The 56214-nt window shown below is 64.2% G+C and carries 52 protein-coding genes and 1 tRNA gene (1 of these 53 only partly in view); 30 read left to right on the top strand and 23 right to left on the bottom strand.

Translation table 11 applies throughout. From position 1 onward, the window contains the following. The 3 genes from ENJ19_00710 to ENJ19_00700 form a co-directional block, all read right to left on the bottom strand. Window positions 1–455: the 5' portion of a serine/threonine protein phosphatase gene (locus ENJ19_00710; protein ID HHM04248.1), read on the bottom strand. It extends 400 nt beyond the left edge of the window; only the first 455 of its 855 coding nucleotides appear in the window; its start codon is at window positions 453–455; the stop codon falls past the left edge of the window. Further along, complete coding sequence (locus ENJ19_00705; protein HHM04247.1) at window positions 446–1186, bottom strand: serine/threonine protein kinase; 741 nt, start codon at window positions 1184–1186, stop codon at window positions 446–448. Before ENJ19_00705 ends, ENJ19_00710 begins: the two co-directional genes overlap by 10 nt. Window positions 1187–1689: 503 nt before the next feature. Next, complete coding sequence (locus tag ENJ19_00700; GenBank protein HHM04246.1) at window positions 1690–2007, bottom strand: DUF2288 domain-containing protein; 318 nt, start codon at window positions 2005–2007, stop codon at window positions 1690–1692. A 129-nt stretch (window positions 2008–2136) separates the two neighbouring features. On the opposite strand from ENJ19_00700, the gene ENJ19_00695 reads away from it, so the two are divergent. The 3 genes from ENJ19_00695 to ENJ19_00685 all read left to right on the top strand — a co-directional run bounded on the left by ENJ19_00695 (window position 2137) and on the right by ENJ19_00685 (window position 4505). Continuing rightward, window positions 2137–2649 (top strand): hypothetical protein, encoded by a 513-nt coding sequence (locus tag ENJ19_00695; protein ID HHM04245.1) that lies wholly within the window; start codon window positions 2137–2139, stop codon window positions 2647–2649. 286 nt (window positions 2650–2935) lie between these two features. Then, window positions 2936–3751 carry a hypothetical protein gene (locus ENJ19_00690; protein HHM04244.1) on the top strand — a complete coding sequence of 272 codons (816 nt, stop codon included), beginning with the start codon at window positions 2936–2938 and terminating at the stop codon, window positions 3749–3751. A 100-nt stretch (window positions 3752–3851) separates the two neighbouring features. Then, on the top strand, window positions 3852–4505 hold the full coding sequence (locus tag ENJ19_00685) for a carbonate dehydratase (protein ID HHM04243.1): 654 nt from the start codon (window positions 3852–3854) through the stop codon (window positions 4503–4505). 50 nt (window positions 4506–4555) lie between these two features. Here the strand turns inward: ENJ19_00685 and ENJ19_00680 are convergent, their stop codons facing one another. After that, complete coding sequence (locus tag ENJ19_00680; protein HHM04242.1) at window positions 4556–5353, bottom strand: undecaprenyl-diphosphate phosphatase; 798 nt, start codon at window positions 5351–5353, stop codon at window positions 4556–4558. Between the two features lie 152 nt (window positions 5354–5505). Here ENJ19_00680 and ENJ19_00675 point away from each other — a divergent pair, with 152 nt between their 5' ends. Both ENJ19_00675 and ENJ19_00670 read left to right on the top strand, forming a co-directional pair. Next, a complete protein-coding gene (locus ENJ19_00675; GenBank protein ID HHM04241.1) occupies window positions 5506–8880 on the top strand; it encodes a hypothetical protein in 3375 nt (1124 codons plus the stop codon). Window positions 8881–9109: 229 nt separating this feature from the next. Then, window positions 9110–9769: a hypothetical protein gene (locus ENJ19_00670; protein HHM04240.1), complete on the top strand. Its 660-nt coding sequence runs from the start codon at window positions 9110–9112 to the stop codon at window positions 9767–9769. A gap of 2 nt (window positions 9770–9771) precedes the next feature. On the opposite strand, the gene ENJ19_00665 is transcribed toward ENJ19_00670, so the two are convergent. After that, the gene (locus ENJ19_00665) at window positions 9772–10248 is read right to left on the bottom strand and encodes a hypothetical protein (GenBank protein ID HHM04239.1); all 477 of its coding nucleotides are present in this window, start codon (window positions 10246–10248) and stop codon (window positions 9772–9774) included. Between the two features lie 76 nt (window positions 10249–10324). Here ENJ19_00665 and ENJ19_00660 point away from each other — a divergent pair, with 76 nt between their 5' ends. From ENJ19_00660 to ENJ19_00635, 6 genes are all read left to right on the top strand, one after another. Next, on the top strand, window positions 10325–12484 hold the full coding sequence (locus ENJ19_00660) for a DNA helicase II (protein ID HHM04238.1): 2160 nt from the start codon (window positions 10325–10327) through the stop codon (window positions 12482–12484). Window positions 12485–12705: 221 nt separating this feature from the next. Next, on the top strand, window positions 12706–13140 hold the full coding sequence (locus tag ENJ19_00655) for a hypothetical protein (protein ID HHM04237.1): 435 nt from the start codon (window positions 12706–12708) through the stop codon (window positions 13138–13140). 431 nt (window positions 13141–13571) lie between these two features. Next, entirely contained in the window at window positions 13572–13886 is a 315-nt protein-coding gene (locus ENJ19_00650; GenBank protein ID HHM04236.1) for a hypothetical protein, read from the top strand. 17 nt (window positions 13887–13903) lie between these two features. Continuing rightward, window positions 13904–15430, top strand: coding sequence for a DUF4384 domain-containing protein (locus ENJ19_00645; GenBank protein ID HHM04235.1), 1527 nt, complete (start codon window positions 13904–13906; stop codon window positions 15428–15430). 108 nt (window positions 15431–15538) lie between these two features. Further along, the gene (locus tag ENJ19_00640; GenBank protein HHM04234.1) at window positions 15539–16024 is read left to right on the top strand and encodes a hypothetical protein; all 486 of its coding nucleotides are present in this window, start codon (window positions 15539–15541) and stop codon (window positions 16022–16024) included. Continuing rightward, window positions 16021–16728, top strand: a complete 708-nt coding sequence (locus ENJ19_00635) for a DUF2807 domain-containing protein (GenBank protein HHM04233.1) — start codon at window positions 16021–16023, stop codon at window positions 16726–16728. Before ENJ19_00640 ends, ENJ19_00635 begins: the two co-directional genes overlap by 4 nt. A 24-nt stretch (window positions 16729–16752) precedes the next feature. Here ENJ19_00635 and ENJ19_00630 read toward each other — a convergent pair whose 3' ends face one another. Continuing rightward, window positions 16753–17499, bottom strand: a complete 747-nt coding sequence (locus tag ENJ19_00630) for a pteridine reductase (protein ID HHM04232.1) — start codon at window positions 17497–17499, stop codon at window positions 16753–16755. A 48-nt stretch (window positions 17500–17547) separates the two neighbouring features. Here ENJ19_00630 and ENJ19_00625 point away from each other — a divergent pair, with 48 nt between their 5' ends. Next, complete coding sequence (locus ENJ19_00625) at window positions 17548–18732, top strand: SAM-dependent methyltransferase (GenBank protein ID HHM04231.1); 1185 nt, start codon at window positions 17548–17550, stop codon at window positions 18730–18732. Between the two features lie 15 nt (window positions 18733–18747). On the opposite strand, the gene ENJ19_00620 is transcribed toward ENJ19_00625, so the two are convergent. Beyond that, window positions 18748–19950, bottom strand: a complete 1203-nt coding sequence (locus ENJ19_00620) for a patatin-like phospholipase family protein (protein ID HHM04230.1) — start codon at window positions 19948–19950, stop codon at window positions 18748–18750. 195 nt (window positions 19951–20145) lie between these two features. Here ENJ19_00620 and ENJ19_00615 point away from each other — a divergent pair, with 195 nt between their 5' ends. The 7 genes from ENJ19_00615 (at window position 20146) to ENJ19_00585 (ending at window position 27316) form a co-directional block, all read left to right on the top strand. Next, entirely contained in the window at window positions 20146–20727 is a 582-nt protein-coding gene (locus ENJ19_00615; protein ID HHM04229.1) for a prepilin-type N-terminal cleavage/methylation domain-containing protein, read from the top strand. A gap of 8 nt (window positions 20728–20735) precedes the next feature. After that, window positions 20736–21221: a type IV pilus modification protein PilV gene (gene pilV / locus ENJ19_00610; protein ID HHM04228.1), complete on the top strand. Its 486-nt coding sequence runs from the start codon at window positions 20736–20738 to the stop codon at window positions 21219–21221. After that, on the top strand, window positions 21194–22165 hold the full coding sequence (locus tag ENJ19_00605; GenBank protein ID HHM04227.1) for a pilus assembly protein PilW: 972 nt from the start codon (window positions 21194–21196) through the stop codon (window positions 22163–22165). The genes pilV and ENJ19_00605 overlap by 28 nt, the downstream gene beginning before the upstream one ends. 35 nt (window positions 22166–22200) lie before the next feature. Further along, window positions 22201–22734, top strand: coding sequence for a hypothetical protein (locus tag ENJ19_00600; GenBank protein ID HHM04226.1), 534 nt, complete (start codon window positions 22201–22203; stop codon window positions 22732–22734). Window positions 22735–22775: 41 nt separating this feature from the next. Further along, the gene (locus ENJ19_00595) at window positions 22776–26291 is read left to right on the top strand and encodes a hypothetical protein (GenBank protein HHM04225.1); all 3516 of its coding nucleotides are present in this window, start codon (window positions 22776–22778) and stop codon (window positions 26289–26291) included. A gap of 22 nt (window positions 26292–26313) precedes the next feature. Beyond that, entirely contained in the window at window positions 26314–26670 is a 357-nt protein-coding gene (locus tag ENJ19_00590; protein HHM04224.1) for a hypothetical protein, read from the top strand. Window positions 26671–26917: 247 nt separating this feature from the next. Further along, window positions 26918–27316: a prepilin-type N-terminal cleavage/methylation domain-containing protein gene (locus tag ENJ19_00585; GenBank protein HHM04223.1), complete on the top strand. Its 399-nt coding sequence runs from the start codon at window positions 26918–26920 to the stop codon at window positions 27314–27316. Here the strand turns inward: ENJ19_00585 and ENJ19_00580 are convergent, their stop codons facing one another. Together ENJ19_00580 and ENJ19_00575 are read right to left on the bottom strand one after the other, a co-directional pair. Next, window positions 27317–28009 carry an NrdJb gene (locus tag ENJ19_00580; GenBank protein ID HHM04222.1) on the bottom strand — a complete coding sequence of 231 codons (693 nt, stop codon included), beginning with the start codon at window positions 28007–28009 and terminating at the stop codon, window positions 27317–27319. Window positions 28010–28061: 52 nt separating this feature from the next. After that, a complete protein-coding gene (locus ENJ19_00575; protein ID HHM04221.1) occupies window positions 28062–30215 on the bottom strand; it encodes an adenosylcobalamin-dependent ribonucleoside-diphosphate reductase in 2154 nt (717 codons plus the stop codon). A gap of 434 nt (window positions 30216–30649) precedes the next feature. Here ENJ19_00575 and ENJ19_00570 point away from each other — a divergent pair, with 434 nt between their 5' ends. Both ENJ19_00570 and ENJ19_00565 read left to right on the top strand, forming a co-directional pair. Next, a complete protein-coding gene (locus ENJ19_00570) occupies window positions 30650–31183 on the top strand; it encodes a DUF4142 domain-containing protein (GenBank protein HHM04220.1) in 534 nt (177 codons plus the stop codon). A gap of 125 nt (window positions 31184–31308) precedes the next feature. After that, window positions 31309–31974 carry a Crp/Fnr family transcriptional regulator gene (locus tag ENJ19_00565; GenBank protein HHM04219.1) on the top strand — a complete coding sequence of 222 codons (666 nt, stop codon included), beginning with the start codon at window positions 31309–31311 and terminating at the stop codon, window positions 31972–31974. On the opposite strand, the gene ENJ19_00560 is transcribed toward ENJ19_00565, so the two are convergent. From ENJ19_00560 to ENJ19_00545, 4 genes are all read right to left on the bottom strand, one after another. Next, on the bottom strand, window positions 31921–35058 hold the full coding sequence (locus ENJ19_00560) for an efflux RND transporter permease subunit (GenBank protein HHM04218.1): 3138 nt from the start codon (window positions 35056–35058) through the stop codon (window positions 31921–31923). The two genes, ENJ19_00565 and ENJ19_00560, sit on opposite strands and share 54 nt — an antisense overlap. 26 nt (window positions 35059–35084) lie before the next feature. Next, window positions 35085–36329 (bottom strand): HlyD family efflux transporter periplasmic adaptor subunit, encoded by a 1245-nt coding sequence (locus ENJ19_00555; GenBank protein ID HHM04217.1) that lies wholly within the window; start codon window positions 36327–36329, stop codon window positions 35085–35087. A gap of 75 nt (window positions 36330–36404) precedes the next feature. Next, the gene (hemB, locus tag ENJ19_00550; protein HHM04216.1) at window positions 36405–37376 is read right to left on the bottom strand and encodes a porphobilinogen synthase; all 972 of its coding nucleotides are present in this window, start codon (window positions 37374–37376) and stop codon (window positions 36405–36407) included. Window positions 37377–37491: 115 nt separating this feature from the next. Then, entirely contained in the window at window positions 37492–38982 is a 1491-nt protein-coding gene (locus ENJ19_00545; protein ID HHM04215.1) for an adenylate kinase, read from the bottom strand. 398 nt (window positions 38983–39380) lie between these two features. On the opposite strand from ENJ19_00545, the gene ENJ19_00540 reads away from it, so the two are divergent. Then, complete coding sequence (locus ENJ19_00540) at window positions 39381–39920, top strand: inorganic diphosphatase (GenBank protein ID HHM04214.1); 540 nt, start codon at window positions 39381–39383, stop codon at window positions 39918–39920. 142 nt (window positions 39921–40062) lie between these two features. Here ENJ19_00540 and ENJ19_00535 read toward each other — a convergent pair whose 3' ends face one another. Further along, window positions 40063–40455: a TraR/DksA family transcriptional regulator gene (locus ENJ19_00535; protein HHM04213.1), complete on the bottom strand. Its 393-nt coding sequence runs from the start codon at window positions 40453–40455 to the stop codon at window positions 40063–40065. Window positions 40456–40499: 44 nt separating this feature from the next. Between ENJ19_00535 and ENJ19_00530 the strand changes: the two genes are divergently transcribed. The 5 genes from ENJ19_00530 (at window position 40500) to hrpA (ending at window position 47974) form a co-directional block, all read left to right on the top strand. Continuing rightward, window positions 40500–41408: a cation transporter gene (locus ENJ19_00530; GenBank protein HHM04212.1), complete on the top strand. Its 909-nt coding sequence runs from the start codon at window positions 40500–40502 to the stop codon at window positions 41406–41408. 82 nt (window positions 41409–41490) lie between these two features. Next, complete coding sequence (locus ENJ19_00525) at window positions 41491–42321, top strand: diaminopimelate epimerase (protein ID HHM04211.1); 831 nt, start codon at window positions 41491–41493, stop codon at window positions 42319–42321. Continuing rightward, the gene (locus tag ENJ19_00520; protein HHM04210.1) at window positions 42318–43061 is read left to right on the top strand and encodes a DUF484 family protein; all 744 of its coding nucleotides are present in this window, start codon (window positions 42318–42320) and stop codon (window positions 43059–43061) included. Before ENJ19_00525 ends, ENJ19_00520 begins: the two co-directional genes overlap by 4 nt. Before the next feature lie 6 nt (window positions 43062–43067). Continuing rightward, the gene (gene xerC, locus ENJ19_00515) at window positions 43068–43979 is read left to right on the top strand and encodes a tyrosine recombinase XerC (GenBank protein HHM04209.1); all 912 of its coding nucleotides are present in this window, start codon (window positions 43068–43070) and stop codon (window positions 43977–43979) included. Between the two features lie 167 nt (window positions 43980–44146). Then, window positions 44147–47974, top strand: coding sequence for an ATP-dependent RNA helicase HrpA (gene hrpA / locus ENJ19_00510; GenBank protein ID HHM04208.1), 3828 nt, complete (start codon window positions 44147–44149; stop codon window positions 47972–47974). A 244-nt stretch (window positions 47975–48218) separates the two neighbouring features. Here hrpA and ENJ19_00505 read toward each other — a convergent pair whose 3' ends face one another. Next, on the bottom strand, window positions 48219–48617 hold the full coding sequence (locus ENJ19_00505; GenBank protein HHM04207.1) for a hypothetical protein: 399 nt from the start codon (window positions 48615–48617) through the stop codon (window positions 48219–48221). Between ENJ19_00505 and ENJ19_00500 the strand changes: the two genes are divergently transcribed. Then, window positions 48594–49049, top strand: coding sequence for a hypothetical protein (locus tag ENJ19_00500; protein HHM04206.1), 456 nt, complete (start codon window positions 48594–48596; stop codon window positions 49047–49049). The two genes, ENJ19_00505 and ENJ19_00500, sit on opposite strands and share 24 nt — an antisense overlap. Before the next feature lie 332 nt (window positions 49050–49381). Next, window positions 49382–49711 carry a DUF3301 domain-containing protein gene (locus tag ENJ19_00495; GenBank protein HHM04205.1) on the top strand — a complete coding sequence of 110 codons (330 nt, stop codon included), beginning with the start codon at window positions 49382–49384 and terminating at the stop codon, window positions 49709–49711. 9 nt (window positions 49712–49720) lie between these two features. Here the strand turns inward: ENJ19_00495 and trmB are convergent, their stop codons facing one another. The 3 genes from trmB to thiS all read right to left on the bottom strand — a co-directional run bounded on the left by trmB (window position 49721) and on the right by thiS (window position 51594). Further along, a complete protein-coding gene (gene trmB / locus ENJ19_00490; GenBank protein HHM04204.1) occupies window positions 49721–50401 on the bottom strand; it encodes a tRNA (guanosine(46)-N7)-methyltransferase TrmB in 681 nt (226 codons plus the stop codon). Window positions 50402–50543: 142 nt separating this feature from the next. After that, entirely contained in the window at window positions 50544–51347 is an 804-nt protein-coding gene (locus ENJ19_00485; protein ID HHM04203.1) for a thiazole synthase, read from the bottom strand. A 46-nt stretch (window positions 51348–51393) separates the two neighbouring features. Further along, a complete protein-coding gene (gene thiS, locus ENJ19_00480) occupies window positions 51394–51594 on the bottom strand; it encodes a sulfur carrier protein ThiS (protein ID HHM04202.1) in 201 nt (66 codons plus the stop codon). A gap of 106 nt (window positions 51595–51700) precedes the next feature. Here thiS and ENJ19_00475 point away from each other — a divergent pair. Next, window positions 51701–51774 (top strand) — tRNA-Gly (locus tag ENJ19_00475). A gap of 59 nt (window positions 51775–51833) precedes the next feature. Here ENJ19_00475 and ENJ19_00470 read toward each other — a convergent pair. The 5 genes from ENJ19_00470 to ENJ19_00450 form a co-directional block, all read right to left on the bottom strand. Beyond that, on the bottom strand, window positions 51834–52910 hold the full coding sequence (locus ENJ19_00470; GenBank protein HHM04201.1) for a PA0069 family radical SAM protein: 1077 nt from the start codon (window positions 52908–52910) through the stop codon (window positions 51834–51836). Window positions 52911–52915: 5 nt separating this feature from the next. Further along, window positions 52916–53263: a hypothetical protein gene (locus ENJ19_00465; GenBank protein HHM04200.1), complete on the bottom strand. Its 348-nt coding sequence runs from the start codon at window positions 53261–53263 to the stop codon at window positions 52916–52918. A 342-nt stretch (window positions 53264–53605) separates the two neighbouring features. Then, window positions 53606–53845, bottom strand: coding sequence for a hypothetical protein (locus tag ENJ19_00460; protein ID HHM04199.1), 240 nt, complete (start codon window positions 53843–53845; stop codon window positions 53606–53608). A 212-nt stretch (window positions 53846–54057) separates the two neighbouring features. Continuing rightward, entirely contained in the window at window positions 54058–54894 is an 837-nt protein-coding gene (gene serB, locus ENJ19_00455; GenBank protein ID HHM04198.1) for a phosphoserine phosphatase SerB, read from the bottom strand. A 72-nt stretch (window positions 54895–54966) separates the two neighbouring features. Beyond that, window positions 54967–56142, bottom strand: coding sequence for an oxygen-independent coproporphyrinogen III oxidase-like protein (locus ENJ19_00450; GenBank protein HHM04197.1), 1176 nt, complete (start codon window positions 56140–56142; stop codon window positions 54967–54969). Between the last annotated feature and the right edge of the window lie 72 nt (window positions 56143–56214).

The following is a 56214-nucleotide window of genomic DNA, read 5'->3' as shown; positions in this document are numbered from 1 at the left end:
CTCAGCAATATCAGCGAATCGCCCACGTGATAGGAGCGCATGGTGTTGCCTTGCAGCTCCACCACGGCCAAGGTACTGGCCGCCCCACTGCCCTGCGCCAGCACCATGGCGTTGGCTTTTTCAATACCATCGAGCACCGCATCGCGGATAACCGCACCGCTGGCCGCCGCGGCCAGCAACTGTTCCGTCAGGGTGTGCACCACCAAGCTGGATGCGGTGTCACCGGAGGGCAGACCGCCCAAGCCGTCGGCCACGATCAGCACCGCGGCATCGTGACGCACGGCCACCAGGGCCACCGCGTCTTCGTTGACCGTCTCCTTGGTCGGGGAACGCGCCGTATACAAGACCGTGGACCCCAGTCCCAGCCGCTGTCTCAACGGCATGCTCATATTCTGCCGGGCCCAGACCTGAGCGCCGTCGCGGGCGAAAACCTCGTTCAAGCGGATCAGCTCCATTCCATGGTTTCAAGGTAGGCGCGCAACTGGCCCGCAGTGCGGAATTTCTTCAAAATCAGCCTCTTTTTGAGACCACAGCAGATGGCTTTGACCTCCGGCGGGTGGTGGGAATAGCGCTTCGCGCCCCCCAGGGCATCGTAAAACAGGCGCACCAGGTCCAGCACATCGTGATGAATGTGCTCACCCCGCGGCGCGCCCCAGTGAAACATATCCAGCAGTTTGAGCTCAAAACCCAGCCCGTAGCGCAGCACAATGATATTGTCAGCGTGCAGATCGCCGTGGTATTCGCCCATGTTGTGAATCACCTCAATGCCGGACGCCAGGGCGTGCAGAAGATGGACCGCCTGGAAAGGACTCAGGCGTTTTTTCGGCTGGCGCGCGAGAAAGCGGCTGAGCAATTCCCCTTCCACAAACTCAGAAACCAGAAAGGTGATGGGGATGCCGCGATAGACAATGGAGTCCTGGGTGTAGTACTGAATCACCACCGGACACTGCCGCAGCTTGTGCAGTTTCTTCGCATAAAAAATCGCTGCGCGGTCGTTGATGTTGCGCTCGGGGAAAAAGAACTTGGCGGTACGCTCAATTCCCGTGGGCCGCTCGCGTATCAGATACACCTCTCCTTCCCAGCCCGCGCCCAGGCGCGTCACCACTTCGTAGCGGTCGCGCAGCAACTTGCCCGCCTTGAAATTAAAGCTGTCGATACGGGGGGCTTTTTTGCGGACGTTCTGCATCTGGGACACATTGTCGTGTTGCCGCTGCCGGCCTGCTGAAGATAACCGCAGTGGCGAAGTGCGCGCACTTGACCGTCCAACGTCGCACTGCGGCGACAGCCGAAAACGCAGAATATAGCGGGCCGTTGCCAGTCTGCCAAAATTCCTGTCGGCGAGCGGCGACGATTTGCGCCTGCGCACCCCACCCCAAGCGGCGCAAACCGTTCCAATACACTGAAATAACAGGATAACTATATTCTGGCACGCAACTTGTTACACCGTTTGTGAGGCATCAATGCATGCCCCGCCACGGGAAGACCCGGCCCCATCGCCGGCGGTCTTCTCGAATCATCCCGCCGAGCGGAACAGGCGACGGCTCACACCTTCCCGGTTCAAACCCGCTGAACCGCCTGAGGTGCCCTAACCCTCGAGCCGCCAGCCTGGGGTCCACTCACCCGCCCCGCCTTCATCCCCCTTGACGGCGGCTGCCCAGGCAGCCGCCGTTTTCATTGGGAAAGCGAAGGCTAGGAGGCCAGGGAGGACGGGGGAGTCCAGTCCTGTACGAACACATAAGGGGCGAGCACCACGCTGCGCAAGCGCGTGGCACCGTTTTCCCAGCGTTCAATCTGGCCGTTGGTGGGACGGGTAATCAAACCGTCGGTAATCCAGCGGGCGATTTGCTCCACCTCGTCGCGGGCCACGCACACCCCCACCTCCACCAAATCCAAACGGGGATCCACCACGCGCAAACGGCCCCGGGCGTGATGGGGACGCAGCGTGGGCCAGTCCGCATCACCGGTCTCCGCGCGCAGTTTGTTTTGTAATTCATCCATGCCTGCCATCCTTCCTCTGAGCGTATGTTTGTCTTACGCGTGATTGAATTTTAGTACTTTCCCGGGGTGTATTGCCTCAGGAATCCGGGCCGACAAATATGGCGACCCAAGAGGACTTAAAGAACGAAAGCGCAGCGCATGGCCCCCACAGAACAACACAGACAAGCCCCCCGCCAGACGGGCCGGTGCGGCTGGGGTATCGTCCTGACCACGGCAGTGTTCAGCGGCGCCTGCCTCGCCGTTGCTACCGGTTTGCCCGGCGCACTCCTGCCCGCCCGGCCGATACTGATACAGACCCCAAGCCCGGCAGTGCGCCCCGCACCGGCCTTTTCGCCCGGCCCCGCCCAGGCACAAGTGGCGGTGTCACAATACCTCCAGGGCCTGAGCGCCCTGGAGCACGGTGAAACGGGCGCCGCCGGCCGGCACTTCAAAACTGCCCTGGAAAAACAACCCACACTGGCCGCCGCCTACGTGGGACTGGCCAAGGTAGCGCTCATGGGGGGTGACTGGCGCAGCGCCGAACTCAATGCCCGCCACGCCATAGCGCTGCTCCGCCAGCACCGCGACGCCCCGGTGGACACCGGCCGCCGGCCCACGCTGCTGAGTCACGCCCAATCAATCTTGAGCGCCGCGCTGAGACCGCGCCCTTGACAGCTGGTTGGACAACAGCCTGCAGCCCGCCCGTATGCCCACCGGCACGCGATCATCTCGCGCTCTTTGAGGGGGGCAGGGCCGCGCCGCCCTGCACAAGCGGCGGATAGTGTTACCATTCTCTGAGCTGCCGCAAGAAGCAAGCGGATGACGCCTCGTCTTGCCAGGCTGCCGGCACCGGCTTGTCGACGCCGCCGCAAAAATAGGGCATAAAGGCCTCTTGCCGGCGCGACGCTCCGCGGCGTCGCCGCATGGCTCACGGCATCAACTGACGGATGACAGCATCATGGGGATTTTTCAAAGGAACCTGATTCCGGCGCGCTGCATCAGGCGCTTTGCCCTGGCCGCCGCAATCGCAGGCCTTGTAGCCTGTGCGCCCAAACCGGCGGTGGTCGTGGACCAACTGCCCACTCCCCGCGACGAAGCGCGCAGCGCTTATTTGCAAGGGGATTACGAACGGGTGTTGCGCATCGTGGGCCCCATGGCGGAATCAGGCAAGGCCTGGGCGCAGTACACCCTGGGCTACATGCAGTTCTACGGCGAAGGCGTGGCGCAAAACAAAGCAGCGGGCAGACAATGGATAGAACGGGCCGCCGCCCAGGCCCACCCCCCCGCCCAGGCGGCGCTGGCGGAAATCCGCCAGGCGGAGCGGGCAGCCGCGGCGGCGCGAAAAGAGGCCGACATGGCTGCCGCCGAAGCCAGGGCGGCCCCTCCCCCTCCAAAAAATGAACCGGCCCTGGTGCAAGTGGACGAAAGCGCCGCCACACCGGTTGCCCCCGTGGGCGCACCCAAAGGGCCGGAATGGGTGGCCACCGAAGACCCCAACCGCTACACGATCCAGCTCATCAGCAGCCGGCGGGAGCACGCCATCCGCCGCTACGTGCTGAAGGAAAAACTCGGTTCCCGTGCTGGCTACTTCCCCTACCGCCTGGAAGGGGAAGCCTGGTATGCCGTGGTTTACGGCAGTTACGCCAGCGCAGAGGAAGCCCAGGCTGCCATCGCGACCTTGCCGCCCCATTTGCGCGAATCCTCCCCCTGGGTGAGAAACTTCGGCAGCATTCAGGCCCTGATGCGCGAATCGGGTTTTCTCATCACACCGTAAAAACCAGAGGCGACCGCCGGACCCGCGGGTAGATTGTTGTCTTCCCAAAAAGGACGGCGCTGACTACCATGTCGACGGTCCTCCAAATTCACCCAGGCCAATGAGTGTGCTGAAAGACCTGTTTGACAACAACCGCCGCTGGGCGGATACCCTGACGGCGGCAAACCCGGCCTTTTTCCCGACGCTGTCGCGCCAGCAGGCCCCCGACTATCTCTGGATAGGCTGCGCCGACAGCCGCGTGCCCGCCAACGAAATCGTGGGCCTGCTGCCCGGCGAGCTGTTCGTGCACCGCAACGTCGCCAACGTGGTGGTGCACACAGATTTAAACTGCCTGTCGGTGATGCAGTACGCGGTGGATGTGCTGCAGGTGGAGCACATCATCGTCTGCGGCCACTACGGATGCGGCGGCGTGCAGGCCGCCTTGCACGATTCCCGCCTGGGCCTGATCGACAACTGGCTACGCCACGTTCAGGATGTCAAACAAAAACACGCCACGCGCCTGGCACGCATCGCCGACCCCGACCGGCGCCTGAACCGCTTGTGCGAACTCAACGTCATCGAGCAAGTGCTCAATGTCTGTCACACCACGGTGGTGCAAGATGCCTGGGCCCGGGGCCAGACCTTGTCGGCCCACGGCTGGGTGTACGGCCTGCGCGACGGCAGGCTGCGTGATTTGAAGATGTGCGTCAGCGGCCCGGACGCTCTCCCTGAGGCCTACCTTGCCGCCGTGGACAACGGCACGAAGCAGGTCTGACAAGACGTTGAAACGCCCTCCGGGAGCACCGCCCGGGGGCCGCCCGACGATCAGAGCGCCATACCCAGGAGCACGACGCCCAGTACCAGCCGGTAGGCCACGAAGGGCATCATGCCCATGCGCTTTAGCATCTGCAAAAAGAAATGGATACACAGATAGGCGCTGACCGCGGCCACCAGCGCCCCCGGCAGCAACACCCCCCAGGGCGCCGGCGCCGTGCCGCCCGCCAGCTCCAGCACTTTCAGCCCCCCCGCCAGGGTGATCACCGGGATGGACAACAAAAACGAAAACCGCGCCGCCGCTTCCCGGCTCAGCCCCATAAACAAGGCCGCGGTGATGGTGATGCCCGAGCGTGAGGTGCCGGGAATCAGCGCCACGGCCTGAGCACAACCGATCACCAGCACATCCCGCCAGCCGATGCTGTGTTCGCTGCGGCGGCCCCCGCCGCGCCGGTCGGCCCAGCCCAGCAACAGGCCGAACACGATGGTGGCGAGGGCAATGACCAGCACGGTGCGCAGCTGCGTCTCCACCAGATCGCCCAAGAGCAAGCCCGCCAGGCCCACCGGAACCGTACCCAGCAACACCGCCCAGGCCAGGGCGCTGTCGCCCACCCGGCGGCGCCGGCGCAGCGACTGCGTCCAGTCGCGGATCAGAATCACGATTTCGCGGCGAAAATAACTCACCACCGCCACCAGGGTACCCACGTGCACGGCCACGTCAAAGGCCAGGCCCTGATCCGCCCAGCCGGCCAATTGGGGCAACAAAATCAAATGGGCCGAGCTGGAGACGGGCAAAAACTCCGTCACCCCCTGCAGCAGGGCCAAGGCCAGTATGTGCCACCACTCCATGTTGCACCGCCCCTCACAAAAAACCTGCATTTTACCTTGATTTAGCAGCGCCTGCGGGCCCGCGTTAAAGGGCTGTTGCCCGCGCACCGATAACCCTGGCGACCGTGACCACGGTCGGGAGTAGGGAATGTCGAAGGGAGCCTTGAAGCTTCATGGCACAACAACGCATGGAAGCGCCACTGTGTGTGCGGTGGCCGCGACCCATGCGCGCTGTTGCCAAGGGTCTGTCAGCCGTCTTCGCCGCCAGCATGGCGCTCAGTCCAACACCTCTGCAAGCAGCCACCGATCACCAGGCCGGGCCCGCCGGCGTGCACACCGCCGTGCCCACCCTCCAGCAGCGCCCTTATCCCGGCCGCCTGGCGGGGACCGATGCCGCGGCGCGGGGACTGGCGAACCCGGACACCGGCCCGGCGCTGCGTCTCAAGCAGGGCACAGTACGGCTGCTGGATCAGGACGGGCCCTTATTTCCCGGCCCCCGGGGCCATTTCATCGTGCAGCTCCGCGGCCCTTTGAGTGATTCCCAACGCGACACGCTGACCGCGCTTGAGGTCGAACTTGGCGACTACTGGCCCGACAACGCTTACCTGGCCGGCGCCCCCGCGGCACGCCTGGCGGCCGTGCGCGCCCTGCCCTTTGTGCGCGCCCTGGGCGCCCTGCTGCCCATTGACAAGGTGCCCCCGGCGGTGGCGGAACAGGATTTCCAGCCGCGCTCCCTCAATACCGACGGCAGCCTGACACTGGAGGTTTATTTCCACGCCGATCTCGATCTGGCACAAGCCCGCGCGCAGTTGGCCGCCGCGGGCGCCACCACCTTGGATGAGGACTTCGGCACCGGCCACCGCCTTGCTGTGCGCCTCCCCCAGGACCGGGTGCTGCCCCTGCTGGAGCTGGACGGGGTGAAATGGGTGGAAGACCGCCCTCCGCCGCGGGCCGGCCACAACTACGACGCGGCGGCCCTGTCCGGCATAGACCTGCTCAACACGGGAAACCCCGCCCTGCAGGGCGACGGCATCGTGCTGGGCATGTGGGACGAGGGCCTGGCGGACAGCGGCCATCCCGACCTGGCGGGGCGGGTCCAGGCCGGAGAGCAGGGCAGGATCTCTGCCCACTCCACCCACGTGGCCGGTTCCATGGCCGGCTCAGGCCTGGGCAACCCCTCCGCCCAGGGCATGGCCCCGGCGGCCACCTTGTGGAGTTACGACTATTTCGGCGACCCCGTCGCGGAGCACCGCCGCGCCCGCCAGGACCATGGCGTGCTCATCGCCAACAACTCCTGGGGCTATCTCAGCGGCTGGGAAGCCAATTACTACGGCGATGGCCGCTGGGTGTGGTTCGGCGGCAACCGCAGTACCGATCCCGCCTTTGGCGACTACAGCGGCATCACTGCGGCCTGGGACCGGCTGGTGGCGGAGCAGGGCCTCATCGTGGTCAAGTCTGCGGGCAATGACCGCAACGACCACGGCGCCTCCGGCCAGGCCCACTTGCACCTGGGCGATGCCGCCACCTTGTACTACGACGCCCACCAGCCCGACGGCGACTACGGCTCCATCGCCCAGATCGGCAGCGCCAAAAACGTCATCACCGTAGGCGCCGTGGACGACGCCGGCGGCATGCCTGCCTTCAGCGCCTGGGGACCCACCGGCGACGGCCGCCTGAAACCGGACGTGGTGGCGAGCGGCGTGGGCGTGTACTCCACCTACAGCAACGGCCGCTACACCCGCCTTACCGGCACCTCCATGGCCGCCCCGGTGGTGAGCGGCGCCCTGGCCCTGATTGCCCAGCGCTACGCCCAGCTCAGCGGCGGCCCGCCCGCGCCCCAGGTGATCAAGGCACTGCTGGCGCAAAGCTCGCGTGACCTGGGCGAGCCCGGCCCCGATTATGCCTACGGCTGGGGTCTGCTGGACGCCCGGGCGGCAGTGACCCTGCTGGCCGCCGACGGCGGCCAGGGCCGGCGCCTGCGGGGCGGCAGCGTGGGCAACGGGACCGAGCGGCGCTACGTGGTCTTCGTCACCCCCGGCACAGCGGAGCTGAAAGTCTCCCTGGCCTGGACCGACCCCGCCGCCTCCCCCGGCGCCGCCGTGGCCCTGGTCAATGACCTGGATCTGACCCTGGTCTCCCCGGACGGGGAGGTGCACTACCCCTTCACGCTCCACGGCCCCGACGACCCCACCGCCCCCGCCACCCAGTTTGGTCCCAACCGGGTGGACAACGTGGAACAGGTGCGGCTCAGCGACCCGGCCCCCGGCGAGTGGGAAGCCGTGGTGCGCGGCCACGCCGTGCAGGGGGAGCAGACGTTCGCCCTGGTAAGCAGCGTGGACATGCCGCCGGACGGCACCCCGCCCGGGGGAGCCTTCCTGGTGTTGAACGCCGGGGCGTCTTACGCCCTGGAACGCAAGGTGGAGGTTTACCTGGCGGGCTACGACGATCAGGGCATCAACGGCTACTTTCTTTCCGAGTCCGCCGAGTCGCCCGCCGCGGAACACTTCACGCCGGTGGCCGGTGTCACCCGCCTGCAGGCGCGGTTGGAATTTCAGTTGAGCACCGGTGACGGCCGCAAAACCGTCTACGCCTGGCTGCGCGATGCCAACGGCAATATCAGCGCCCCGGTCAGCGCCACTATTGAGCTGGATACCACACCACCGCCGCCGCCCGTCGTGACAGGCTGGTGGGACACAGCCGCGGGCACGGCCCGGTGGGCATGGTCGTCGGCGGACGGGGCCGGGCGGTTCCGCTACAAACTCAACGACGCTGTGCTGGAAGAGGGTGCCACAGACACCCGCGACGAAAGCTACCGGCCGCCGGTGCCGCTGGGCGGCGGCCGCCATACACTCTATGTGCAGGAACGGGACGAGGCGGGACACTGGTCCGCCACAGCGGCAGCCACCGTGGACATCCCGGGATCAGGCCTCAGCGAGACCCCCTCCACGGCGCCGGGCCCCGTCATCCTGGTCACCAGCCCGGTGAACCACGGACTGCCGCGCTGGTCCTGGCCCTCCCCCGGCGGCAGCGGCCTGTACCGCTTCCGCCTGGACGATCCCGACCTCAGCCAGGCGGTGATCACCAGCGCCACCGCCTTCGCACCCCCCACCCCCCTGAGCGACGGCAGCCACACGCTATACCTGCAGGAACTGGGCATGGACGGGCGCTGGTCCGCCGTGAGCCGCGCCACCGCAGTGGTGGACACCACCCCCCCCACCACCCGGATTGGCAACGACGCCCGCGCGGCGGCGGGGGAGACCTGGGTCAGGTTGCGCTGCGAAGACCGCGGCAGCGGCTGCGCCGCCACTTATTACACCACCGACGGCAGCCTGCCCACGGAAGACTCTGCGCGCTATCGCGCGCCCCTGAAAATCACCGCCACCATGACCCTCAGCGTCTTGTCGGTGGACCAGGCGGGCAACCGCGAACCGGTGCAAGTGCAGGCCTATGAAGTGGAGAACAAGGCAGCCACCGGCAGTGGCGGCGGCAGCATGAGCTATTGCCTGCTGGGCTTGCCGCCCCTGCTGGCAAGGCGGATCAAACGCTGAGGCGGTGCCGCATGCCGCTGTCGGCATGCAAAGGCGCCATCAACGCGCCGGCGACCGGTGCGAGAACGGCGTTGCACCGTATTCGTTCATTCTGATGTTCCGGCAATACTGTGACACCCTTCGCAGTTCATCACACTGTTGCTTGGGGTTTTCGTGATGCGGTCGACAGAAACGGATGGCAGTGTAGGGAAACCGCCTGTGTTCCACCCTCGTCAAGGTCACTGTCGCCATGAAAATCGCCAACTACGCCCCAAAAGCCCCGGCCGACGCCCGGCCCGAAGCCCTGCGCCTGTTTCTCTCGCAAGCGTCGGATTCGGACCAGCGCCCCTGCCCCGCTTGCCGCGCCCCCTGCCGCTGCGCCCGCCACTCACGCAAGTGCACCTGCGGCTGTTCGCCGCGCTGCCCCAAGGCGGCCTGGGCATTGTCGTCTGAACCGGAGCGCTATCCCATCGAGCCCAAGGCCGTTCCCCTGGTATATGCCCTGGCCGGATTGCGCCTGATGCCGCCGTGCTGGTCCTGCGAAGGCCACGTTGCCGCCGGCGGGCGCTGCAAACTGCCCCAGGTGTGGTTCTACGCCACCTCAACGCTGTATGTGGAAATGCTGGCCGAATGCCTGCACGATCTGTTTGTGACACAGACGCTCCACGCCCCCTGGGAAATCGCGGTCTCCAGCTTTCAGGCCGACGCCCAGGCCACCACCTTCATCCTGCGCCCCCAGAGCGACCCGGAGCGGCCCTTTCATCTGGGCATGCTGCAGCAGGACCTGGAGGCGCTCGGTGATACCCTGGTCCCGGTCCTGCGCAATCTGGCCCGGCAGAAGCTCGCACGGCTCAGCAGAACCACACCCGGCCGCAGGAACCGGGGCATTGAAATAACCCCCCCGGCCTGAGTCTACTTTGCCTCGGTGGCCAGCACCTCATAGCGCACGGCACGCCGGCCCCGGGGCCGTACCAGGGACTGGAAAAAAACCCGCTCCTGAAAATCGCGGGCCTGGCCGGGGGGGACATCGGGGGTGAACTGGATATCGCTTTCCGCGACGATCTCGCAGGCCTGCTTCAGGCAGTCTTCGATCTGCACCCGCACCGTCAGGGCATGAAGGGTGTGGTCCCGGGAATGATTGCGTACCCGCCCGGTGACCCAGCGGCCCCGTTCTTCCTCCAGCAGCTCCACGTCCGCCAGCTCCACCTCGTCCTTGTTGATGCGTTGCTGGGCGGCTTTGAACTGCTGGTCCTGGTACCAGGCAAAGAAGGCAATGATGCCCACCACGGCGATGATGGCGATGGGAATGGCGCGGTTGGCCTGATTGCCCAGCAAGGCCACCACCACCAAGACTATGACCAGGAAAAGTCCGAGTATGCCCCAGATCATCGTTGTCCCTCAGTGACGCCAGCGGAGCCGGCAGTATAACAAGCCCGCCGCGGCGGATTTGTTAGAATCCGCCCCCATGGATGTATCCGATATTCTCGCCCCCCTCAACGACGCCCAGCGCGAGGCGGTCACCGCCCCGGCCGGTCCCGTGCTGGTGCTGGCCGGCGCCGGCAGCGGCAAAACCCGGGTGCTGGTGCACCGCCTGAGCTGGCTGGCCCGGGTGGAGGGCGCCTCGCCCTACGGCATTCTCGCCGTCACCTTTACCAATAAGGCCGCCGCGGAAATGCGCGGCCGCACCGAGCAGCTCTTGGGCCTGCCCACCGGCGGCATGTGGGTGGGCACCTTTCACAGCCTGGCCCATCGCCTGCTCCGTCGTCATTGGCAGGAGGCTGCCCTGCCGCAGGCATTTCAGATTCTCGACAGCGACGATCAGTTCCGCCTCATCCGCCGCTTGCTGAAGGCCATGGAGCTGGACGAGGCCAAGTGGCCGCCCCGGCAAGTGCAGTGGTTCATCAACGGCCGCAAAGACGAAGGCCGGCGGCCCCACCACATCGACCACCAAAACGATCCCTATCTGCTGCACATGATCCGCATCTACAAGGCGTACGAGGCCCAGTGCCACCGCGCCGGGGTGGTGGACTTCGCCGAGCTGCTGCTGCGCGCCCACGAACTGCTGCGCGACAACGACGCGGTGCTGACACACTACCGCGAGCGTTTCCAACATATCCTGGTGGATGAATTCCAGGACACGAACGCCATCCAGTACGCCTGGCTGCGCCTGCTGGCGGGGGAGCGGGCCTGTCTGTTCGTGGTGGGGGACGACGATCAATCCATTTACGGCTGGCGCGGCGCGCGCATCGAAAACATCCAGCGCTTTGCCAAAGATTTTCCCGGCACCCGCTTGTTCCGGCTGGAGGAGAACTACCGCTCCACCCGGTCGATTCTATCCGCCGCCAACGCCCTCATCGCCCACAACAGCGGCCGCCTGGGCAAGGAGCTGTGGACCAGCGGCGACCAGGGCGACCCGCTGCTGCTCTACGCCGCCTTCAACGAACTGGACGAAGCCCGCTTCGTGGTGGAACGCATCCAGCGCTGGGTGGAGGACGGCCAGCGCCGCTCGGACGCCGCCATCCTGTACCGTTCCAACGCCCAGTCGCGGGTGCTGGAAGAAGCGCTGCTGACCGCCGGCGTGCCCTACCGGGTCTACGGCGGCCTGCGCTTTTTCGAGCGGGCGGAAATCAAAGACGCCCTGGCCTATTTACGCCTGATTGCCAACCGTGGCGACGACCCTTCGTTCGAACGGGTGGTCAACCAGCCTACCCGCGGCATTGGCGAGCGCACCCTGGCGGTGGTGCGCGACGTGGCCCGGGCCCGGGGCCTGACAATGTGGCAGGCCGCAGACAGGGTGCTGGGTGAAAAGCAACTCAGTCCCCGCGCGTCAAACGCGTTGCACAGCTTTCTCCGCCTCATCGACCAACTGGCCGAAAGCGTGGCCGGACTGGAACTTTGGGAGCAAATTGATCACGTCATCAGAGCCGCCGGCCTGCTGGCGCACTACAAAAAGGAAAAAGGCGAAAAAGGTCAGGCGCGAGTGGAAAACCTGGAAGAACTGGTCAGCGCCGCCCGCCAGTTCAGCGGCGAGGAAGACAGCGACTTCGACCCCCTCAGCCAATTCCTCACCCACGCCGCCCTGGAGGCCGGTGAGGGCCAGGGCGAGGCCTGGGAAGACTGCGTGCAACTCATGACCCTGCACGCCGCCAAAGGGCTGGAATTTCCCCTGGTGTTCATCACGGGTCTGGAGGAGGGCCTGTTCCCCCACCAGATGTCCATGGAAGACCCCGTGCGGCTGGAAGAAGAACGGCGCCTGGCCTATGTGGGCATCACCCGCGCCCAGCGGGAGCTCTGCCTGTGCTACGCCGAGCGGCGCCGTCTGCACGGCACTGAAAACCACACCCGCCCGTCCCGCTTCATCGGCGAAATTCCGGCCGAACTCATCCACGAAGTCCGACCCCGTGCCCACGTCACCCGGCCCTGCTACGCCGCGCCCGGGGGCCGGCCGCTGGAGGAGGCCCCGGCCGGCTTCAGCCTGGGCCAGCGGGTGCAGCACGCCAAGTTCGGTGAAGGCATCGTGCTCAACTACGAAGGGCGGGGCGCCAGCGCGCGGGTGCAGGTGAATTTTGAGGGCGTGGGGGCGAAGTGGCTGGTGTTGGCGTATGCGCGCCTGGAGCAGGTGTAAGTTGCCACTGCCTTGTGCGCCAGCTTGATATTCATTCGGCCATCAAACAGCTCGTCCTGAGCTGTTTGATGGTCACCCGCACCACTGACCCGACAAGTTTAACTGCCGGGTTGATAATTGGGTGCAGAGCGTATCTGCTTCGCGGCCTCACAATGAACCGCAGGCCTGTTTGACGGTCCTTGTTGTATTCAGTCTCGGTATCAACAAATTCGGGAGGTAATATGGGAACTGTATTGTTGAGTGGTCAGATCAGTGCCTTGTCGGCGCCGGACAAGGATGGTGCCGTCACCTGCCGCATCGGGACCAGCGCCGTCAGCATTCACCCAGATCTGGCCGACAGCGTGACGCAAAGTGACAACGTCGCCGTGGCCGGAGAAGTAAAAAATAACGTCCTCCACGTCGTCGCCCTGAAGAACTTCAACCGCGGCAAAATAGCCAAAATCGACTGCACGCCATATATCCTTTTTATGGGAGCCGGCTTGTTTCTGTTCGTACTGTCGGGAATATTTTCTTTGAAAGGCACCAGCGGCAGCAGCCTGATCGATTCGGCTGAAGGCGTCATCTCGATCGCCGGCCTCGCCCTTGCCGTCTGGATGTTGCGCCGCACTGTTCACGCCATCCGCGCCGCCAACTGGATTCAATTCGCAAAACCTTGACGCCGCCGGCGAAAGAACCAGGCAGACCCGCCATGGCACTGCTGCCGGCCCCGGGGCGTGGGCAAGCGGGTTGAATGCGCCCGGACCCAGCGTCGACCCGCATTTTTCACCAGATGGACGGGCCCCCGGGATTCCAAGCCCGGTGCGATCATCTCGCCCTGTGGTGAAAAATGCGGGGCAGGCCCGGCCCCCGGCCTGACAAGAAGCCTGCCTGATCCCTTTGAATGTCCCCTTGTCTCCAAAGGGGGAAGCGCTACAGGTACGCCATGCACCGGGCCGGCATCTTTGTCTCCTTCCGCCCCTCCCCCAAGGTGAATATTCACCTATTCCAGTCCCACTGGGTCGCCGCGCCAGCGGCGTGCCCCCTTGTATTCTGGCGCCAACATGATGAATTCGAGCGGCAGCTCCACCCAGCCACCGAGGTGACCAGAATGAACAAAACCTTATGCAGCGCCCTGATGAGCACGGCCTTGTTGTGCACGCCGGCCTGGGGCAGTGATCTGGACGATGGCATCGCCATTGACGAACCCGTTAACGACAGCGTGCAGGTGGACACCAACACCACCTTCACCGTGGTTCATGCGAAAACCAAGGCCCGGGCCCAGTCCTCCGGTTCGTCCACTGACACGGTGACCGCAGACGGCAACGGTCTCGGCAACATCAACATCGGTGCGGGCGTGGATTTATCGGGTGCCACCATCATCAATCTTTCCGACAACGAAAACAGCACTGTCATCTCAGAGTAAACCCAGGGGGAGTCGACATGAGCAGAAGCAACGAAAAACAACGGCCGCCGCAAGCTCCGCGCCTGACCCGGTCCGCGGTGGTGGCGGCGGGCATTTTGGCTTTTTCCGGCTGTGCCTACCATCCGCACAATGTGGATGTCTCCCTGCAACCCGAACTGCCCCACACCACCAGCAGCACGTTCAACGACACGCTGTATGAGTTCGGCCTGATGTCAGAAATCTACGGCGCGCCCAAGGTGCACATCATGGCCCGGGACATCTTTGACAACACCGGTTCCTCCGTGGCCACCAGCGCGGAAATTCCCCGGGACGTGACGGAGATGCTGAAAAGCACGCTGAACGCCATTGGCGGCCAGGTGGTGTACATCCCCTATGACCCGGAATTCATGCTCAACTCGGCCAACACCGGCTACTCGGGTTTCCAATCCAAATTATTGCCTGACGTGGTGGTCTCCGGCGGCATCACCGAATTCGACCGCGGCCTGGAGACCCGCGGCAAAAACACCGACCTCAGCCTGGCAGGCAAGCTGGACGGCAACGCCCTCGGCGCCGAGTTTTCCGATGCCAACAAATATTCCGTGGCCAGCATCACTTTGGACTTCAACCTGGTGGATTTCGAGACCCTGGCCGGCGTGCCCCGCATGCAGGCGGTGAACTCGGTGAAAGTGCACAAGGCCTCGGCGGAAAACGCCATCGGCTTTTCCATCGTCGGCAACTCCATCGGCTTTCAGGGTACTGTGAAAAAAGTGCAGGGCCGCCACGCCGCCGTGCGCATGCTGGTGCACGCCAGCATGATCCAACTGCTGGGCAAATACCTGAAACTGCCTTACTGGCGCCTGGTACCCGGCGCGAAGCGCGACCCGGTGGTGATCGGGCAGATGACCGAGAGGTTTTACACCATGACCCAGGCCGAGCGCATCAAGGCCATGCAGGAATATCTGGTGCTCAACGGCCACCCCCTGCCCATCACCGCGCGCCTGGATGCGGCGACGAAGCAGGCCCTGGCCAGCTTCAGCGCCACCCACATGGAGGCCACGGGGCGGGTGGATCTGGCCACCTATCTTGCCCTGTATGAATCGGTGGACATCAGCCCCGCCACCTTGGCCAAACGCCGCATGCTCAAGGGCATGAGGGTGACCGGCAACGGCGCGCACACCGCCATCAGCGAAGACGGCCTGCTCAGGCTTACCACCGATGCGGCCAGTTACCGCATCGGCGACAAGATTCAGCTCGCCGTGGAAGTGGCCAAACCCTTGTACGTGAAAATCTACAACATCAGCTCCACTGGCGAAGTGTGGGAGCTGCTGCCGGGCAAAGGCGAACAAGCCATGCTGCTCACCCCCGGGAAAAGCTATACCGTGCCGCCCCAAAGCGCCGGCTACGTGCTCGAGGTAGTGGGACCGGCGGGGGAAGACCGGGTGGTGGCCCTGGCGACCAGCGTGCCCCTGGAGGAACTGCCTGTCGCCGCGAACGAGGCCGGTTTGCCGGACGAGGTGCTGGCCCGCTTCGACACCCGGGTGGACATGCGTATTGCCATCAGGTAATGCCCCTTTGCGCCCCCCGTGGCGGAAAGGGGCAGCCTGGCGGCCGCGGCCGCGACAGCGCCATCAACACCCCACCAACGGACAATGGACAATTACATGTTTGCATCAATGTCACGGCATAGTGCAGGACTGCTCTGCCTGCTCACGCTGGCGGGCCTGCCAGACCTGAACAGCGACAGCGCCGCCGCCGGAATCGCCACCGCAGCGCAACACAGCGCCGGCGAGCCGGTGCAGGCAACGGCTGCCGCCGCCGGGGAAAACGGGGTCGCCCCGGAGCAGCAGGAGGGCGTAGACAAAACACCGGTTCTCAGTGCCATTACGCTACGCATTCAGCCCCTGGGCGGCATGCCGGACAGCAAAACCCGGCCCGCCAGGCTGTCTTTCATCATCACGGTGGAGGGCTATGGCGACCATGCGTACGTTTATGGCGAGCTGAGCCCCGTCAGCGAATCGGATCTGGAAGGCTACCTCTACACCCAGGACGGCGCCCGTGTTTATCTTTATGGTCACAAAGAGCGGGGCGGCATCATCAACGCCTATGACAAGGCGGGACACCACTACCTGCTCAGCCCCTGGCAGGCCAAAGCACGATGAGTCCCGGCCGCCACCAAGCCGGCGTGCTTTTGGCTGCCGCGCTGGCGCTCCCGGCGGCGCCCGCCGGCGGAGCGGCAGAGCTGGAGGGCGTGGAACTCAGCGTCACCGCGTCCTCCGCACCCCTGGTGCGCGGCTCCGGCCGCGCGGCCACCGTGATGCATCCCCTGCCCGCATTCACGCAACTGGTGGTGGATGGCGGGATGGACGTGCGCATCAAGGTGGACGCGGCGCCGGCCATGACGGTGAGCGGCGATGACAATATCGTGCCGCTGGTGCGGCTCCGCGTGGCGGGGCGGACGGCCACTCTGGACACCAGGGGTTCCTATCTCGCCACCTTGCCTGTCCAGGTCACCTTGTCCCTGCCGGCACTTGCGCGGGTGATCCACCAGGGCGCGGGCACGGTGACCCTGGCAGGACTGCAGGCCACATCGCTGGCGCTGGCAAGCACGGGGGCGGGGGATCTCCGCGCCGCCGGCCGGGTGCGGCGCCTCCACCTCATCAGCGAAGGCAGCGGCGATATGGATCTCGCCGCCTTGCGCGCCCGCGAGGCGGACGTGACGGCTGCCGGCGCGGGCGATGTGCGGCTGTGGGTGAGTGGCGCGCTGCGGCTCACGCTGACGGGCAGCGGCGATGTGGAACTGGCCGGCGACGCCCGCCTGGAGCGGGTGGAGCGGGACGGTGCCGGGGAACTGTGGCGACGCTGACGGCCATGACCGCCAGTGGCCCCGTCAATAGCTCAGGGAACGGCCGCCGTCCACGGTCAGTACCTGGCCGGTCATGTAGTCCGCCTCCTGCACCAGGTAACGCACCGCCCGCGCCACGTCGAGGGGATCGCCCTGGCGTTTGAGGGCGGTGCGGGAAATGATGTAGTGGCGGGTCTCGGCGCTGGCGCCGTGCTCCGGCCACAAGATGGCACCGGGGGCCACGGCATTAACCCGGACTGCGGGCCCCAGTTCGCGCGCCAGGGCGCGGGTGAGCATGACCAGCCCGGCCTTGGCGATGCTGTAAACGGGGTGGTTTTTCAAAGGCCGCTCGGCGTGAATGTCCACAATGTTGACGATAGCCCCGCCCGCCGCCGTGAGAAGCGGCGCGGCGGCCTGGGCCAGAAAAAAAGGCGCCTTGAGATTGGTGCCCAGCAAATCGTCCCACTGGGCTTCGCTCACCTCCCCCAGCGGCGTGGGATAGAAGCTGGAGGCGTTGTTCACCAGCACATCCAGCCGGCCCCAGACCGCGGCGGCTTCGCCCACCAGGGCCGGCAGCGCCGCGCTGTTCAAAAGATCGCCCCGCAGCAGCACCACCGACGCGGCACGGTGGGCCACCAGGCGCCGCTGCAGCGCCTCGGCTGCTTCGCGCGAGTGGCGGTAGTGCACCACCACGTTCATTCCGCCCCGATGCAAGGTCTCCGCGATGGCTGCGCCCACGCGGTGGGCGGCGCCGGTGATGAGGGCGACTTTGGGTGTATCATTGCCGCTCATGAGTCACTCCCTGGCTTTTTGCCACTTTAGCAGACCGCGAGCATGCCCATGCACCCAGCCGACCCCGGCCTGCCGCCGCCGGACCCCGCCGCCGCCGCCCACAGCGCAAGACTGATCTCCCACATCCGCGGGGCCATGAGGGCCGCCGGGGGACGCCTGCCCTTCGACCGCTACATGGCGCTGGCCCTGCACGCACCGGGCCTGGGCTACTACAGCGCCGGGGCGCGCAAATTCGGCGCCGGCGGCGATTTTGTCACGGCCCCGGAAATCTCACCCCTGTTCAGCCGCTGCGTGGCGCGCCAGGCGGCGGCGGTACTGGCAGAACTGGGCGGTGGCGAGGTGCTGGAAGTGGGGGCCGGCTCCGGCGCCATGGCGGCAGCGGTGCTGACGGAACTGGCAGCCCTGGGGCAGGTGCCCGAGCGCTATGCCATACTCGAACTCAGCGGTGACTTGCGCCAGCGGCAACAGGCCACCGTGGCCAGGCACGCCCCGGCGCTGGCGGAGCGGGTGGTGTGGCTGGAGACGCTGCCCGCGGCCGGTTTTCGCGGCGTGGTGCTGGCCAATGAACTCCTCGACGCCCTGCCCGTGCGCCGTTTCCTGGTCACCGAAGACGAACTGTTGGAGGCCTATGTAGGCTGGGAGAACGGCCGCTTCGCCTGGACCGCCGGGATGCCTCAGGACGGGCAGCTCGGGGCGCGGGTGCGGCTGCTGCGCGAGGCGCTGGGAGAAGAAACCCTCTACCCGGGCTATGCCTCGGAAATCAATTTTGCCGCCGAAGCATGGCTGGCCAGCCTGGCGAAGCAGCTGGACGCCGGCATGATCTTGCTGATCGATTACGGCTATCCCCGCCACGAGTACTATCATCCCGCGCGCCGCAATGGCACCCTCATGTGCCATTACCGCCACCGCGCCCACGACGACCCCCTGATCCTGCCGGGCCTGCAGGACATCACCTGCCATGTGGACTTCACCGCCCTGGCCGAGGCCGGCTGCGCAGCCGGTCTGGAGGTGGCCGGCTACACCACCCAGGGCTATTTCCTGCTGGGCACCGGCATCACCGAAATGCAGCCCCCGGCCGCCGACCCGCGCCAGCAACTGGAATGGGCGCAGCAGATCAAAACTCTCACCCTGCCCCACGAAATGGGGGAGTTATTCAAGGTGCTGGCGCTGACACGGGACGTGGCCGGGCCCCTCAGCGGCTTTCAGATGCGGGATTTGCGAGACAGATTGTGATTTATTGCGTTGCCTTTACATCCTCCGGCCGTTCTCCCCCGCCGTCCTGGCACGCAGTTCCAGGGCGGGTTCCACCTCCAGGAAAGCCAGGATTTTTTCCTTTTGCGCCATGGCGTCGTGATAACCCAGGGCAATGAGTTCCTGGCAATACTCCCGCTCGAACAGCAGATAGCTCAACAGATTGGAGCCGTTGCGGCGCAGCCCGCCGATGCCCTTGAGCAGAAAGGCGATGCTGCGCGGCAGGCGGTGGGCATGACGCAGGGCGATGTCATCCAACTCCTGGCTGGGGGAGATCACCAGCACCTCCACCGGGCGCAGGCGCACGTTCCCTTCCCGCAGCTCCTGGTCGGGAATGAGGCTGATGGTGCGGTTGATGCGCTGCAACCGTTCCAGGTCCGCCTCCAGGGCGTCGAGAAAGATGCTGTTCAACACATGGCCGGCGATTTGCGCCACGGATGGATAACCCTCCGAGCGCAACCGCTCCGCTTGCTCTTGCTCCGTGCGCGCCCCGACGATCAGTACTTTGTCCGCCCCCAGGTGCAAGCTGGCGCTGATGGGGGCAATCTGCCGCATGGAGCCGTCGCCGAAATATTCCCGGTGAATTCTGGCGGCTTCAAAGACAAAGGGAATGGCCGAGGAGGCCAGCAAATGCTCTACGTTGATCTGCGCCGGACAGCCGCAGCGACGCACCCGGCGCCAGGGCGGGATCTCGTGGGCGCCCTGGTAAAAGGTGACCGACTGACCCGAGGTATAGCCGGAACAAGTGATGGCCAGGGCATGCAGGTGGCCGGCGTCGATGGCGCTCTGGATGCGCTCGAAGCGCAGATTGCGCTGCAGCAACTGCCGCAGGGGCGCACGGTCCAGCAGGGCATGGGGATTGCGGCGGCCGAAACCGCCGAACATCATGGCCGCCAGCCAGCGCGAGCCGCTGCTCATGATGCCGGGCAGATCGGTGCGAAAAACGTGGTGGCAATGAAAATGTTCCCACACCGCCACCAGTTTGGCCACGGCGGAGTGGAAGTGAGCGGCGTAGATGGCCAGAGCGGCGCCGTTGATGGCGCCCGCGGAAGTGCCACTGATGATGGGAAAAGGATTGGCTGCCTGGCGCGGCAAGATCGCTGAAATGGCTCTCAGCACGCCCACCTGGTAGGCCGCCCGGGCACCGCCCCCCGCGAGCAACAAACCCGTTTTGGTGCCTGTGGAATTCGCTTCCGTCATGCTTTTTTCTAGATTTTCCTTATCCGCCTGCTGAGCATATCGGCCACCCGCCCCGACACCGCAGGGTGCGAAATTGAGAACCCGCTCACAGCGGCGCCCCTCCCGCCCCGTTACAGTTGAAGATGCCGCACTGGGCCGGCCGTCAACGGTAAATCAGCGATAAAACCCCAGCCGGAAATGCCGATATATCCAGGTATGACACACCCTATCACTATATCACCGACACCGTGCCGGACGAGGGCGGGCTTCACTTTGCCCGAACTCCTGGTGACGATGTTGATTGCCGCCGTCATGGTGTCTCTGGCCGTACCCGGCGTCACCACGGTGATCAAGGACAACCGTGCGGCCACCCAGGTCAACGAATTCATCACCGCCATTCACCTCGCCCGCAGCGAGGCGATCAAGCGCGGCCAGCGGGTCACCCTCTGCAAAAGCAGCAGCGGCACCGCCTGCACCCTGTCCGACGGCTGGGAAAAGGGCTGGATCGTGTTTGCCGACGCCGACGCCGACGCGGTCTTCGATCCCGGCGAAGAACTGATCCGCGTTCACGGCGAACTGTCCGGCTCCACCACGCTGAACGGCAGCGGCAACGTGGCCGACTACATCAGCTACGTCGCCACGGGCCTGAGCACGCTGACCAGTGGCGCCAGCCAGAGCGGTGTGGTGGTATGGTGTGATGACCGCGGCTTTGGCGACGACGCGCGCGCCATCAGCCTGTCCCCCACCGGCCGCGCCCGCGCCGTTGAAGCCAGCGCCAGCGGCGCCAGCGGTTGTTGAGGCGCACCATGAGTTCCGTGCCTTGGCGCCAAAGCGGCTTCACCCTCTTCGAAGTGCTCATTGCGGTACTGATCTTGTCCATCGGCCTGCTGGGCATCGCCGGGCTGCAAACCGCCTCGCTCAAAAGCAATCACAGCGCCTATCAGCGCAGCCAGGCCGCGCTGCTGGCCTACGACATGATCGACCGCATGCGGGCCAACCAAACGGGGGTGGCCGCCGGCGCCTATAACGACCTCGATGGCAGCTCGTCCGACCCCGGTTGCATCTCCAGCGGCTGCAGCGCCGCTGCCATGGCTCAGTACGACGACTACCAGTGGGGCACGGCCATCAGCCAGCTGCTGCCCGCCGGCAAGGGCAAGGTGAGCGGTGCCGGCACTGGCTCAGTGTTCACCGTCACCGTGATGTGGGACGACGACCAGACCGGCGCCACCGGCGAGGACTGCAGCGGCGCCAGTGGTGACCTGAAATGCCTGTCCGTGAGTACCCAGCTGTGAGGCCACGGCAGACCGGCGCCCCCCGTCCACTCCAGCAGGGGCTGACCCTGGTGGAACTGATGGTGGCCATTACCGCGGGCCTGCTGTTACTGGCCGGTATCGTGCAGATATTGATCAGCACCAAGGCCAATTACCGCCTGCAGGAAGCCATGGCCAGGATGCAGGAAGATGGCCGCGTGGCCATGCACTTTCTCAGCGAAGACATTCGTAAAACGGACTACTGGGGCTGCCAGCCCGATATCTCGGATATGACCAACGGCCTGAATTCAGGCGGCGAGGGTTACATCAATATCGGCAACGGCGGCGTGGAAGGAACAGAGGGCGGTGCCGACCCCGATACCCTGACCTTGCGGGGCGGGGCAGGCAACGGCGCGACCGTCGTCGATCCGTTTATGCCCACGCCTTCCTCGGCACTGTTCGTGAGCGCCGATGCGGATCTGGAAGACGGCGATATTCTCATCGTCAGCGATTGCACCGGCGGCGATGTCTTCCAGGCCACCAATGTGAGCACCACCGGTTCCAAAACCACCGTGGTGCACAACCCCGGCGGCAGCGCGACGCCGGGCAACGCCAGCGGCGATCTGTCCAAGGTCTACCGCGGCGATGCCTCCATCTACAAATTGCAGGAAATCACCTATTCCATTCAAAACGGCGCCAGCGGCGAGCCGGCCCTGTTCCGCTCGGAAAACGGCGTGGCCCAGGAACTGGTGGAAGGGGTGGAGGACATGCAGATCCTCTACGGCGAAGACACCACCGGTGACGGCACCGCCGACCGCTATGTGCAGGCCGACGCGGCGGGCCTGGACATGGAAGCGGTGGTCAGCATCCGCGTCATCCTGACCCTGCGCAGCGCCGATTTTCTCAGCCTGGACGACAGCGGTGCCGACCGGCGCATCCGCCGCTATTTCACCACCACCGTGGCGTTGCGCAACCGCACCGGCTGACGGCCGGGTGGCGTTTGATGTAAGAGGTGCCCGTGATGAACAAACACACTTGTTTTTTTCCCACCGCGCAAAGAGGCTCGGTGCTCATCGTCAGCCTGTTGATTCTCATCGTCATGAGCCTGATCGGGCTCACCGCGGCCCGCACCAGCACCATGGAGGAAAGGATGGCGGGCAACAGCCGCGACCGCGGCCTGGCCTTCGAAGCCTCGGAGACCGCCTTGCGGGATGCCGAAGCCTATCTCAACACCATCGTCGCCATCACCGACTTCGACGGCAGCGGCGGCCTCTATGGCGAAGACGATACCGAACCCGACTACACCGCCGCCGGGACCTGGAGCAGCACCGGCTCGGTGGAATACAGCGGCACCATAGACGGCGTCAACAGCAAGCCCCGTTACATCATCAAACATGTGGGCACCGTAACGGGGGACAGCGACAACCTCACTGTCAGCGGCTACGGCGCCTACCGCAGCGGTGATGTGGACACCTTCCGCGTGACCGCCCGCGGCACCGGCGCCACCGACACCGCCACCGTCTTGTTGCAAAGCCACTTCGGGCGGCAGTTCTGACACGCGGGTCTTAACTTGTGGCTGAATTGAAGAGGTAGAACATGAAAACGAGTCATTCAGGTAGCAAAGCGGATCACCGCCAGCCATGGACGACTCTGTTGGCCGCCCTGCTGGCGGCTATGGGCACCGTGCACGCCGCCCCGGGCACCCTGGCCACCTCACCGCTGTTTCTGAGCACCGCGGTGGAACCCAATGTGCAGTTTTTGCTGGACAACTCCGGCAGCATGGAATGGGACTTGCTGGTGCAGGACGGCACCAGCGGCCTGCCCGACATCGGGGGCTGGACGGGGAACTACTATATCCTGCCCAGCGCCAACAACGGCCTGGATGAAGACTTCGGGGGTGATCACCCTTACGTCACCCCTGACGAAGATTCGGTAGCGGGCGCATGGCGCACCCGCAACCACAATTACAACACCCTGTATTACAACCCCAACGTGACCTACCAGCCCTGGCCCGGGGTGGACAGCTCGGGCAACGCGCTCTACAACGACGCCAACCCCAGCGCCGCCCCGGTGGATCCTGACAACCCCGGCGGCGCCACCTTGAATCTGACTGCCAATACCTCGTTTTGGAACTTTACCTGGAACGACGGCTGGTATTGGGAGACGATTTTTCCCGCCTACTACTTTACCTGGACGGACAGCGACGGTGATGGCGTGGTGGACGAGAGCGACGTCCACACCAAGGTGGAGATCGTCCCCGCCACCGCCACTTACAGCGGCAGCGCCGCCCGCAGCGATTGCGCCGCCGCGCCCATCTGCACCTATGCCGAAGAAATCCAGAACTTCGCCAACTGGTACACCTATTACCGCAAGCGCTCCTACGTGGCCAAGGCCGCCATCGGCAATGTGGTAAACGCCACCAGCGCCAAGCGCATGGGCCTGCACGTCTACAACGGCGGCCTGGAGCGTGATCTCGACACCATGAGCGACAGCAGCGTCAAGACCGGCATGCTGAGCACCGTTTACAACCTGGACATCCCCTGCACCTGGACCACCTGTCCCGGCACACCAGCGCGCAACGCCCTGGAGACCGTGGGCGAATATTTCGAAAACGATGCCGACGCCATTTTTTCCGAGAGCGACGGCGGGGCCTGCCAGCAGAACTTCTCGGTGGTCATTTCCGACGGCTACTGGAACGGCTGGGATCCCGGGGTGGGCAATGCCGACGGCGACGACAGCAGCGCCTTCGACGGCGCGCCCTACGCCGATGCCGTCGCCGAAACCCTGGGCGATGTGGCCATGCTCTACTACGAGACCGACCTCAAGCCCGGCCTGGATGACATCGTGCCCACCATCACGGGAGTGGACGAGGCCGAGCACCAGCACATGGTGACCTTTGCCGTGGCCTTCGGCGTGGCGGGCACGCTGGATCCGGCCACCCAGGATCCCACCGATGCCGAATTTTCCTGGCCCGATCCCACCGATGCCTTCGACGAAGAGCGGGTGGATGATCTGTGGCACGCCGCATACAACGGCCGGGGAAAATTCCTGAGCGCCCAGAACCCGGCGGAACTGACGGACGGCCTGGTGGACGCCCTGGCCGCCATCACCGACCGGGCGGGTTCAGCCGCCGCCGTGGCGTTCAATTCCACCTCGCTGAACACCACCAGTTCGGTGTTTCTCGCCCTGTTCAATTCCGAGGGCTGGAGCGGCGATTTGTCCGCCTATCCCCTGGACGCGGTCACCGGCGAAGTGCAGTCCACGGCGCTCTGGCAGGCGGCCACGGAGCTGGACGCCAGAAACATCTCCTCCACGCCGCGGGTGATCCTGAGCTACGACGGCAGCCAGGGCATCCCCTTTCAGTGGGACAATCTCACCACGGCCCAGCAAAATGATCTGCGCACCAACGCCAACGGGGGCACGGACAGCGAGGCCCTGGGCCAGAGCCGGCTGGACTTCATCCGCGGCGACCGCAGCAACGAAGGCACGGGCAACAATTTCCGGGTACGCGCCAGCCGCCTGGGTGACGTGGTGCACGCCGGCCCGGTGCACGTGGGCAAACCCGAGCTGAACTGGCCGGCGGTGGCCCCCTTTCCCACCGGCGCGGGCGAACGCTACTTCGAGTTCCGTTCGGCCCAGGCCGACCGCCAGGGGGTGGTCTACATCGGCGCCAACGACGGCATGCTGCACGGTTTCGACAGCGACACCGGCGAAGAAGTGTTGGCCTATATTCCCGCCAGCCTGTTTTCCACCGATACCAGCGGCGGGCTGCATTATCTGGCGGATCCCGGCTACACCCACCGCTACTACGTGGACCTCACCCCCGTGGTGTCCGACGCCTACATCGCCGGTCCCGGCGGCAGCACCGCCGCCTGGCGCTCGGTACTCATCGGTGGCTTGCGGGGCGGCGGGCGCGGCTATTTTGCCCTGGACGTGACCAATCCCAACCTCTTCGATGAAAGCAATGCGGATCAGATCGTCATGTGGGAATTCACTTCCGCCGACGATGCCGACCTGGGCTACAGCTTCAGTACGCCCACCATCGCCATGATGGCCAACGACCGTTGGGCGGCGGTGTTCGGCAACGGCTACAACGACAGCGGCAGCGGCGAAGCCCAGTTGTTCATCGTCTACCTGGACGGCGGCCTGGATGGCAGCTGGACCGAGGGCGATGACTACATCAAGATCAGCACCGAGGTGGGCAGCAGCTCGGACCGCAACGGCCTGTCCACCCCGGCGGTGGTGGATCTGGACGGCGACGGCGTGGCGGAGCGCATCTACGCCGGCGATATCAAAGGCAACCTGTGGGCCTTTGACGTGGACAACAGCAACGATTCCAAGTGGAAGGTGGCCTACAAGCTGGGCAGCACGCCCAAACCCCTGTTCATCGCCGGATCCACCCAGCCCATCACCAGCCCCCCGGTGGTGGTGCGCCACAGCGACGAGCCCGGCGGCACCAGCAACGAACCGGACACCCTGGTGTTGTTTGGCACCGGCCAATACTTGGTGGACGCAGACAAAAGCAACACCGACACCCAGGCATTTTACGGGGTGTGGGACCACGGTAAAAAAGAACTCGAAATCAGCGATCTCAAGGAACAGGAATTCCTGTCAGGCTTCCCCGCGGACATGCGGGTATCCAGTGACTACTCGGTGGCATACGACACTTCGGGCAGCGGCCAGGAGCACGGTTGGTATATCAACCTGCCCAGCCCCGGCGAACGGATGGTGACCCATCCCATCGTGCGCGGCGACATCGTCTATTTCAACACCCTCATTCCCTCCACCGACGCCTGCACCTTCGGCGGCTCAGGCTGGTTGATGTCCCTGAACTACAAAACCGGCGCCCGCCCCGACGATGCGGTGTTCGATTACAACAACGACGGCCTGGTGGACGACAACGATCTGCTGTCCTCTTCCAGCCTGTCCAATGTGGCGGCCAGCGGCCAGCTCTTCGATCAGGGCCTGCCGGCCTCCCCCGCGGTGCTGGGTGACCGCCAGTACACCGCCGGCACCAAAACCGACAGCGGTGACGACATCAATGACCGGGCTATTGAACGCCTGCCCAGCACCGGCACGGGACGCTTGTCCTGGACCGAACTCGAGCAATGATTGATTCCAGGAGGACGCGGCCATGAACAAGACTTTGCTGGTAGTACTGCTGACCCTCGGCCTGTCCGCCACCGCCGGAGCGGAGCGGGACAATGCCCGCCTGCCCGGGACAGCGCCGACATCCGGGACAAGTTTGCACGTCGGTGTCATCCAGAAAGTGGATCTGGAAGCCTTCACCATCATCATCAACGATGCCCAGCTCGCCCTGCATCCCCGGGCCCGGGTGAAAACGGCCTTGAGCAACAGCGCCACAGTATACGAATTGCGGCCAGGCATGCAGGTGCGCGCCCACTATATGCGCAGCGGGCACAGAAAACTGGTGACCGACATCGAGGTCATGCCCCCGGGTTCGGGGCCGATACCGAGGAGGCGGCCCTGACCCGCATCCTTCACCAGGGGGCAAGATAATCGCCGCCGGACTTTGCTTTTACCCGGCATGCTCCGGACAAGCGCAGCCCACGGCTCCCGAGTGGAGAAAATCCGCGGTCAACGTAACAACCAGCCCGATGGTGCGGATCCGGTGGAAAACGCGGGCTGGCAAAGGGTGAGGGCTGTTCCAGGCAAAGCAGTGTGGTTCGGGGCGGCGCCAGGCGCCGCAAAACAACGACTCAACAGCAGGTACGGATATGATGGCAAGAAATGGTTTTACCTTGGTGGAAGTGATGATCGTGATGGTCATCCTCGCCATAGTGGCAGCGGTGGCCTACCCCTCCCTTCAATCGCAGCTCACCAAAACCCGCCGCAGCGATGCGCAATCATCACTGATGCAAACCGCCCAGAACCTGGAGCGCTGCTTCACCGAGTTCGGTGCCTACAACAACGCCAATTGCCCGGTGCCGGCCAGTGCCGACTCCGACGAGGGGCATTACACCATCACCGTGGCAAGCACCGCCTCCACCTTCACCGCCACTGCGACGCCAAAATCCACCAGCGCCCAGGCCAACGATGCCGAATGCACCACCCTGACGTTGTCCCATACCGGCGCCAAGGGCGCTACCGGTTCCAATACCGATGCCTGCTGGTGATCAGCCGCATTTGGAATCGCCACAGTTAAGGCAGGTCAGACAACCGTCCATGACAATGACCGCCTTGGTCTGGCATTTGCCGCAAAGCTGGGCGGACTCCGGAAAATCGCCATCCGCGCCGGCCCCACCAGACTGCCGTGTGCCTTTTTCGTACTGGGCCCGCTTTTCCGCCACCAGCTTCTTTTGGTGCTCGTCCAGACCTTCATCCTTGATCAGACCGATCACCCGCAGATGGTGTTCGATGGCATCGCCGATTTCCGCCACCAGTGAAGGCATGTATTTGCCGCCTTTTTTGAAATACCCGCCACGCGGGTCGAACACCGCCTTGAGTTCCTCGACCAGGAAGGTCACATCACCGCCTTTGCGGAACACGGCGGAGACAATGCGGGTCAGGGCCACAATCCACTGAAAGTGGTCCATGTTCTTGGAGTTGATGAAGATCTCGAAAGGCCGGCGCAATTCGTGTTCGGTGCCTGGGTTCAGCACGACATCGTTGATGGTGACGTAGAGGGCATGCTCCGACAGGGGCGTTTTGATTTTATAGGTGGCGCCGAGCAGCGTTTCCGGCCGTTCAATCTTTTCGTGCATCTGGATCACTTTGGCGGGCTGTTCATCCACCGCGTCCTGCGCGGCACCGCCCGTGTCCTTGACGACGTTGTATTTGACGATTTTTTTGTCGATTTTAATGGTCATGGCTGTATCTCCGTGTTCCCGGTGCAAGGGGCGCGCAGGCGCCGCACATTGACTAGAACTTACCGTAATAGCCTTCCTTGAGGGCATCGTACAGATTGGCGGCGGTATGGGTTTCGCCGTCGTATTCGATCTCTTCATTGCCCTTGGCCTCGATCACGCTGCCGTCTTCCAGGGTGAAGCGGTAGGTGGTGTTGGCCAGATCCTGTTCCTTGACCAGCACCCCCTGGAAGGCTTCCGGATTGAAACGGAAGGTGGTACAGCCCTTCAAGCCCCGCTCATAGGCGTACATATAGATATTTTTGAAATCCTCGTAAGGGTAGTCCGTGGGCACGTTGGCGGTCTTGGAGATACTGGAATCTATCCAGCGCTGGGCCGCCGCCTGCATGTCCACGTGCTGTTGCGGGGTGATGTCATCGGCGGTGACGAAATAATCGGGCAGGGTGTTGTGTTCTTCCCCAGCGTCGGTGGCCGCCTCGGGCTTGACCAGGGCGCGGTAAGCCAACAGCTCGAAGGAGTACACATCCACCTTTTCCTTGGTTTTTTTGCCCTCCCGGATCACGTTGCGAAAATAGTGATGGGCAAAGCTGGGCTCGATGCCGTTGGAGGCATTGTTGGCCAGCGACAGGGAAATGGTGCCGGTGGGAGCGATGGAACTGTGGTGGGTGAAACGGGCCCCCACTTCCGCCAACTCGTCCACCAAAGTGGGCGCCACTTCGGCAATGCGCTGCATGTAGCGGCTGTAGCGGGCGTGCAGCACCTTGCCATTGATGGTATCACCGGGCTTCCAGCCGTCGCGCGCCATCTCCGGTCGTTTGAGCAACATTTCTTCCGTCACCGTGAATTCTTCGTTCATAATGGGCGCCGGGCCTTTCTCCCGCGCCAGCGCCACCCCGGTGCGCCATCCCTCCAGCGCCAGCTCACGGGTGACCTCTTCGGTGAAAGCGATGGAAGCGGGCGAGCCGTATTTCATCCGCAGCATGGTGAGGGTGGAACCCAGGCCCAGATAACCCATGCCGTGACGGCGTTTGCGTTCGATCTCTTCGCGTTGGCGGGCCAGCGGCAGGCCGTTGATTTCCACCACATTGTCCAGCATGCGGGTGAACACCCGCACCACCTTGCGGAATTCCTCCCAGTCGAAACGGGCGTGCTTGCTGAAAGGCTTGCGGACAAACTTGGTGAGGTTGATGGAACCCAGCAGACAGGCGCCGTACGGGGGCAGGCCCTGTTCACCGCAGGGATTGGTGGCCCGGATGTTCTCGCAGAACCAGTTGTTGTTCATCTCGTTGTACTGGTCGACAAGGATAAAGCCCGGCTCGGCGTAATCGTAAGTGGAGGACATGATCATGTCCCACAGGCGCTGGGCGCGGATTGCTTTGTAAATCCGGCAGGCCACCTGACCGGCGGGATTGGTGATGTAGCTGTCTTTGATAGGCCACTCGCGCCACACCACCTGCGCCGGGTCGTGCACGTCTATGCCGTCCGCTTCCGCCTCTGTCGGGGTCAGGGGAAAGGCCAGGGGCCACATGCGGTCGTGCCTTACCGCCTCCATGAATTCGCGGGTCACCAGCAATGACAGATTGAATTGCCTGAGCCGCCCCGGCTCCCGTTTGGCGCGGATAAAATCCATGACATCGGGATGGCCCACGTCGAAGGTGCCCATCTGCGCGCCCCGCCGGCCGCCGGCGCTGGAGACGGTAAAGCACATTTTGTCGTAGATATCCATAAAGGACAGGGGGCCGGAAGTGTACGCCCCGGCACCGGAAACGTAAGCCCCCCGGGGACGCAAGGTGGAAAACTCGTAGCCGATGCCGCAGCCCGCTTTCAGGGTCAGGCCGGCCTCATGCACCTTGTTCAGAATGTCGTCCATGGAATCGCGGATGGTGCCGGAGACGGTGCAGTTGATAGTGGAGGTGGCGGGCTTGTAGGCCTGGGCACCGGCGTTGGAGATGATGCGGCCGGCAGGAATGGCGCCGTGGCGCAGGGCCCAGAGAAACTGTTCGTACCACTGCCTGCGGGCCTCGTCAGTGCTTTCCACCTCGGCCAGGGCGCGGGCCACCCGCTGATAGGTCGCATCGATGTCCTCATCAACCACCGTGCCGTCTTTGGCCTTGAGGCGGTATTTTTTATCCCAGATATCAAGCGAGGCGGATTGCATGGGAATTTCAGTCAGGTCCACGGAAACGGCCTTCAGTGGTACGGTCTTCATAGTGATGGGGCCCCCTGGGGTGATTGGGTACAGCTCTAAGTATAGACACAATATGTTGTGGTGGGCGCCAGAATAGGGATTTGTTTCACAGGTGTCAACAAGATCCGACCCGCTTTAGGATACAACAATTAACTAATTGATATTACACTATTAATTAAATACAACAAACAGAAGCGGGGGGTTTTTTGCGTGCCGACGGCCGGTGCAGGCGAAACGGCGGAACCACAATATATTGGGGTTGTGATCTTTTGGGGTTCCGCCGCATCCAGGGCCCGCTTTCCTCATTCGCCCACTGCTGTGGCATGCAATTTCCGGCCGTTGGCACCCCATCACAAAAGACGCCGCGGTGTAACATTTGCTACAGATAATATGTGGGAATTTGCGTCATCCTGGCCCTCGCTACACCGCCGTAGCGTCACTACAGGAGACAGACAATGAATCCACTTCGCTTGAGTTTTGCGGCGCTGCTGGCCGCTTTGATGATGCTCCCGGGCCATGCCGCGGTGGCCGGTCCCCAGCTTGACGACGCCACCATATTGGCCATCTTCGATCAAGCCAACGCCATCGACATTTACACAGCGCGCATGGGCGCCAAGTACGGTCACTCGCAGGCGGTCCGGGAGCTGGGCCGGGCCGTGGCGGCCGATCACGAAATGGTGCAACAAATGGGCCGTGACCTGGCCAGAACACTGGGTATCGTGCCCACACCGCCCGCCGGCGACACCAGCGTGGCGGATCAGGCCAAGACAGTGGCGATGCTGTCGGCCCAGTCCGGAACCGGTTTCGATGCAGCCTATCTGCGGCACGAAATCGCTTATCATCAAGCCGTCATTGATGCCCTGAAAAACACCTTGCTGCCGGCCATCAGCAACCCCGAGTTCAAAGCGCTGGTGAACAAGGTGCTGCCGGGCTTTGAGCACCATCTCGCCGAAACCAAGGCGGTGGCCAGGAAGCTGGGTGTGAATTGATCTGACCGGGAGGGAGGCGAGGCGGGGGACAACAGGCCTGCCCCTGGCGTTTACCCCGCTGCCTCCGATAACAGGTGACTGATCTTCCCCCCGACCCAACGAACGTGAGCAGACATCCGGAACCGATGCCATCAGCAGCAAAACTCGACGACTTCGAGCCTTTCCGGAACTTGTCGGAAAACAGCCGGGGATTGCTGGAACAGGGATTGCGGCATGCCAGTTTCGCCGATACCGCCACGGTGCTGAGCAAGGGACAACGGATCTCGGGGGCATATGTGGTCCTGAGCGGCCAGCTGCGGGTCTTCACGCTGACCCCGAACGGCAAAGAAGCGACGCTGTATTGGATCAATCCCGGGGAAACCTGCGTGCTGGCGCTCAACTGCATCTTCAACGATTTGCTCTATCCCGCCTGGGTGGAGGCCCGGCCGGCCACCGTGGTGGCGGTGATTCCGGGGACCTTGTACCGTGCCCTGTTCGAGGCCGAGCCGGCCATTCAGAACATGACCGTGCAGGCCTTTTCCACCATCGTGTTTCGCCTGATGGCGGAACTGGAAGACATTCATGCCCACAAGCTGGAGCAGCGGCTGGCCAATTTCTTGTTGCTGCGCGCGTCGGTGGATGCCAGGGTCCGGATGACGCAGCGGGAAATCGCCTCGCATCTGGGGACATCGCGGGAGGTGATTGCCCGGGTGTTGAGCCAATTGGTGGCGGACCAATACATTGAAACCAGCCGCAATCTAATCGTGATCCACGATCCCCGCCGCCTCGCCAGACTGGCCGGCAAGGGCTGAGTGCGCCGTGCGCCGCCCCAGGACCGTGGCGGCGCTTTCGTGCACAGACAGCAAAGCAGGGATCACCAGCAAAACCAGCAGCGTGGAGAAGGCCAGGCCGAAGGAAATGGTCACCGCCATGGGAATCAGGAACTGGGCCTGGAGGGAGGTTTCGAACAGCAGCGGCAAGAGCCCGCCTATGGTGGTCAGCGAGGTGAGCAACACCGCCCTCAGGCGCTGGCAGGCTGCCTCCACGATGGCATCGCGGATGGCCATGCCCCCCTCGCGCAGGTGGCGGTAGAAGGTCACCAGGATGATGGAATCGTTGACCACAATGCCCGACAGGCCGAACAGGCCGAACAGGGACAGCACCGACAGGTCCACCCCCATGCTCCAATGCCCCACCACGGCCCCCACCAGACCGAAGGGAATGGCGGCCATGACCACCAGGGGCCAGCCGTAGGAGGCGAACACCCAGGCCAGGATCAGGTAGATCAGCACCAGACCCAGCACCGCACCCCGTTTCATGTCGGCGGTGGTTTCCCGCTGGTCGGCGGCACGGCCTTCGAAGGAGCTGGCCACCCCGAAGCGCGCCTCCAGGGCAGGCAGAATGCGCTCTTCCAGCTCCGCCAACACCTGCTGGGTCTCGTTGACCGCGGCGTCCACATCGGCGGTCACGTGCACCGCCAGGCGGCCGTCGTCGTGGCGCAGCACTTCAAAACCCCGCCGGGCGGTGAATTCGACCACCGCCGACAAAGGCACCCGCCCCCCCTCCGGCAGGGCGATGTACAACTGCCGCAAGGTGGCCAGGGTGTCCCGCTCCGCATCGGGCAGCATCACCCGCACTTCCACTTCATCCTCGCCATCATGAAAAATCTGGGCGATCCGGCCGTCGAAGGCGGCACGCAGCTGCCGGCCCACCCCGGCCACCGTCAAACCCAGGGCCAGGCCGCGGGGGGTGAGGCGGTAAATCAGTTGTTCCCGGCCATAGGCCATGTCATCCTCCACGGCGTACACGCCGGGAATGGCCTCCAGGGCGTGGGCCAGTTCCAGGGCGGCGGCTTTCACCTGCCCGGCCCCGCCCCCCACCAGGCGCACGTCCACTTCCCGTCCCGGCGGCCCGCCCTGGCGCTGCGAGACGTTGAAGCTTTCCAACCCCGCCGGCTTGTGGATGCGCGCCTCCCAGGCCCGGATGAAGGCCTGATTGCGCACCTCCCGTTGATCGGGGGAGACCAGTTCAATCACCAGGGAACCCAGGCGGTCGCCGTAGCGGTTGAAACCGCCCCCCGCCGCGCTGGCGCGGCCGTGGTAAATCACATAGCGTTGCACCAAGCCGCCGCCCAGGGCCTCGTCGGTTTCCACCAGGGTCTGTTCCAGGTGTTCCAGGAAAGCATCGGTCTGATTGCGGGGCGTGCCCGCCACGAAGGCGGCATTGGCGTAGAGGATGGTGCCTTCCGGTGCCGGAAAGAAATGAAAATTGATGCGCCCGCCCAGCACCAGGCCCAGCGACAGGATCAACACCGCCACCGCCACCGCTATGGTGGTCCAGCGGTGCGTCACCGACCAGTTGGCGAGGCGGCGGAAAGGGCCGTCGCGCAGGCGCTTGAAGGCCGTATCCAGACGGACCCGGACCGTTCCCGGCCGGGCCTGGTGAATGCGCAAAAAAGCGTGCCGCAAATGGCCCGGCAGCACCAAAAAGCATTCCACCAGGGAGGCGAGGATCACACAGATCACCACCAGCGGAATATCGAACATGATGTTGCCGATGATGCCGCCTACGATCATCAGGGGCAAAAAGGCGGCCACGGTGGTCAAGGAGGAAGACAGCACCGGCGCGAACATGCGCCGCGCCCCGCCCTCGGCGGCGTTAAGGGCCGGCTCGCCTTTTTGATAATGGGCCAGGGCATCCTCGCCCACCACGATGGCATCATCCACGATGATCCCCAAGGCCATGATCATGGCGAACAGGCTGATCATGTTAATGCTGCCGCCGGCCGCGTACAGCACCCCCAGGGCCGCCATGAAAGACACGGGAATGCCCACCGCCACCCAGAAGGCCACCCGCTGGTTGAGGAACAAAAACAGGATCAACAGCACCAGCGCCAGACCGCTGCCGGCATTTTTCAGCAGCAGGTTGATGCGCTCTTCGATAAGCTGCCACTGCTGGTCAAAGGGCGCCACCGTTACGGCCGGCGGCAGACGCGCGCGGATGTCCTCCAGCCAGTCCTCCAGGATGCGGGCAGCCGCCAGGGAATCACTGTACTCGGCCCGGGACAGCTTCAGCTCCACCGCGGGGCGGCCGTGGTCAGTCACGGCGACGCTGCGGTCCCGCGCCCGCCGTTCGATGGCGGCCACCTCGCCCAGCGTGAGCAGGCGGCCGCTGTCCGCCCGCAGCGGCAGCCCGGCGAACTCCCGCTCCGTTTTGTGCCGCTCCAGGGCGCGGAGCTGACGGCCCACCTCGTCTTCGCCGATCTCCCCGGCGGGGATGTCCTGGCTGAGGCTGTTCACCCGGTCGGCCACCTGATCCAGGGTGAGGCCCAGGGCTTCCAGGCGGGCGCCGGGGATCTGGATGGCGATTTCCTCCTCCGGCAGGCCAATGATGTCCACTTTGGCGATGCCACGGTCAAGCAACTCCCGCTCCATCTGCCGCACCAGGGCGCGCAGCTCGGCGGGGTCGGCCGGGCCGCTGACCAGCAGGTGGGCGATGGGCTCATAGCGCACGGCGCGGCGGATTTCGGGCTCTTCCGAGTCAGCCGGCAGGTTGCGCACGGCGGCCACCTTTTCCTTGACTTGTTCCAGGGCCTCGGCCATGTCCGTGCCCTCCTCGAACTCCAAGGTGATGGCGCTCACCCCGTCAGCGGAAGTGGAGGACATTTTGTGCAAGCGGTCCACGCTGCGCAGGCTTTGCTCCAGGGGGGTGGTGATGGCACTTTCCACGTCTTCCGCTGCGGCGCCGCTCCAGACCACCCGCACGATGGCGAAATCCAGGGCGAAATTGGGAAAAAACTGCACGTTGAGTTTGCTGAGGCCCCAGCCGCCCGCCAGGATCATCAGGGCCATGGTCAGATTGGCGGCCACCTTGTGGCGGGCGAAAACGCCGAGCATATCGCGCGGGGGGGCCGCCGGCGCGCTCATGGGCCGGTGGTGACCTTGAGACCGTCGATGGCGTTGGGCAAGGGGGTGGTGATGAGCCGGTCACCACTGCGCAGGCCGGCGCCCCGCACCAACAAGCGCGTCTTCCCCCCCACGCGCCGTTCCCCCACCAGGCTCACGTCAACGCCCCGCATGCGGCCCTCCCGCAGCACATAAACCCGCTCAAGACCGTGCAGCGCCTGGGGCGGTATGGCGGCCACCCCGGCCTGGGGGGGCAGTTCCAGCAGCAGATCGACGAACTGCCCCAGGGGCAGGGCCGGTGCGGACGCCGTGAACCGGAACAAGCCGTCCACGCCGCCGCTTTGGGGGTCCACCTCGGCGGCAAGGCGGTCCAGGACGGCAGTCCGCGGGGCGCCGTCCGCCGCCAGCGTGGCGCGCAAGGGCCGGCCCGCCGCCAGCGCAGCGCGCACTGCGCCCAGCCGGTCCGCCGGAATCTGGGCGCGGATCTCCAGGGCCTCCGGATCGAAAAGCCGCACTAGGGGCGTGCCCACGGCCACCCGGTCGCCCACGGCCACTTCCACCCGGCTGACCACGGCAGGGAAGGGCGCCTTGACCACCGCGCGGCTGAGGTCCAGCGCCGCCTGCTCGCGCTCCGCTTCAGCCCGCCGCAAGCGGGCCTGCAGGGCTTTGAGGCGGGTGGGGGCATCGGCCAGCTCGGCTTCGCGCAATTGCACTGCCAGGGCCTGGCGCTCGACGGCGCTTTGGGCCTCGTCCACCGCGGCATCACTGGCAAGTTGCCTGGCGGCCAGGTCGCGGCTGCGGGCGAGGCTCTGGCGGGCCAGTTCCAGCAGGGCCCGTTCCCGTTCCAGGGCCGCCCGGTCCCGCGCCGCGCGACGCCGCTCGCTGTCGAGTTGGGCTGCGATCTCCCGGACTTCCGCTTCGCGCCGCCGCAAGGCGAGGCGCCGATCCCGCTCATCCAGCCGCAGCAGCACCTCTCCCCTGTTGACAGCGCGTCCTTCCCGGGCGGACAGCGCCACCACCTCGGCGGCCAGCGCCGATTTGAGCCGGGCGGCGCGGGGAGATTCCACTTGGCCGTAGAGGGTGAGGGTGGGAGCAAGGCTGGCGATGCGCAGCGGTTCGACACTGACCCGCCAGGCCCGCTCCTCCACCTGCCGCGCCGCACTCTGCGGGTGGGTGGCGTAGAGGGCATAGGCCCCGGCCAGCGCCAGGGCCAGCAAAGCCGGGGGCAAAATGATGCGGATGTGGCGGCTTGTTGTTCTCATGAGTCAGGGACGCACACGCTGCTGTTGGCGCCACGCCCCGTGAGAAAGACTGTGGCCAGGCGCGGGGGTTCCGCCTCAGCCTTGTTTCAGCCAGCCGGCCACTTGTTTGGCGAAATAAGTGAGGATGCCATCGGCCCCGGCCCGCTTGAAACCCAGCAGCGATTCCATCACCACGGCCCGGCGGTCCAGCCAGCCGTTCTGGGCGGCGGCGGCCAGCATGGCGTATTCACCGCTCACCTGATAGACGTAGGTGGGCACGCCATATAGATCCTTCACCCGCCGCACGATGTCGAGATAGGGCATGCCCGGTTTGATCATGACCATGTCCGCGCCTTCCGCCAGATCCAGACCCACTTCCCACAGGGCCTCGTCACTGTTGGCCGGGTCCATCTGGTAGCTGTATTTGTTGCCCGCGCCCAGGTTGGCCGCCGAGCCCACGGCGTCGCGGAAAGGACCGTAAAAACTGGAGGCGTACTTGGCGGAATAGGCCAGGATACGGGTATGAATGTGGCCGCGGCCCTCCAGGGCCTCACGGATGGCGTTGACGCGGCCGTCCATCATGTCCGAAGGCGCCACCACGTCGGCGCCGGCTTCGGCATGGGACAGGGCCTGTTTCACCAGCACCGCCACGGTCTCGTCGTTCAGCACGTAGCCGGCATCATCAACCAGGCCGTCCTGACCGTGGCTGGTGAACGGGTCCAGGGCCACGTCGGTGATGACACCCAGCCCGGGGAAGTTCTCTTTCAGGGCCCGTACCGTGCGCTGGGCCAGGCCCTCCGGGTTGTAGGCTTCCCCGGCATCCAGGGACTTCGCTTCCTGGGGTGTCACAGGAAACAGGGCAACGGCGGGCACACCCAGTTCCACCAGGATGGCTGCCTCTTCCAGCAGCAAATTGATACTGACCCGCTCCACCCCGGGCATGGACGGCACGGCTTCGCGGCGGCCCTCGCCCTCCAGCACAAAGACGGGGTAGATCAGATCGTCGATGCTGAGACAGGATTCGCGCATCAGGCGGCGGGAGAATTCATCGCGCCGCATGCGGCGCATGCGGCGGTGGGGAAACCCCGAGGGCACGAATTCAATCTCTTTCACTGCAAAAGGTCCTCAATGCTGTGGCGGGTAACGTGTTTGGCCGAACTGCCGCAGACGCCGCGGTCCGGCGCTAACGCCGTCTACCGCGCGCCTTTTTTTTCACGATTTTCTTTTTGGCGCTGCTGCGCTTTTTGGCCGCTGATTTTTTCGCTGAGCTTTTTTTCCTTGCCGCGGCCCGTTTTTTCGCAATGGCTTTTTTGGCCCTTGTTTTCGCTCCGGCCCGCTTTTTGGCGGTTTTCTTGCCCCCGCGTTTTATTGCCGACGCCTGCCTCTTCGCATTGCGCTGCTTCGCCGCCGCTTTCTTTTTTGCTGATGCTTTTTTACCGCTTCTCTTCGCGCCGGCCTTTTTCCGGACTGTCGTTTTTTTCCGTGCACGAATCTTTTTGGCGGCCTTCTTTTTGGCGCCCGCGCGCTTTTTGCTGACGTTCTTTTTGGCGACGGATTTCTTCTTCGCTGCCGCCTTTTTTCTGGCGGCTTTTTTCTTTGCCGAGGTTTTTTTCTTCGCGGCCACCGCCTTTTTCCTGGCTGCGGTTTTCTTTGCCGCGGCTTTTTTGGCTGTTAGCTTTTTCTTCGCGGTGGCTTTCTTTTTGGCTGCGGCTTTTTTCTTGGACGCAGTTTTCTTTGCGCTGGTTTTTTTCCTGGTCGCGGCTTTCTTCGCCGCTGTTTTTTTCTTGGCTGCTGTTTTTTTCTTGGCTGCGGCTTTTTTCACCGCCGCTTTCTTTTTCGCCGTGGCTTTCTTCTTTGTCCCGGTTTTGGGTTCAGCGGCGGCCTCTCCGCTTGCGGTGGCGCTCTCACCGGCTGACGGGGCGGGCGGGGGCGCTGCCGGCTCGGGGGCAGGGCCCGGGCCGGGCGCGGCGCGTTCTTCCCGCTCCATCGCCGCCGGGGCTTGCGGGGCGGGCACCGTCGGGGTCTTGCCGAAGCGGGCGACGACTTCTTCGATGTGGGCGAAAATGTCTTCGATGTCGCCTTCGCCGTTCACCGGATACAGGCGGCCCCGGTCGCGGTAGTAGGCGATGAGCGGCGCGGTCTGTTGTTCGTAGACCCGCAAGCGGTTGCTGATGGTCTCTTCGTTGTCATCCGCCCGGTGGCGCAGTTGGCCGCCACATTGTTCGCACTGGTCGTCCAGCCGTGACGGCGAAGTGTAGATGTTGTACACCTGCCCGCAGACCTCGCAGGTGCGCCGGCCGGCCAGGCGTTCCACCAGGGATTCAAAGTCCACGTCGATCAGTATCACACCGTCCAGCGGCTTGTTCATCTCCGCCAGCATGCGGTCCAGCGCCTCGGCCTGGGGGATGTTGCGCGGAAAACCGTCCAGGATGAAACCCCGGGCCGTGTCCGCTTCCTGCAACCGCTCGGCAATGATGCCCAGCACAATATCATCGGAGACGAGCTGGCCGGCGTCCATGGTGGCTTTGGCTTTCAGGCCCAGGGACGTTTGCGCGGCGACGGCGGCGCGCAACAGATCGCCGGTGGAGATTTGGGGGATGTTGAACTTGTCCGCAAGTAGTTTGCCCTGGGTTCCCTTGCCGGAGCCGGGCGCGCCCAATAGTACGATTCTCATGTGCCGTTCCTCACGCGTGCAAGCCGTTTAACGGGTGCTTGTTGTATAAAATCCCTGATGGGTCGCTGCGGTACTTGTCATCAGTCAAAGCAGTGGATGGAATGCGGGGCGCCGCGCAGCCGGGATCCGCCCGGCCTGCCGCCGCTGTTGCACGACAAGGAAGCCTGGGAAAGGGCTGTGATTTACCCCCGGCGGCCACCGCCGCTTAAAGCTACTCTGAGTGATTGTATTAAGTCAATGAAAAGGACTTTGCAAATGCAAGCCCTTTTGCTGATTTATTGCAGGCTTGTCGTGTTTCCCCGGCCGCGCAAGGCGACAGCGGCCCGGGCCGGGTGCGCGGCGGAGGTGGCCGAGCTCCATGCTATACTTTTTGCTTTTCGAGACGACGAGGTAGAACAATGAATCTGGACAGGGTGGCAGCGGGTCGCGACTTGCCCAATGACATCAATGTGGTGATCGAGATCCCCGCTTTCAGCGAACCGGTGAAATATGAAATCGACAAGGATTCCGGCGCCCTGCTGGTGGATCGTTTCATGGGCACTGCCATGTACTATCCCGCCAATTACGGCTTCGTTCCTCACACGCTGTCCGAAGACGGCGACCCGGTGGATGTGTTGGTGGTCACCCCCTTCCCCCTGGTCAACGGGGCCGTGATCCGCTGCCGGCCGGTGGGCGTGCTGAAGATGACGGACGAATCGGGCGTGGACGCGAAGGTGCTGGCGGTGCCGGTGGACAAGCTGAGCCCGCTGTACAGCCACTGCCACGGGCCCGACGACCTGCCCGCCAGTCTGCTGGGCCAGATCGGTCATTTCTTTGAACACTACAAAGACCTGGAGCCCGGCAAATGGGTGAAAGTGGACGGCTGGGCGGGTGCCGACGAAGCCCGGCAGGAAATTCTCGCCAGCGTCGAGCGTTTCAACCAAGCGGCCGGCAATTAACAGCTGACTCTCGCAGCCCAGAGATGGGCCGCCATCGGTTCCGGCCACCGCACGCCCGCGACATCCCCGCCATGTCGCCAAAAACAGTGGCCGGATTTCGCGGGCGGCAATCAAACAGGTCAGAACGGTGTGCCCCGCCGCGTTACAGGCGGGGCGTCGTCTGCCCATGGCTGTGTTCCCACTTTTTCTGGCAGGCCACGCAACGCCGCGCCGCAGGCTGGGATTGCAGGCGCTCAAAGCCGATCGGCTCGCCGCACATCTCACACAGGCCGTAGCTGCCCATATTGATCCGCTGCAAGGCGGCCTCGACGTCCCGTACTTCGTTGATTTCCCGGTCCAGCTCCGCGATGTTCAGATCCGAAAGCAAATCAGCCACTGACTCTTCCCCAATATCGTGGACCCGGCCGGCCAGATCAGCGTAGTGCTCCTGCTCACTGCGCGCCAGCTCCTCGGCGATGTCTTTGCGCAGCTTGGCGTAGCGCTGCTTCAAACTGTTCCTGAGCGTGTTGAGCTGGGCATCGCTTAAGCTTGCCATGGTTCGCCTCCCCTCGGATTCACATACTCCACGATAAAACGAGTATGGCACAATGGCTTATGGCCGGTCACCCTGGACATTCCCATCATCGCCCCGACACATCGGGCAAAACCCTGTGGTGGAGTTTCGCCGCCACCTTGAGCTTCGCGGCAGTGGAGGCCGTGGGTGGCTGGTGGGCCGGATCCCTGGCCCTGCTGGGCGATGCGGTGCACATGCTGTCCGACGCCACAGCCCTGGGGCTGGCGGCGGTGGCGACGTGGATTGCCCGGCGCCCCCCCTCGATCCGTCATTCTTACGGCCTGGGCCGGGCGGAGGTGGTGGCGGCCCTGGTCAACGGGGTGTTCATGGTGGTGCTGGTGCTGGCAGTGGCCGGATCTGCCGTGGCGCGCCTGCACAGCCCGCAGGCGGTTATGGGCGGACCGGTGATCCTCATCGCCCTGCTGGGCCTGGCGGTAAACCTGATCATCGCCTGGATTCTGAGCCGGGGGGAGGCCACGCTCAACAACCGCGCCGCCCTGTTGCACGTGATGGGGGATGTGCTGGGTTCGGTCGCTGCCCTGGCCGCGGGAAGCGTGATTTATTTCACCGGCTGGACGCCCATAGACCCGCTTTTGTCACTGCTCATCTGCGTTCTGATTTTGGTCTCTGCGGTGCGCCTGTTGCGGGAGGCCCTGCACGTCATCATGGAAGGGGTGCCACCCTACCTGGATTTGCGCGAAGTGGGCCAGGCCATGGCGGCGGTGGAGGGGGTGGACTCGGTTCACGATTTGCACATTTGGACCCTGTCGTCCGGCATGGTGGTGCTGTCCGCCCATATCGTGCTGCCGGAGATGGCGCACTGGGAGGAGACCTTGCAAAAGCTGCACAGCCTGGTCCACGAGCGTTTCGGCATCGAACACATCACCCTGCAGCCGGAACTGTCCCGGCACGAAGTGCGGGTGCCGGTCCCCTGAACGCCTCCCGAGGCCGCGGCTACCCGGGTCCGCGACGGGCTGGTAAAATCGCCCCGGCCTGTTAGCAGTATCAAGGCAGCGAATGGTATTGGAATTCACCAAAATGCACGGCCTGGGCAACGACTTCGTTGTGTTCAACGCCCTCCACCGCCCCCTGCGCCTGAATGCCGCCCAGCTTCGCCTGCTGGCAGACCGCCATTTCGGCGTGGGCTGCGATCAGGTGCTGGTGCTGGAACCCGCCGTTGATCCCGCTGCCGACTTCCGCTATCGCATCTTCAACGCCGACGGCGGAGAAGTGGAACAGTGCGGGAACGGTTTGCGCTGCGTGGCGCAGTACTTGCGCGACGAGGGTCTGGTTCCGGGGGACAGCCTCACCCTGGAAACCCGGGGGGGGCTGGTCTCACCCCGCTTCGAGGCGGACGGCCAGATCACCGTGGACATGGGCCGGCCGGAATTCGCGCCCGCACGCATTCCTTTTCGCGCGTCAGGGCAAGCGAATGCGTATACTGTTGAAGTGGCCGGGCAACGCATCGAATTGGGGGCGGTAGCCATGGGCAACCCCCATGCGGTGCTTGAGGTGCCCAGCGTGGCGGATGCACCAGTCGCCGAACTGGGCCCCCTGCTGGAGGGGCATGAACGCTTTCCCGCAAGGGTGAATGTGGGATTCATGGAAGTGATGGATGACGCGCACATTCGTTTGCGCGTGTATGAACGGGGTGTTGGGGAGACCCTGGCGTGCGGCACCGGCGCCTCGGCGGCGGTCGCGGTGGGTCGGCGTCAAGGACGGTTGAGGGAGCGTGTGGCCGTGGACCTGCCGGGTGGCCGCCTGATAATACAGTGGGCGGGGGGCGATGCTCCTTTACTGATGACCGGCCCGGCCGTCCGGGTCTTTGAAGGCAGAATAAAACTATGACAACACAACACCAAGCAGACCTCGCACCGGAACTGATAGACGAGCAGCTGGTTGCCGACTACCTGCGTCGCCATCCGGAGTTTTTCGTCACCCACGGCGGCTTGTTGCCCGACCTCAAAGTGCCGCATCCCACCCGCGGTGCCATTTCCCTGATCGAACGCCAAGTCGCTGTCTTGCGGGACCAAAACCGCGAACTCAAGCGCCAGCTTCAGGCCCTGGTGCAAGTGGCACGCGACAACGACCGGTTGAACGAGCGGGTGCAGCGTTTGACCGTGTCCCTGCTGGAATCCAAAAACCTGCGCGACACCCTCGCGGCGGTGGAAGAAAGCCTGCGGAATGACTTTCGCGCCGATTTGGTTGTGCTGCGCCTGTTCACGGACCCGGCCCGTCTGCTGGGCGCCGGGCCGCTGGATGATGTCATGGACGTGCGCTGCGTGGCCTACGATGACAAGGGCGCGGCCAGCTTTGCCCGCCTGATCAGCACCGGCAAGCCCGTATGCGGCCAGCTGCGCAGTTCCCAGTCGCAGTATCTGTTCAGCCACGCCTCGGAAGAAATCAGCTCCGCCGTGGCCCTGCCGCTCACCATCACGCCCTCGGTGGCCGGCCAGGCACCGTCCATCGGCATCCTCGGCATCGGCAGCCGCGACGCCACCCGCTATCACGCCGGCATGGGGACCTTGTTCCTCACCTACCTCGGCCGGCTCATCGGGCGGGCGGTGCACCGCCATCTGTATCAGTAGTGGCTGATGGCGGGAGAGGACGACTGGCCGGCGCGCTTCATTCACCATCTTCGCACCGAACGCGTCCTCTCCCCCCGCACCGCCGACAGCTATCGGCGTGATCTCGGCAAATTCACCCGCTACGCGGCGGAGCAGCAGTTCCCCGGCTGGGCCGGACTGAACGCCCATCACCTGCGTGCCTTCATCGCCGCCCAACATCGGGCAGGGCTGGACGGCCGCAGCCTGCAACGGCTGCTGTCTGCGCTGCGCACTTTTTTCGACTACCTGATTCGCGAACGGCTGATCCAACACAATCCCGCCACCGGCATTCGCGCCCCCAAAACCAAACGACGCCTCCCGAAAAACCTCGACGTGGACCGGATTCAACAGCTTTTTGCCGCCACTTCCGACACCGGACCACTCAAGGTGCGCGACCGCGCCATGCTGGAGCTGCTGTATTCCTCCGGCTTGCGCCTGGCCGAACTGGTGGCTTTGGATCTGTCCCGTTTGCGACTGGACAATGCCGAAGTCACCGTCACCGGCAAAGGCAGCAAAACGCGCATCGTGCCCGTGGGACGGCAGGCCTGCAAGGCACTGCGCCATTGGCTGCGGGTGCGGCAGGAGCTTGCGGCAGCGAACGAACCGGCGCTGTTTGTCAGCCGACGGGGCCGCCGCCTGAGCCACCGCGCCGTGCAACAGCGCCTGCGGGACTGGGGCATCAAACAAGGCCTGCCCGAAAATTTACATCCGCATCTGTTGCGTCATTCTTGCGCCAGCCATCTGCTTGAATCCAGCGCTGACCTGCGCGCCGTGCAGGAACTGCTGGGCCACGCCGATCTCGGCACCACCCAGGTTTACACCCACTTGAACTACCAGCACCTGGCCAATATCTACGACCGGGCGCATCCGCGGGCGAGGAAGAAAAAACCTGGCGGGTAAACAGCACCGATTCTGATCTGCCTTGATACAGCGGCCATCAATACAATACAGCCGTGCCCCGCTCATCGGGGCCCGGGATGCGGACCAACAAACACTGACAGCCGTTAAATAACTCAAGTAAATAACTCAAGCACTTGGACGACACCATCGACACCATTGCCGCGGACATCGCCCACGCGCTGCGGGTGGACCGGTACCGCCTCAGGCAACGGTGGCAGGCGCTGAAAAGACGGCCCGAGCCGCAGGCACTGGCCGCGCTCGCCAAGGCCGCGGCGGCCTCCCGCGCCCGCCGCGAGCGCCGCGCGGCGGCGCTGCCCGCACCCACTTTTCCCGCCGAGCTGCCCGTCAGCCAAAAGCGGGAGGCCATTGCCCGCGCCATCACCGACCATCAGGTGGTGATCATCTGCGGCGAGACGGGCTCGGGCAAAACCACCCAGCTGCCCAAAATCTGCCTGGAACTGGGCCGCGGCGTGACGGGCTACATCGGCCACACCCAGCCACGCCGCATCGCCGCCCGGGCGGTGGCCACCCGCATTGCCGAGGAGCTGGGCACGCCGCTGGGGCAACAAGCGGGCTACAAGGTGCGCTTTGGCGACCACGTTCAGCGGGATGCTTACATCAAAGTGATGACCGACGGCATTCTGCTGGCGGAGATCCAGGGTGACCGCTTCCTTGATCAGTACGATACGCTGATTATCGACGAGGCCCATGAGCGCAGCCTCAATATCGACTTTCTGTTGGGCTATCTGAAACGCCTGCTGCCCAAGCGGCCGGACCTCAAGCTCATCATCACCTCTGCCACCATCGACCCGGCGCGTTTCGCCGGCCATTTCGGCGGCGCACCCGTCATCGAAGTCTCGGGCCGCACATATCCCGTGGACGTGCGCTACCGCCCCTTGAGCGCGGGGGACGAAGACAGCCGCGACCGCGACCTGAAATCCGCCATTTTGGACGCCGTGGACGAACTGGCCCGGGAAGGGCCGGGGGACATGCTGGTGTTCCTGCCCGGCGAGCGGGCCATTCGCGAAACGGCGGAGGCCCTGCGCAAGCACCATCCGCCCCACACCGAGATCGTGCCGCTGTTCGCACGCCTGGCGGCGGCAGAGCAAAACAAAGTGTTCCAGCCCCATGGCGGGCGCCGCATCGTGCTGGCCACCAATGTGGCGGAGACGTCCCTCACCGTGCCCGGCATCCGCTTTGTGGTGGATACGGGCCTGGCCCGCATCAGCCGCTACAGCCACCGCGCCAAAGTGCAGCGCCTGCCTATCGAAGCCATTTCCCAGGCATCGGCCAGGCAGCGGGCGGGACGCTGCGGCCGGGTGGGACCGGGGGTGTGCATCCGGCTCTATTCAGAGGAGGACTTTCTCAGCCGGCCTGGCTTCACCGCACCGGAGATCCTCCGTTCCCATCTTGCCGCCGTGATTTTGCAAATGGAAGCCTTGCACATCGGCGCGGTGGACCGTTTTCCCTTCGTCGATCCGCCCGACCCCAGGCTGATCCGCGACGGCTATCAGACCCTGGCAGAGCTGGGCGCCGTAGACCCCCGCCACCGCATGACCGGCTTGGGACGCCGCCTGGCCAGGCTGCCCGTGGACCCGCGCATCGGCCGCATGATCCTGGCCGCCGACCAGGAACGGGCCTTGCGCGAAGTGCTCATCATCGCCGCCGCCCTGGCCGTGCAGGACCCGCGCGAACGGCCGCTGGACCGGCAACAAGCGGCCGACGAAGCGCACGCCCGCTACCGGGATCCGCGCTCGGATTTTCTCGGCTACCTCAAGCTGTGGGAGCAGTATCACCACCAGGCCCGCCACCTCAGCAACAACAAGCTGCGTCAGTATTGCCGCGAGCAGTTTCTCTCTTATGTGCGCCTGCGGGACTGGCACGACACCCATGGCCAGCTTTTGAGTCTGACCCGGGAACTGGGCCTTGAGCCCAATGAGCAGCCCGCCGACTACGCCGCCGTGCACCGCGCCCTGCTGGCCGGCTTGCTGGGCCAAGTGGGCCTGCGGCGGGAAGGGCGCGAATACCTGGGGGCGCGGGGCGTGAAATTTCACCTGTTTCCCGGCTCGGGCCTGTGCCAAAAACCGCCCCAGTGGATCATGGCAGCAGAAGTGGTGGAAACCAGCCGCCGCTACGCCCGCATCGCGGCCCGGATCGACCCCGCCTGGCTCGAGCCGTTGGCGGCCCATCTGCTCAAACGCCATTACAGCGGGCCCTATTGGTCGAAAAAGGCCGGCGCCGTCCTGGCCAGGGAACGGGTGACCTTGTACGGCCTGCCCGTCGTCACCGGACGCAAAGTGCCATACGGCCCCATTGATCCCAAACTGGCGCGCGAATTGTTCATCCGCGGCGCTTTGGTGGCGGGCGAGTGGGACAGCCGCGCGCCGTTTTTCCAACACAACCGCGCCGTGCTGGAAGACGTGCAGGAACTGGAACACAAAGCCCGCCGCCACGACATCCTGGTGGACGAAGAAACCCTGTTTCAGTTTTATGACGAGCGCGTGCCGGCAGGCATTTTTGATGTGCGCACCTTCGAGGCCTGGCGCAAAACGGAGGAAAAGAACCGGCCCCGGCGGTTGTTTTTGACCAAAGCGTACTTGATGCGGCGGGATGCCACCGAACTCACCGCGGAGGCGTTTCCCGAACACGTCCAGGTACAAGGCCTGACGCTGCCCCTCAGCTATCATTTCGAGCCGGGCACCACCGCCGACGGCGTGACCGTCACCGTACCCCTGGCTCTGCTCAATCAGCTCAGGGCCGAACCCTTCCAGTGGCTGGTACCGGGCTTGTTGCAGGAAAAGATCGCCGCCCTGATCAAAACCCTGCCCAAACACTTAAGGCGCAATTTCGTCCCCGCCCCCAACTTCGCCCAAGCGTGCATCGAGGCTTTGGTGCCCGGGGATGAGGCCCTGGTGGACGCCGTGGGCCGCCATCTGCGAAAAATCACCGGGATGGAAATACCGCCGCAGGCCTGGCAGGCGGACCGGCTTCCCGACCATCTGCACATGAATTTCCGCATCATCGACGAACAGGGCACCACGGTGGCGCAGGGCCGGGATCTGCGCCAGCTTCAGCAGCGCGAGGGCGGGCGCGCCGCCGCCACATTCGCACGCCTGCCCACCTGGGAGCTGGAACGCGACAGCGTCACCGACTGGGATTTCGGCGACCTGCCGGAGCAGGTGACCCTGGCACACCAGGAACTGCGTGTGATGGGCTATCCCGCCCTGGTGGCAGAAAACAAGACCGTGGCGCTGCGCCTTCTGGATCAGCGGGAGAAGGCGGCTGCCACCCACCGCCTGGGCCTGCGGCAGTTGTTCAAACGCAAACTGGCGCCACAAATCAAATGTCTCGCCAAAAATCTGCCAGACCTGCAGCAGATGTGTCTGGCCTATGCGCCCCTGGGCAGCTGCGCCACCCTCAAAGACGACCTGATCAACGCCACCCTGGACCGAGTATGTTTGCACGGCGAGACCGTGCGCGAGCAGGCTGACTTCGAACAGCGCCTGGCCCAGGCCCAAGCGGCCCTGGTGCCGGCCGCCAATGAACTGGGGGCCGTGGTGCAGAAAACATTGCAAACCTATCAGGCGCTCAACAAACGGCTCAAGGGCGCCGCCTCACCCGCCTGGCTCAAAGCCTTGAGCGACATCCGCGGGCAACTCGACCATTTGATCTATCCCGGCTTCGTGGCGCAAACACCGCCCCAGTGGTTGATCCATCTGCCGCGGTACTTGCAGGCCGTGTCCAGACGCCTGGACAAACTGGACGCAAACCCCCTGCGGGACAGACAACTCACCGCCGAGATTTCACCTTTGTGGCAACAGTGTCTGCAGCGCATGGAAAAGCAGCGTCGGGAGCAGCGGCTTGATCCGGAACTGAACACTTATCGCTGGTGGCTGGAAGAATATCGCGTCTCGCTGTTCGCCCAGGAGCTCAAAACGGCGCTGCCCGTTTCAGCCCAGCGGCTGAAAAAACAATGGGAGAAAACATCGACTTGACCCGGTGTTTCCCAGCCGTGCCTGCAAAGATCCGCCGGATTTTGTTTTCACAAGCGATATTCTGAACCAGCTCAATGCCGGGCGCAGAGCGTTTTTCCGGGAAAACTCAAGAACGAGCGGGGACTCATCCGGCTGGTGAAAAACACGGGGTCCGAAGCAGCCTCCGGGTTCGCGAAAAAACAAACGGCAGGGGCGCACCCGGGCGCGCCCCTACCGCTCAAGCACAGGCGCACAATATCAGCAACTACTTTCTCATTTCTCTGACGAAACGATTCTTCGCCGTATTTAGGGCGGACATGCCACGAGTAAAGATTTTTTCAAAAGCTTCCGGTTTGCCCACATAGTTTTCCAGTGACACCTGCACCTTGCCACTGGAGCTGATGTACACCTTGGCCACCTTGGTGGTGCGTGTTGCGATATTGGCGGCAGCCAGCACCCGGCGCCGCTCGTCTAAGCCCCCTGCCCCAAAACCAGCGCCCTGTGAAAACACCAAGGCGGATATTGGCGCAACAAGCCCCAGAACCATAGCCGGACAAAACCCAAAAAGCAAAAAGCCCCAGTCCTTGTGCCGGTCCCGCGCCTGGAGGATAAAATGCGGTTTTGACTTTGCGAGGCTGACATGGGAATTGTACTGCCCTTCCATCTGCTCGCCGCCACCGTCTGGGTGGGCGGGATGTTCTTTGCCTATATGGTGCTGCGCCCGGTCGCTGCCGCCGGGCTGGAGCCGCCGGAGCGCCTGCGCTTGTGGGTGGGCGTGTTCGGCCGCTTTTTCCCCTGGGTGTGGGGGGCGGTCATCCTGCTGCCCCTGAGCGGCTATCTCATGTTGTTCAGCCTGTTCGGGGGCTTTACCGGCGCGCCGCCGTATGTGCACCTGATGCACGGCCTGGGCCTGGTGATGGTGACGATTTATCTCTTGGTGTACTTTTCGCCTTACCGCCAACTATGCCAGGCGGTGGCACAGGAAAACTGGCAGGCCGGGGGCCGGCACCTGGCGCGTATCCGCCGCTGGGTGGGTATCAACCTGATCATCGGCATCGCGGTGATCAGCATCGGCGGCGGCCGCCTGTTCCCGTAGAGCTGTTGTCCCGGATGATTGTTTAGACATCATGTTGCGCGTGGCCATCGCCCGTGAGCTGATGGGGTTTATCTGGGACATCGTCTGCCAGGAGATGGCCATAATGAAAATGGCAGCGCAATAAACGGTGCTGCCCATCAGCCCGACCGGCCAGTCACCAAACAGGAGGCACGACAGGCACGTTGACTCAGGGTATGCCGGGCCGGCTGGCGGTGGCGGCTTCGAGTACAGTCAGCGCCGGTGCGGCCGTACAGCACTCGCAGGTGAGTCCTTTTGCCCCGCCGCGGTTTGGGCTGCCCTGATGCCAGTACAAGGAGGACAGGTCTGCCAGAATGACTTTGGGTCTTGTCGAACTCATCGCCTTGTTCCTCGTCGCGCTGGCGCTGCTGCTGTGGTGGCACACGGTGGACATTGAACGCCTTGCATTGGGCGCAGCGCGGCACCATTGCGGGGAAATGGGTGTTCAGTTTTTGGATGACAGCATTATTCTGTCCGCCATGGGCTTGCAGCGCGACCGCCATGGGCGCCTGCGGGTGCGGCGTGTGTTTCGTTTTGAATTCGCGTCCACCGGGGAGCAGCGCTACAAGGGATACGTGACGTTCCTCGCTTATGAAACCCAGGGCGTGGTGCTGGAGCCGTATCGGGTCGACTCCCGCGGGTAGCGCGCGGGCCTATGTCTTGCGGAAGAGCAGGTCGCGGATGACATGCCCCAGCCGTTGGCCGCGTTGTTCGAATTTGGTGCAGACCCGGTACGGGGGCCGTTTCGCATAACGTGCCGAACCGGCCAGATTGAGAAAGCCGGGCGCGCCTGCCATCAGAGCGAGCACATGTTCCGCGTATTCCTCCCAATCCGTCGCAACGTGGAAGCATCCCCCCGGTTTGAGTTTTTTTCCCACCAGTTCGACAAACGCGGTTTGCACAAGACGCCGTTTGTGATGGCGTTTCTTGGGCCAGGGATCGGGAAAGAACAACAACACCTTGTCCAGGCTGGCGTCGGGGATGCGTTGTTGCAGCGCGGCAACGGCATCATCGCAGATCACGCGCACATTGCGGATGTCGCGTTCCCGCAAATGATGAAACAAGCGGCCCACGCCGGGACGATAGACCTCGATGCCGAGAAAATCCGTGTCCGGCTCGCACGCTGCCATGTGCAGCAGGTTGTCACCGTTGCCGAAACCGATTTCCAGCACCCGCGGCGCCCGGCGGCCGAACAGCGCGTCAAAATCCAAAAAGCCCGGCGCTGGGTCGATGCCGTAGCCCGGCCACAGCGTGTCAAAGGCGCGGCGCTGCCCGGGCGTAAAGCGGCCCTCGCGGCGGACGAAACTGCGGATGCGTCGGCGGGGTGAGTTCATTGAGGTTTCTGCTGTCTACCGCGAAGGGCGCGAAGAACCGCACAGCGTCACAAGCCATCCCTGCCTGCCCGCAGGGTGATCACAGCTCAGCCTGCGGAATCAGTTTGATGATGTTGCATTTCGTCGCGCCCTTTGCGGCCAATCAGGCAAAAAATGTCCCCGCGAGGGGCGACGAGGCCGAGGCGTGGCGCTTGCGCGGAATACGCCCGGCCAGATACGCCTCCCGCCCTGCCGCGATGGCTTTTTTCATGGCCGAGGCCATAAGCACGGGGTTTTGGGCGCCGGCGATGGCGGTGTTCATGAGCACCCCGTCGCAGCCCAGCTCCATGGCCACAGCGGCGTCGGAGGCAGTGCCCACACCGGCGTCCACCAAAACCGGCACCCGGGCGTTTTCGACGATTTCGAGAAGGTTGTAGGGATTGCGGATGCCCAGCCCCGAACCGATGGGTGCGGCCAGGGGCATCACGGCGACGCAGCCCATCTCTTCCAGCCGCTTGGCAACAACGGGGTCGTCGTTGGTGTAGACCATCACTTTGAAGCCGTCTTTGATCAGGGTCTCGGCGGCGCGCAGCGTTTGCACGACATCGGGAAACAGGGTTTTTTCGTCCCCCAAGACTTCCAGCTTCACCAACTCGTGGCCGTCGAGCAGCTCGCGGGCCAGGCGGCAGGTGCGCACGGCGTCTTCGGCGGTGTAGCACAGGGCGGTGTTGGGCAGGATGGTGTAGCGCTCGGGGGGCAGCACGTCCAGCAGGCTGGGCTCAGCGGGGTTCTGGCCGATGTTGCTGCGGCGCACGGCCACGGTGACGATCTCCGCGCCGCTGGCCTCGGTGGCCAGGCGGGTCTCGGTCAAGTCCTTGTACTTTCCCGTGCCCACCAGCAGCCGGGAACGGTATTCAACCCCGGCGATAATCAGGGGGGCGTCGGACGAAGAGGAGCGCTCTGCCATGGAAAAATCCTACACTGTCAAACTGAAACAATGCAGTATACACCCCTCAGCCACCGCCGATGGCCAGCACCACTTCCACCTGGTCGCCTTCCGCCAGCCGGTGTTCGCGGTGCAGGCTGCGGGGAATAATCTCCCGGTTCACCTCCACTGCCAGACGCTTGTCCGCCAAGCCCATGTTCTCCAGCAATCCGGCGACGGTGAGACCGTCCACCGCGGTCTGGGGTTCTCCGTTTACGATGATGTTCATAGCACCCCTCGATATTCATTTGCAAAAGTGACTCGCCATTTTCTCTCCGGGGAAGGGCGGCCGTGCATTGACCCGGCGCGCGTTCCAGGTAAAAATGTGCCGCCACGCGGGTGTAGTTCAATGGTAGAACCTCAGCTTCCCAAGCTGATGACGTGGGTTCGATTCCCATCACCCGCTCCATCTTGACTCCTCGGCCGCTGGGCAGCGTTGGTGCCGCAAGGCGCGGTTTTTGTCTCCTGTCAAAACAAGGCCATCTGGCTTTCGGCCCCCGGCGGCCGGAAAGCTGCCGTATTCAGTTCCGGCATCTCCCCAAATCCCAGGCGCTTGCTGGCCAGCCGGAAACGCTGGGCAATCAAGCCGGCGTATTCCCCCGTTCCCGTCATGCGGGTGCCGAACCGCGCCTGGTAGTCTTGGCCACCGCGGCAGTCTTGCAGGCGGTGCATGACGCGCTCGGCCCGGGTGGGGACGTGGGCTGCCAGCCAGTCCCGGAAGAGGGCTTTCAACTCGTGCGGCAGGCGCAGCAACACATAAGCTGCGGCCCGGGCACCCGCCTCCCTTGCCTGGGCCAATATCCGTTCCAGCTCGGAATCAGTAAGCATGGGAATGACAGGGGCCACCAGCACCCCCACCGGCACGCCGGCAGCGTGCAGGCGCCGCACTGTCTTCAGCCGCCGGGCGGGGGCGGCGGCACGGGGTTCCAGTTTGCGGGCCAGGCCATGGTCCAAGGTGGTCAGGGACAGCATGACGGCAATGAGCCGGTTCCGCGCCAGCTCCTGCAACAAATCCAGGTCCCGCTCGATGCGCCAGGACTTGGTGACAATGGTGACCGGATGGCGGCAGTGAGCCAGCACTTCGAGAATGCGGCGGGTCAGGCGCAGGCGGTCCTCCACGGGCTGGTAGGCGTCGGTGTTGATTCCCAGCGCCACGGGCCGGGCCCGGTAGGCGCGTTTGCTCAGCTCCTGGCAGAGCAGGGCCGGGGCGTCGGGCTTGTAGAACAGACGGCTTTCGAAATCCAACCCCGGTGACAAGCCCAGGTAGGCGTGGGTGGGGCGGGCGAAGCAATACACGCAGCCGTGTTCGCAGCCGCGATAGGGATTGATGGAGCGGTCGAAGCCCACATCGGGCGAATCGTTGTAATTGATGATGCTGCGACTGCGGTCCACCGTCAGCGTGGTGCGCAAGGGCGGCGGCGGCTCGTCCAGACTGCCCCAGCCGTCATCCACCTGCCCGCGCGAGCAGTGCTCGAAACGGTGATCCGGATTGCCTGTGGCGCCGCGGCCGCGGGGCAGACGGTGCTGGGTGAGGCGTTCCGCCATGAGCGCTACGGGGCCTGTTCCCCCGACCAGTTATAACTTTGCACCACGCCGCGGCGGTTGAATTTCACCTGCAGCATTTTGAACCGGGCGTTGGCCATTTTTGGCAGTTTGCCCTTGCCCCAGTAGTAGGTCCAAAGATCGTAACGGCTGCCATCCCGGGCCACCTCCACCCCGGTGCCCGCCGGCGGACCCAGCCAGTCCTGCACTTGCTGCCGGGTGGTCACGCCGCGCTCCACTTTGGACGTGAACGCGGTAAGCGGAAAGTCGCGCCCCAATTGCACCACGGCGCAGGCGCCCAGCAACACGCCTGCCATCAGCACCGCGGCTGAGCGACAAAGGGGAAAAGAAAACATGTCCGGGCACTCCATAGTGAGTGACAAGGGGCCGCTATTTTAAGGCAGGATACGGGGCGGCCGCCAGCGGAACCCTGCCGGGCGCGGAGCTATTAACCCGGCAATTAGGATTGTCGGGTTAATAGCGCGGCACAGGGATGTGCCGCCATTGGCGCAAGTCAATGCGAGCCCGCGAAATACCAGCCATTTCACACAATGGCGCCCGTATTTCGCGGGCGGCAATCAAACAGGTCAGGACTACGGCTGGACGTGGCCACCGCCAGTGCCAAGGCGCGGCGCCGGCCGGACGAGGTGGCCAAGGTGCGGACCCAGAGGAGTGAACAGTTGACTGAAACGGCTGGGTCAGTTTTCGTGTTCCGTTGACACTCCCGCGCGCCCTTGGTGGGTCGCCGTATGGAATTGCACCGGTTTCAGCGCCCGCTCAACAATTGCCAGGGAGGTGGTCACAGTGATGTCGTGTATCTGCGCGGCGAGGACGAAGCCCGCGCCTTGAGCGGCATCGGTGGCGCCGAATACGCTGCCGGACGCATGTTGAGCGCCTATCGCACCTTTTCCCGCTGCCTGGCCCTGTGCGAACGTCATGCCCTGGGCCGGGTGGAAGCCGCCAACCGCTTCATGCCGGGCACCGTGCGCATCTACCTGGGAGTGCTTGACCGGGCAGCGCTGACGGGCCTTGGGCGATGTTGTCCGCCCCCCGGGTTCACCGCTTGCGGGAAGATTGCGGCATGGCGGCCAGGCGGCCGTTCACCAGCTTTTGCCCGCCGCGGTCATCTTGCCCCGGGTGAGAAATGCGGTCAGTTTTCCAAAAAGGCCAACACCCCATTCAAGCCGCAATGGTTCAACGCTGTCGCGGCCTGCGCCTGCAGGGCCGGTTTGGCATGATAGGCCACGCTGAGGCCCGCCTGTTCCAGCATCAACAAATCATTGGCACCGTCGCCGGCGGCGATGGCCTGGGCGGGGTGGATGTTCAACGCCTTGCACAGGCTGGCAAGGAAGTCGGCCTTGGCTTTGGCGCCCACGATGTTGCCGAGCACGCGGCCGGTGAGTCGGTTTTGCCGGATTTCCAGGGTGTTGGCCAGAGTGTAATCCAGGCCCAGGCGTTTTTTCAGCCGTTCGGTGAAAAAGGTAAAGCCACCGGAGACCAGGGCCAGCTTGATACCCCGTGCTTTTAAACCCTCGATCAGGGCTTCCGCGCCGGGGTTCAGCCGCAGTCGTTCTTCGTAGACCCGCTCCAGGGCGCTGGCGTCCAGTCCGGCGAGCAATTGCACCCGGCGGACGAGGGACTGTTCAAAGTCCAGTTCACCCCGCATGGCCGCTTCGGTGATGGCAGCCACCTGGGCTTTGACGCCGATATAGTCCGCGATTTCATCGATGCACTCGATGCCGATGAGGGTGGAGTCCATATCGGTGATGAACAGCCGTACCCGCCCGGGATCGAAGTCGGGTGGGAGCAGATTGACATCGGCCCTGAGCCCGTCGCGCAAGCGTTGGATGGTGTCACGCTGCACCGGCTGCCCGGTGTGGATGCGGACATGGCTGGCGCGGCTGTCCAGCACCCCGCGCAAACATTCGGCAGCGTGGGTGGCGGCATCGGGGGTGATGGTGGGACCTTGCAGGACAACGGTGGGCATGGGGCTCGCTTTCTTGATATCGGAAAGTGTCATTCGCTCCCCCTTTTGCAAAGGGGGGCAAAGGCCGCTAGTTTAACGGGCGGGGGCCTCGTCCGGTAGAAACATCCCCACCAGATCGTCGAGATACCGCTGCCCCAGCTCGGTGGGACGCAGCCGGTGAATGTCCCACTCGATCAAACCCTTGGCTTCGGCCTCTGTGAGCGCATCACCTACCACGGTAAGCGGCAGCCCGCAGTGTCCGGCAAACAGGGCCGGGGGAAAACCTTCGGTGAGCCTGAGGGCACCCAGCATGAATTCAAAAGCCGCCTCGCGCCGGCCCAGCACCCGCCGCTCGCTGATACGTCCCTCGCCCCCGGCCTGTTCCAGATAGGCTTTGGGATGGCGCAGTTTGGCACGGCGGGTGATGGTTTGCGTCGTCAAGTGGGTGATTTTGCCGTGGGCGCCGGCGCCGATGCCCACATAATCGCCAAAGTGCCAATAGTTGAGATTGTGACGGCAGCGCTGGCCGGGCCGGGCGTAGGCGGAGACTTCATAGTGTTCGTAGCCCGCCTCCTGCAGCCGCGCCTGACAGGTCTCCTGCATGGCCCAGCGCGTATCATCGTCCGGCAGTGCGGGAGGATGCAGAAAAAACGCTGTGTTCGGTTCCAGAGTGAGCTGGTAGTGAGAGAGGTGGCCGGGATCCAGCGCCAGAGCTTGCGCCAGATCAGCCTCGGCCTGGGCCACGGTCTGACCGGGCAGGCCGTACATCAAATCCAGATTCACCCGCTCAAAGCCCGCCGCCAGTGCTGTTTCTGCAGCGGCCAGCGCTGCGGCGCCACTGTGGATGCGGCCCAGGCGGCGCAGCATCTCGTCATCAAAACTTTGCACGCCCAGGGACAGCCGGTTTACCCCGGCGGCGCGGAAATCGCGGAACCTGTCCACCTCCACCGTGCCCGGATTGGCCTCCAAAGTCACCTCGGCGGTGGCGGGGAAATTGAGCAAGGCACGCAGGCCGGAGAGCAATTCATCCAGGCTCTCCGCCGACAACAAACTGGGCGTGCCGCCACCGATGAACACCGTCTCCACTGAACGGCCCCAGATATCCGGCAGTTCCTGCTCCAGATCCCGCAGCAGCGCGGCCACATAGCCGCGCCCGGGAACGCCGTCCCGTGCTTCGTGGGAGTTGAAGTCGCAATAGGGGCATTTGCGCACGCACCAGGGGAAATGAACGTACAGGGCGAGGGGGGGGAGGGTGGTGAATTGAAACATGCTGGGTTCGTGGCTGCGTTCGTCGTGATCAGCAGGATGTTGAGGCTCGGGGGAGGCAGATCGACACAGCGT

This window comes from Gammaproteobacteria bacterium (assembly GCA_011375345.1).
In the GTDB taxonomy this organism is placed as follows: Bacteria; Pseudomonadota; Gammaproteobacteria; order DRLM01; family DRLM01; genus DRLM01.
This window is presented reverse-complemented; position numbering and strand designations above follow the sequence as displayed.

What these genes read in the sequence shown, in the direction of transcription:
- ENJ19_00705 (HHM04247.1), bottom strand. Translation starts at nt 1,186, where the DNA reads ATGCAGAACGTCCGCAAAAAAGCCCCCCGTATCGACAGCTTTAATTTC.
- ENJ19_00700 (HHM04246.1), bottom strand. Translation starts at nt 2,007, where the DNA reads ATGGCAGGCATGGATGAATTACAAAACAAACTGCGCGCGGAGACCGGT.
- ENJ19_00695 (HHM04245.1), top strand. Translation starts at nt 2,137, where the DNA reads ATGGCCCCCACAGAACAACACAGACAAGCCCCCCGCCAGACGGGCCGG.
- ENJ19_00690 (HHM04244.1), top strand. Translation starts at nt 2,936, where the DNA reads ATGGGGATTTTTCAAAGGAACCTGATTCCGGCGCGCTGCATCAGGCGC.
- ENJ19_00685 (HHM04243.1), top strand. Translation starts at nt 3,852, where the DNA reads ATGAGTGTGCTGAAAGACCTGTTTGACAACAACCGCCGCTGGGCGGAT.
- ENJ19_00680 (HHM04242.1), bottom strand. Translation starts at nt 5,353, where the DNA reads ATGGAGTGGTGGCACATACTGGCCTTGGCCCTGCTGCAGGGGGTGACG.
- ENJ19_00675 (HHM04241.1), top strand. Translation starts at nt 5,506, where the DNA reads ATGGCACAACAACGCATGGAAGCGCCACTGTGTGTGCGGTGGCCGCGA.
- ENJ19_00670 (HHM04240.1), top strand. Translation starts at nt 9,110, where the DNA reads ATGAAAATCGCCAACTACGCCCCAAAAGCCCCGGCCGACGCCCGGCCC.
- ENJ19_00665 (HHM04239.1), bottom strand. Translation starts at nt 10,248, where the DNA reads ATGATCTGGGGCATACTCGGACTTTTCCTGGTCATAGTCTTGGTGGTG.
- ENJ19_00660 (HHM04238.1), top strand. Translation starts at nt 10,325, where the DNA reads ATGGATGTATCCGATATTCTCGCCCCCCTCAACGACGCCCAGCGCGAG.
- ENJ19_00655 (HHM04237.1), top strand. Translation starts at nt 12,706, where the DNA reads ATGGGAACTGTATTGTTGAGTGGTCAGATCAGTGCCTTGTCGGCGCCG.
- ENJ19_00650 (HHM04236.1), top strand. Translation starts at nt 13,572, where the DNA reads ATGAACAAAACCTTATGCAGCGCCCTGATGAGCACGGCCTTGTTGTGC.
- ENJ19_00645 (HHM04235.1), top strand. Translation starts at nt 13,904, where the DNA reads ATGAGCAGAAGCAACGAAAAACAACGGCCGCCGCAAGCTCCGCGCCTG.
- ENJ19_00640 (HHM04234.1), top strand. Translation starts at nt 15,539, where the DNA reads ATGTCACGGCATAGTGCAGGACTGCTCTGCCTGCTCACGCTGGCGGGC.
- ENJ19_00635 (HHM04233.1), top strand. Translation starts at nt 16,021, where the DNA reads ATGAGTCCCGGCCGCCACCAAGCCGGCGTGCTTTTGGCTGCCGCGCTG.
- ENJ19_00630 (HHM04232.1), bottom strand. Translation starts at nt 17,499, where the DNA reads ATGAGCGGCAATGATACACCCAAAGTCGCCCTCATCACCGGCGCCGCC.
- ENJ19_00625 (HHM04231.1), top strand. Translation starts at nt 17,548, where the DNA reads ATGCACCCAGCCGACCCCGGCCTGCCGCCGCCGGACCCCGCCGCCGCC.
- ENJ19_00620 (HHM04230.1), bottom strand. Translation starts at nt 19,950, where the DNA reads ATGACGGAAGCGAATTCCACAGGCACCAAAACGGGTTTGTTGCTCGCG.
- ENJ19_00615 (HHM04229.1), top strand. Translation starts at nt 20,146, where the DNA reads ATGACACACCCTATCACTATATCACCGACACCGTGCCGGACGAGGGCG.
- pilV (HHM04228.1), top strand. Translation starts at nt 20,736, where the DNA reads ATGAGTTCCGTGCCTTGGCGCCAAAGCGGCTTCACCCTCTTCGAAGTG.
- ENJ19_00605 (HHM04227.1), top strand. Translation starts at nt 21,194, where the DNA reads ATGCCTGTCCGTGAGTACCCAGCTGTGAGGCCACGGCAGACCGGCGCC.
- ENJ19_00600 (HHM04226.1), top strand. Translation starts at nt 22,201, where the DNA reads ATGAACAAACACACTTGTTTTTTTCCCACCGCGCAAAGAGGCTCGGTG.
- ENJ19_00595 (HHM04225.1), top strand. Translation starts at nt 22,776, where the DNA reads ATGAAAACGAGTCATTCAGGTAGCAAAGCGGATCACCGCCAGCCATGG.
- ENJ19_00590 (HHM04224.1), top strand. Translation starts at nt 26,314, where the DNA reads ATGAACAAGACTTTGCTGGTAGTACTGCTGACCCTCGGCCTGTCCGCC.
- ENJ19_00585 (HHM04223.1), top strand. Translation starts at nt 26,918, where the DNA reads ATGATGGCAAGAAATGGTTTTACCTTGGTGGAAGTGATGATCGTGATG.
- ENJ19_00580 (HHM04222.1), bottom strand. Translation starts at nt 28,009, where the DNA reads ATGACCATTAAAATCGACAAAAAAATCGTCAAATACAACGTCGTCAAG.
- ENJ19_00575 (HHM04221.1), bottom strand. Translation starts at nt 30,215, where the DNA reads ATGAAGACCGTACCACTGAAGGCCGTTTCCGTGGACCTGACTGAAATT.
- ENJ19_00570 (HHM04220.1), top strand. Translation starts at nt 30,650, where the DNA reads ATGAATCCACTTCGCTTGAGTTTTGCGGCGCTGCTGGCCGCTTTGATG.
- ENJ19_00565 (HHM04219.1), top strand. Translation starts at nt 31,309, where the DNA reads ATGCCATCAGCAGCAAAACTCGACGACTTCGAGCCTTTCCGGAACTTG.
- ENJ19_00560 (HHM04218.1), bottom strand. Translation starts at nt 35,058, where the DNA reads ATGCTCGGCGTTTTCGCCCGCCACAAGGTGGCCGCCAATCTGACCATG.
- ENJ19_00555 (HHM04217.1), bottom strand. Translation starts at nt 36,329, where the DNA reads ATGAGAACAACAAGCCGCCACATCCGCATCATTTTGCCCCCGGCTTTG.
- hemB (HHM04216.1), bottom strand. Translation starts at nt 37,376, where the DNA reads ATGCGCCGCATGCGGCGCGATGAATTCTCCCGCCGCCTGATGCGCGAA.
- ENJ19_00545 (HHM04215.1), bottom strand. Translation starts at nt 38,982, where the DNA reads ATGAGAATCGTACTATTGGGCGCGCCCGGCTCCGGCAAGGGAACCCAG.
- ENJ19_00540 (HHM04214.1), top strand. Translation starts at nt 39,381, where the DNA reads ATGAATCTGGACAGGGTGGCAGCGGGTCGCGACTTGCCCAATGACATC.
- ENJ19_00535 (HHM04213.1), bottom strand. Translation starts at nt 40,455, where the DNA reads ATGGCAAGCTTAAGCGATGCCCAGCTCAACACGCTCAGGAACAGTTTG.
- ENJ19_00530 (HHM04212.1), top strand. Translation starts at nt 40,500, where the DNA reads ATGGCACAATGGCTTATGGCCGGTCACCCTGGACATTCCCATCATCGC.
- ENJ19_00525 (HHM04211.1), top strand. Translation starts at nt 41,491, where the DNA reads ATGGTATTGGAATTCACCAAAATGCACGGCCTGGGCAACGACTTCGTT.
- ENJ19_00520 (HHM04210.1), top strand. Translation starts at nt 42,318, where the DNA reads ATGACAACACAACACCAAGCAGACCTCGCACCGGAACTGATAGACGAG.
- xerC (HHM04209.1), top strand. Translation starts at nt 43,068, where the DNA reads ATGGCGGGAGAGGACGACTGGCCGGCGCGCTTCATTCACCATCTTCGC.
- ENJ19_00500 (HHM04206.1), top strand. Translation starts at nt 48,594, where the DNA reads ATGGGAATTGTACTGCCCTTCCATCTGCTCGCCGCCACCGTCTGGGTG.
- ENJ19_00505 (HHM04207.1), bottom strand. Translation starts at nt 48,617, where the DNA reads ATGGAAGGGCAGTACAATTCCCATGTCAGCCTCGCAAAGTCAAAACCG.
- ENJ19_00495 (HHM04205.1), top strand. Translation starts at nt 49,382, where the DNA reads ATGACTTTGGGTCTTGTCGAACTCATCGCCTTGTTCCTCGTCGCGCTG.
- trmB (HHM04204.1), bottom strand. Translation starts at nt 50,401, where the DNA reads ATGAACTCACCCCGCCGACGCATCCGCAGTTTCGTCCGCCGCGAGGGC.
- ENJ19_00485 (HHM04203.1), bottom strand. Translation starts at nt 51,347, where the DNA reads ATGGCAGAGCGCTCCTCTTCGTCCGACGCCCCCCTGATTATCGCCGGG.
- thiS (HHM04202.1), bottom strand. Translation starts at nt 51,594, where the DNA reads ATGAACATCATCGTAAACGGAGAACCCCAGACCGCGGTGGACGGTCTC.
- ENJ19_00470 (HHM04201.1), bottom strand. Translation starts at nt 52,910, where the DNA reads ATGGCGGAACGCCTCACCCAGCACCGTCTGCCCCGCGGCCGCGGCGCC.
- ENJ19_00465 (HHM04200.1), bottom strand. Translation starts at nt 53,263, where the DNA reads ATGTTTTCTTTTCCCCTTTGTCGCTCAGCCGCGGTGCTGATGGCAGGC.
- ENJ19_00460 (HHM04199.1), bottom strand. Translation starts at nt 53,845, where the DNA reads ATGACGTTCGCACAGGGCCAGGCAGCGGGAAAAGGTGCGATAGGCGCT.
- serB (HHM04198.1), bottom strand. Translation starts at nt 54,894, where the DNA reads ATGCCCACCGTTGTCCTGCAAGGTCCCACCATCACCCCCGATGCCGCC.
- ENJ19_00450 (HHM04197.1), bottom strand. Translation starts at nt 56,142, where the DNA reads ATGTTTCAATTCACCACCCTCCCCCCCCTCGCCCTGTACGTTCATTTC.